The organism is Bradyrhizobium sp., from assembly GCF_004799445.1.
Classification (GTDB): Bacteria; Pseudomonadota; Alphaproteobacteria; order Rhizobiales; family Xanthobacteraceae; genus Bradyrhizobium.
The window spans coordinates 1-51,733 of the sequence record NZ_SSNA01000104.1 but is presented as its reverse complement, the minus strand read 5'-3'; the positions used below and the strand labels follow the sequence as shown (position 1 = coordinate 51,733).

The window sequence follows — 51,733 nt, the reverse complement described above, 5'->3', positions numbered from 1 at the left end:
CAGCCTCGTGTGCGCATGGTAGTGGTAGATGCACACGAGTATTCACAGCGAGTTCACCGGAATCGCCCGGCATTCCCGCACGCAATGGTTTTAACGGTTTCCTTCGCGCTCTCCCCGGTGACCGGGCTTTCTTGCCACCGTCATTGACGGAGTTGCCTCCACCAACTTGATGCCAGCGTCGGGGCATCAGGACCACACGACTTCAACGTCCGCAAGCAAAGCGCCCTCGTCAGAAGCGCCACTTGCGTCCACCGCATCCCGCCCCGCGTCCGTGACGATCGCGAGCGCCCCTCTGTGAGGCGGGACGGGGCAAATTGGTAAAGATGATTTGCCCGACGGGGAAAGCGGAATATTTTTCACGAAGGGACTGGACACGAAAATCGCCGGACAGCCCGTCGGGCAAATCACAGAGGTCCGCAAGGGCAGCGAAATGACGCGATGTGCCATGAACGGAAATGATCCCATCGATTAACTACCAAGCCGCCGTTGAGCGAGTCGAAGCAAGATCGTTTCAGCTTCGCTATCGATTTCTCGCACGATCTCCGCCGCAGGCTGTATCTTGTGAACAAGGGCAGCACTCTGCCCCGCCCAGAGCGACAAGGCATCGATATCGCCCTCAGCGTCGGCTGCGGGCGTATAGGATCGATAGCGCAGGATTGGCCCGCGAGATTTCGAGGTAGCCACGACATCGCCCTCGCCAGGCCGCTGGCCCGTCGTCGGGCGTCCGGCGGCTTCCCAGGCAGCGACCGTACTATTGCGCAGTACGCGATGAGGCGCCTTGGGCCAGCCGATATCGAACAGTTCTTCGAGATAAACTGTATCGTTTTCTGTTGCCTGCAAAATTCGCTCGCGATAGTGCGGATGAATGGTCGCCTCGTTGCTTGCAAGAAAGCGGGTCCCGATCCAGGCCCCCGAGGCGCCGAGCGCCAAGGCTGCAGCAAGCCCACGACCATCGGCGATACCCCCCGCCGCTATAACTGGAACTGGCCCGACAGCATCGACCACGGCGGGAATGAGCGGCATCGTTGCCACTCTTCCACGCACATGGCCGCCGGCTTCCCATCCTTGTGCGATAACGACGTCAACGCCACACTCCACTGCGTGGCGCGCTTCTGTGGCCGTGCTGACCGTGTGAAGCACGATTGCGCCGCCAGACTTCGCGCGGGCAACAAGGGCCGAAGGCTCGCGCCAAAAAAAGGAGATAACCGGCACGCCCTCCTGCAAACAGGCCTCGAGCCGCTCCTCTTGCGGAAATTCCAAGACCAGATTGACGGCGAACGGTTTGGCCGTGAGAGCGCGAGTTTCGCGAACCTGCCGGCGCAATGTCGGTATATCCGCCGCCCATAACGCAAGCGTACCTAAACCGCCGGCATTGCTGACTGCCGCCGCAAGAGCGGGGCCGACCGCGCCGCCCATGGGAGCTTGAACTATCGGAACTTCGATCCCTAGCCGCTCACAACCTGCCGTAATCATTGAGGCCCTCCGAAGCGCGATACATCGCTGTCGAACATCAGATCGAAGTAGCGGTCAACGGCATCCAGCAGGGAACGGAAGGTGGAGGGACTAGGCATCGCTTATCGCTCCTTGGCGGCAGCGCGCGTTATCAGCTGAAAGCACGCAGTTACTGACGACCAGCGCCAGTGCAGCGATGATGCTGGCCACCCTGAACGCGCTGCTCGATCCGGCTAACAAACTCACTGTCAAAGGGCCTGCAATCTGGCCGGCGGCGAAAGCAGCGGTCATCATGCCGATACCTTGCGACGCCTGTGGGCCAGCGACACGCAACACTTCCTTGATGCCGGCCATGGTAATGACCATGAAGGTGCCGCCCACGCAGACCGCGGCGGTCAACAAGGTTACTACGTTGAGTGAGAACACGGGTGCCAGTACGCCGACCGCGAGCACCCACTGGGCTCCCGTCCACAAACGCCACGGCGCCAGGCGATGACCGACCTGTGCGGCGGCAAGTGTGGAAAATGCGGCGGCAGCGCCGAACACCGGCCACACCCAGCCGAACACCGCCGGATTGTCGATATATCCGCGAGCCAACGCGGGAAGGAAGGTCGCCGGAATAATATAGCCGTAGCCAAACAGGCCGTAGCAGGCGGCGGCAACAAAAGCTCGGCGCGGCACCCCGTTCATTCTTGACGCCGCCGCGTCCGCGGGAACCAGGTTCGTGGCCAGCGGCCACCAAAGGAAAAATGCGAGCACAGCGGCAACGACGCCCATGATGATCCACGTCGAGCGCGAACCCCAGTCGTCGAGCCCCGCAGCGAGGCCCACGAGACCGGCAAAGACGATGCCGATGCCGACTCCGGCAAAGACAAATCCGGACCATTGCCCCTTGTTGCACCGTGCGAGGATCGGCATCGCCCAAGCCGAGACCCCAACCAGCACGAAGGCGCTGGCTACACCCGCGGAAAATCGAAACCCAAGCCAAAGCAGTGGCGAATGGCTAAGTCCCATGGCCACAGTAAGGACGGCGACGCAAATCAGGCCCCAACGGATTGCGCGTACCGGTCGAGGTGTGGAGGCCATGCAGATCAGCGCGCCGGCCAGGTACCCCAGATAATTGGCAGTGGCGAGCCAGCCTCCCTGCGCCAACGTCAGCCCCATGTCCTGCTGCATCAGTGGCAGGATCGGCGTCAGTGAAAAACGGCCGATTCCCATGGCGCTGGCTAGCGCCAGCAAACCTACCGTTGCGGCAACAATTGCGGAAGGTTCAGAAATTCTCCTATTCATGGCGCTAGATTAGGGCGCACCTGGTATTCTATGATATCGAATAGTTGAGAACATATCATTCTCAAAAATGGAATAGATTCGATGGACTTTGTCGATCTTCAAGTTTTCAAATGCGTCGTCGATGAAGGCGGCATCATCAAAGCCGCGCGCAAGTTGCATCGGGTGCCGTCGAGCGTCACAACGCGGGTCAAGCAACTCGAAGCTTCGCTGGGCGTGACGCTGTTCCACCGCGACCGGCAGCGTCTTCATCTCTCGCCTACTGGCGAGTTGTTGTTGGCTTATGCCGAGAGACTCATCCAACTCTCGGATGAAGCACGCGCTGTCGTCTCTGGCGGGATGCCACAAGGCGTGCTGAAGCTGGGCGCGCTGGAAAGCACGGCCGCGAGTCGGCTACCGCGCATCCTCGCGGACTTTCATCGCCGTTACCCGGAGGTACGTCTGGAACTGACAACGGGTACCAACGATGACCTCATGAACAAAGTAGCCGACCGCCGTCTGGATGCCGCCTTCATCGCGGAAGCGCCGGCGGCGCGCGCCTTGGAACACATTCCGGTCTTTACCGAGCGACTGATCGTCATTTCCAGCTCCGACCATGCACCGATCAGGCGCGCGCGTGACGTGGAAGGCGCTTCGCTCATCGCGTTTCCGGAAGGTTGCGCGTACCGCCGCGTGTTGCAACGTTGGCTCGGGCGAGACAGTCTCGCGACGCTGCGGGTGCTGGAGCTCGGTTCTTACCATGCCATCGTCGCATGCGTGGCTTCCGGCACCGGCATCGCGCTGGTGCCTGAGTCGGTGCTGGACACGATGCCGGACGCACATGTGCTTAGACATGCGATTCCAAAGGCGCAGGCCGACATCACGACGCCACTTGTCTGGCGACATGGCGAGATTTCGCCACCGGTGCTGGCGATGCGAACGCTTATCGCCTCGTGGTCGAAGGGAAAAAAGCCGAAACTTGCGCTCACGCCGCGCAGGCCGCCTACGCAATGACGAAAGCGGCCTGTGCCAGAATATTCACCAACGATGGCGGCGATGTTCACCTACCGTGATGATGACCTCGGCCCCACCCATAATGATGACCTCGGCCACCGTGATGGCCCCAGGCTGGATGGCCGTGGCCGTGGCCACCCCTTACTTGAATGATTGAGCTGTCGGTATCGGCCGGTGCATTAAGGTTTGCGGCCGGCATTGCCGACGCAGACAGGATTGGAGCGAGCGCAAGAGTGCAGGCGGCGAATCCGATCAACAAAAGTCGTTTCATGTTTCCTCCTCAAAATCGCGTTATGCGCGAGGAGAGAATGTTCCAAGTTCCGTTGAGTTCCATTGAGTTCCATTTTTATGGCGCCGTAACGCCCGGCCAGCCTGACGACGATTCTCGCTTCGTCTTGTCGTCCGCGAGCTTGCCAATCAGGGCACAATCGGCGCCGGCCCGAAGCGCCGTTCGACGGGATGGAAGCAAAAAGCCCCGGATTTGCACCCGGGGCTTTCGTCGCAGTTAGCGGCAGACCAATATCTTACTTCTTTCCGGTCTTGCGAGCGTCGTTCATTTTGTCGCCGGGAGTGGATTCCGACGCCCCTTTAGACATGCCTGTCGTTCCTGTCGTCGACGAGTCCTTCATTTTGTCGCCCGGCGAGAGCTCGGAAGCGCCCCGCGAGTTCGGTGAAGTCGAATTGTTCATCTGGGTGCCTGGTGCAGTGTCCGACGCGCCCTTGGTGCCAGATGAACCGGCGAAGCTGAAGCCCGATGATCCGATCAGCATGGCAGTTGCCGCAATAACCAAAGTCTTCTTCATGTCGTTCTCCAATGTCGTTCAGCGTGGGTTGTGGAATTCAACGTTGGCCGAATGAGATGGTTCGTTCCAGTCAGCCATATTCAAGATGGGCTGATGGCCGGTTCCACAATCGGGAACTAATCGGGGCTGTTTGGCGGCAATTGGCAGTTTTCGCGCTTGTTTCCCCGGAATGAGAAACAAGGGGAGTTCAGCCCTTGCGCTCGGGGCCCGCGCAATGTTCGCGACTGCTGCATCGCTAGCGCGTAGGATGGGTGGAGCCAACGGGTCGCGCGAATGCGCGCCCGATGATAAACTCCGCGATACCGATCTATTTTCGTCGATGAAAGCGATGGGTTTCGCAAAGGGCTCGACCATCCTACGAGCTACGTGCTTTCCCCATTCGCTCGACAAGATGCGCACGCGAGGGTGCGGGGTCAAACCGATCGGTGAAATATTGCGTTTCGCTGGCGACCAGTCCTTCGCGGAATTCCATGATGCTCACCGCGTAAGACGGTATGCCGTCATAGGATAGGACGAATTCAGTGACCCAGAGATCGCCGCTGCCGATCATTCGCCGGACCGTAAAGCGCTTCTTGTTTGGCTGGACCAATCGGCTCTCTTGAATGTTGTGCCGGCCGCGGATCCGCTCGCCCGATTGCGGATAATCAAGCACAGCATCCTCGTGGTAGATTTCATGTTCGACCTTGAAATCGCTCGCGTCCGAAGCATCCCAATGGCGCTCCAGCGCCACCCGCACGGTTCGATCATCCATCTCAATCTCCCACCTGCGCTTGCCGTTGGTGTGAGGCTATGCCTGGCGGGGGCCCCCGACAATGTACGGATTTCGCCGGCCAGCGCGTAGGATGGGTGGAGCCAACGGGTCGCGCGAATGCGCGCCCGATGACAAACTCCGCGATACCCATCTATTTTCGTCTATGGCAGCGATGGGTGTCGCAAAGGGCTCAACCCAGCTCTTCGAGCTACGGCGGACAAGTCGCCTCCGGACCTACGTCCGCTATTCCCCGATAGCGAAAAATTCCGCAGGGCAGCGAAATGACGCGATGTGCCAATTTCAGCCGCGAGCCACCCTTCCTCCTGCTCGGGCTGTCGTATATGAGGGATTTGCCAACGGAACGTGCCGATAGTCTCGGGGGGCGAATTGACGGCGTGGATGGTGGCGACGGTTAGTTAATCAAAAAGCCGCAATCTGACGCTTGATCGACACGCGCGCGGACAGGCATTTCAACCGGGGCATGGCATGGTAAATCGATTTGCGACGGCGCAATCCACCGGGGCGATGCGGCGTTGGGGGCCTCCCGCCGTTGTGACGCTCGCGGCGATGGCCGCACTGACGGCGCTGAGCGCCGGCGCCGCGGCGAGACAGGCGCGCCCCGCGCCGCCCACCGAGGCGACGGCGCCGCGCGATGCGGGCGAGCCGATCATGGCGATTGTGTCGACCAAGACCCAACAGGTCACTTTCTATGATGCCGACGGCTGGATCTTCCGCGCGCCGGTGTCGACCGGCACCACGGGACGGGAGACGCCGGCCGGCGTATTCGCCGTCCTCGAGAAGGACCCGGACCACCACTCGAGCCTCTATGACGATGCCTGGATGCCGAACATGCAGCGCATCACCTGGAACGGCATCGCGCTGCACGGCGGGCCGTTGCCCGGCTATGCCGCCTCGCACGGCTGCGTGCGGATGCCCTACGGCTTTGCGGAGAAGCTGTTCGACAAGACGCGGATCGGGATGCGGGTGATCATCGCGCCGAACGACGCGGCCCCGGTCGAGTTTTCCCACCCAGCGCTGTTCGTGCCGAACGCGCCAGCCCTTGCGGCTGCTCCGGCGCGGGCCGAGACGCTCGCCCTTGAGGCCGCGGAGGCCGCCAGGACGGTCGACGAGGCGAAGAAAGCCGCCGCGACGGCGGCGCGCGAGACCGCATCGCTGACGGCCTCGCTGCGCAAGCTGGAATGGCTCAAGACCCGCGCCGTCGCCGAGCTCGCCTACGCCGACAAGGCGCTCGCCGCCGCCAGGACGGACGAGGCCAAGGCGCGGGCCGAGGACCTCGAGCAAAAGGCCGCCGCCAGGGCCGCGGACCTGGCAACGCAGTTCGACGCCGCCAAGGCCGACGCGAAATCGAAGCGCGACGCAGCCGCCGCCGCAAAGGATGCCGCCAAGGCGGCCGTGACGAGGAAGGCCGACACCGCCAAAGCGGCGAGCGAGGCAAAGCTCGCGCTCGAGCCGGTCTCGGTCTACATCAGCCGCGCGACGCAGAAGCTTTACGTACGGCGCAACACGCATAAGGCGTGGGCAGACGGGGGCGAGGTGTTCGATGCGACCATCGAGGTTCCGGTCATGATCCGCAATCCCGACAAGCCGATCGGCACGCATGTGTTCACGGCGATGGCGCGCAACGACGCCGGCCTGCGCTGGACCGCGGTCACGATCGACAACTCCGACGACGCCAAGGACGCGCTCGACCGCATCACCATCCCGCAGGATGTGCTCGATCGCATCGCGCCGACCGCAGTGCCGCGATCCTCGATCATCGTCTCGGACGAGCCGCTGAGCCGCGAGACCAACTATCGCACCGAGTTCGTCGCGGTGCTGAACAACCAGCCCCAGGGCGGCTTTGTGACGCGCCAGCCTACGGCCAATGTCGCCGTTGCGAACCAGAACGACTGGGGCGACAACGGCTTCGGCTTCTTTTTCCAGCGCAATCCGGATTCCCAACCCAGGAATGTTTCCCAGCGTAATTTGGATGCCCAACCTGGCCAACCTGGCCAACCTGGCCAACCTGGCACTACGCGTCGGCCCGGCGGCGGCCAGTACTATCCTCAGGTGCAACAGGGCTGGTGATAAGACGTGGCACGCCGCGAACTGAAAAAACCGCCTAGCTTTTAATGGTTGCTACGCGCTAAGGCGGACAAGTCGCCTCCAAACCCGGCCCATGGAACCATCGTCATTGCGAGGAGCGTAAGCGACGAAGCAATCCACCTTTCGTGTGGCTGTGGATTGCTTCGCTGCGCTCGCAATGACGGGATTGGCGGTCTCGTCGACCTACATCGTCGCGCCAAGCACCCAGGGCGCGAATTCGGCGCCGCCGAAGTCAAAGCTTTCGCTCTTGGTCGGCTGACCCGAAGCGGTCTTGAGGATCAGGTCGAAAATCCGCTGGCCGCATTGCTGCACGGTTTCCTCGCCGTCGAGGATGGTGCCGCAATTGACGTCCATGTCGTCTTCCATGCGCTTGTACATGGGCGTGTTGGTCGCCAGCTTGATCGAGGGCGCGGGCTTGCAGCCAAACACGCTGCCGCGCCCCGTCGTGAAGCAGACGAGGTTGGCGCCGCCGGCCACCTGGCCGGTGGCCGCGACCGGGTCGTAACCGGGCGTGTCCATGAAGACAAAACCCTTCTTGGTGACGGCCTCGGCATAGTTCAGGACGTCGACGAGATTGGTGCTGCCGGCCTTTGCCATCGCGCCGAGCGATTTTTCCAGGATCGTGGTGAGGCCGCCGGCCTTGTTGCCGGGGCTCGGATTGGCGTTCATCTCGGCGCCCTCGCGCGCGGTGTACTCTTCCCACCAGCGCATCAGCGCCACCAGTTTTTCGCCGACCTCGCGGCTGACGGCGCGGCGGGTCAGCAAATGTTCGGCTCCATAGGTCTCCGGCGTCTCCGACAGAATCACGGTGCCGCCATGCCGCACCAGAAGATCGCTCGCCGCTCCCAGCGCCGGGTTGGCGGAGACACCGGAATAGCCATCGGAGCCGCCGCATTGCAGCGCCACCGTCAACTCGCTCGCGGCGACCTTCTCGCGCGTCACCTTGTTGGCGTCGGCGAGCGCCTCGCGCACAAAGGCGACGCCGGCCTCGACGGTCTTGCGGGTGCCGCCGAGTTCCTGAATCTCCAGCTCGCGCAGGCGGCCGGCGAGCTTCTGCTCCTGCATCAAACCGCCGATCTGGTTGACCTCGCAGCCGAGGCCCAGCACGACCACGGCGGAGAAATTCACATGCCGCGCGTAGCCGCCGAGCGTCCGGCGCAGGATCGTCAGCGGCTCGCTCGAGGTCATGCCGCAGCCGGTCTTGTGGGTAAGCGCGACCACGCCATCGACGTTGGGGAAATCGGCCAGCGGATTGTCATGCGTGAACGGGTTCTTCTTGAAGATATCCGCGATCAGCCCCGCGACATGCGCGCTGCAATTCACTGAAGTGAGGATGCCGATATAGTTGCGGGTCGCCACCCGGCCGTCGGGACGGCGGATTCCGTCGAAGGTCGCCGGCAGGTCGAAGTTCGGCACCGGCTTGACGTCGACGCCATACGCGTAGTCCTTGGCGAAATCGCCCATGCCGCAATTCTGGGTATGGACATGCTGGCCCGGCGCAATCGGCGCGGTCGCAAAGCCGATGATCTGGCCGTAACGGCGGATCGGCTCGCCGACCGCAACGGGGCGGATCGCCACCTTGTGGCCGGCGGGAATGCGTTCGACCGTGGTCACGCCATCGGCGACGACCATGCCGGGCGGCAGGCTCGCGCGCGCGATCAGCACGCCATCATCGGGATGCAGTCGAATGACGGGTGCTGGGGTCATGGGGATGTCTCCTGTTGTTCCGAGGTATCGTGCCCCGGACGCTGCGTAGCGCGGAAGCGGTGCGCTGCTGATCCGGGGGCCACGTCTACCGCTCACCAGTCGGGGGTCCCGGCTCTGCGGAGCAGCGCGACCGGACGATGCTTCGCATCGCCGGGAGCACGCTGCACCGCGTCCGGGACACGCTGGCTCTACGCCTTGCCGTTGGAATCCTTGCGGGTCTGCGCGATCTGCATCCTGGCGTAGGTCGCGAGCAACCCGCTGTCGTTGAACAGGGTCACGAGCTTGAATCCCATGTTGATCGCCTTGGTCGCGCCGACCGCACCTGAGCAGTGGATGCCGGGATAGAGGCCGCGCTTGCCGCACTCCTTCACGATCTTCTCGTAGATCTTCATGATCTCCGGCTCTTCGCGGTCGAGCTTCGGCACCAGGCCATAGGAGAAGCCGAGATCGGAGGGCCCGATATAGACGCCGTTGATGCCTTCGACATCGAGGATCGATTCCATGTTCTCGATCGCGGTCTTGGTTTCCATCATCGGCAGCAACACGATCTCCTCGTTGGCGGTCTGCTGATAGGTGCCGGCCGAGCCATACATTCCGGAACGGATCGGGCCGTTCGAACGCGTGCCGCGCGGCGGGTATTTGCTGTAGGCCACGAGATTTTCGGCTTCCTGCTTGGTGTTGACCATCGGACAGATGACGCCATAGGCGCCGCCATCGAGCACCTTGCCGATGATGCCAGGCTCATTCCAGGGAACCCGCACCATCGGCGTCACCGGATGGCCGTTCATCGCCTGAAAGCATTGCACCATCGATTGATAATCCTGCACGCCGTGCTGGATATCGACGGTGACGCTGTCGAAGCCGCATTGCGCCATCACCTCGGCCGAAAACCCGGAAGGAATCGCAAGCCAGCCGTTCACCACCACCTTGCCCGATGCCCATATTTCCTTGACTTTGTTCGCCATTGTTTTTCCCTTTGCAATTGGTCCCGTCATTGCGAGCAGCGCAGCCACGAAGCAATCCGGTTTTTTCGCAGTGCTGGATTGCTTTGCTGACGATCAGATCACTCCACGGCGCTTTGGATGCTTATCTCGCTCACGCCGACGTCGCGCGCGGTGTTCACGATTGCAGCCCAGGTATCGTCCGGCAACGGCACGCCATTGCTGGTGCGATCGAGCCGCATCCTGGCCTCAGGCTCGCCCGGGATCAGCACGGCGTCGACGCCGGCGGCCGGCTTGGTGTCCTTGAAGTAGCTGACGTAGCGCGAAATCTCGCCGTCGAAGAAATTGGCGGGATCGACCACCCTGGGATCGACATAGATCGCAAACATGCCGTTGGCGAAGCGCCGGTTCGGCCCGGTCGCGCCGGTGCCGGTCAAGGCGCCGCCGAGCAGCTCGCAGATCAGCGCCAGGCCTGAGCCCTTGTGTTCGCCGAACGCGCGGATCGCGCCCTTGCCCTGGCTGTGGTCGCGCGGCCCATTCGCTTGGTACGGTCCATACAACACCGCCGGATCCTCGCTCAAATGGCCGTCGAGATCGATCAGCGAACCTTTCGGCAATTTCTTGCCGCCGCGGCTTGCGACCAGCACCTTGCCTTCGGCAACGATCGAGGTGGCAAAATCCAGCACCACCGGCCCCTGTCCCTGGCGGGGAATGCCGACACAGTAGGGCGCGGTCGAGAGCCGACGTTCGACGCCGCCATAAGGCGCGACCAGCACTGAGCCGGCCGCATTGACGAAATGGATCGATACCAGGCCCTCGGCCGCCGCCATTTCGGCCCAGTCGCCGACGCGGCCGATATGGCCGGCATTGCGCAGCGCCACGGCGGCAAGGCCCGATGCCTTGCATTTTTCGATGCCGATCCTGACGGCCTGCGGCGCAACCGTCTGCCCGTAACCGAACTTGCCATCGACCACCGCCAGCGAGGGCGTATCGACCACCAGCTCGGCGGTCTGGTTGGGCACCACGGAACCCATCTTCTTCCACCGGATATAGACCGGCACCCGGATCACGCCATGGCTGTCATGGCCGGTCAGATTCGCGGTCGTGAGATACGTCGCGATGCGGCGGGCTTCCTCCGGCGAGGAATCGGCGTGGCTGAAAACGTCCGTCACGAAGTTGATCAGATGTTGAACCTGGATGGTGACCATGGACCAGTCGCTTTTCTTATTGGTTGGCTAGGCGCTTACTTTGGCATGACCGCCGAGATAGGCGGCGCGGATGGCTTCATTGCCCCACAACTCGTCGGGCTTGCCGCCCAGCACGATGCGTCCGGTCTCCAGGACGTAGCCGTGGTCGGCGACGGAAAGTCCCATGCGCGCGTTTTGCTCGACAAGCAAGACCGTGGTATTGCGCCGGATTTCCGAGATGATCCGGAATACCGCCTGCACGATGACCGGCGCCAGGCCGAGCGACGGTTCGTCCAGCAGCAACAGACGCGGCTTGGCCATCAGGCCACGCGCCACCGCGACCATCTGCAATTGGCCGCCCGACAGGGTCCAGCCGAGCGCATTGGAAAAGGCGCGGATATCCGGAAACAGATCGAACATCGCGTCGGCTTCCCGCGACAGCTCCGATTTCCCGATGCGCCGGTTCGACGCGCCGAGCATGATGTTTTCCTTCACCGAAAGGCCCGGGAATACCCGCCGTCCCTCCGGCACGTGAGAGATTCCGAGCCGGACGATCGCCTCCGGCCCGAGGCCGGCAATCGATTGGCCGTCGAACAGGATTTCACCCGCGGCCGGCTTGGTCAGTCCGGAGATCGCCCGCAGCGTGGTCGATTTGCCGGCGCCGTTGGCGCCGAGCAAAGTCACCACCTGCCCTTCCTCGACGCTGATCGAGACGCCGCGCAAGGCTTCGATCTCGCCATAGAGCACGATCAGATCGTTGATTTGCAGCAGCGCCATTATTCGGTTCCGAGATAGGCGGAGACGACGTCGGGATGGCGCAACACCGCCAGGGATTCGCCGTCCGCGATGCGGCGCCCGAAATTGAGCACGGTGATGTGCTGGGCGGCCTCGGAGACCAGCGTCATGTCGTGATCGATGATCAGGATGGTGAGGCCTTGCGCCGCGATGCGTTTGAGCAGCGCGTGGAGTTCGACCTTCTCGCTGGAATTGAGACCCGCCGCCGGTTCGTCGAGCAAGAGCAAGGTCGGATTGGCCGCGAGCGCGCGGGCGATTTCGATCAGCCGCTGATGCCCGTAGGAAAAACTGGAGATCAGTTCGTTGGCGCGCCCTCCGAGGCCGACAAAGGCCAATGCCGACATCGCCCGCTTGACGAGCGCGTCGTCGCCGCCGGCGCCGATCAGCGTGTTGCCGGGCCGCTCGGCGCCGATCACGACGTTTTCGAGCGCCGTCATCGAGCGGAACAAGCGGATATTCTGGAACGTCCGCCCCAACCCCGCCGCGGCGCGCTGATGCGGCGGCATCTCGGTGATGTCGGTGCCATCGAGGGTGACCCGGCCGGCGGTGGCCTTGTAAAGGCCGGAGAGCACGTTCAGCGTCGTGGTCTTGCCGGAGCCGTTCGGCCCGATCAGGGCATGAACGCCGCCTCGCCTGACTTCGATGTCGACGTTATCAACCGCCTTGAGGCCGCCGAAATGCTTGGCGAGGCCTTTGACGGCAAGGACGATGTCGCCGCCAATGGTCGCGGGAGTGAGCTGCAGCGCGAGACCGGCGGCGTGCACCTTGGCCTTGGCCTGCCAGCGCTCGGTCGCGATCCTGAAAAATCCCCAGATGCCGTCCGGCATGTAGCGAACAATCAGAATGACCGACAGGCCGTAAATGGCGAGATAGAGCCCGGGGACGCTCTTCAGGAACCGCAGCCATTCCGGGATCAGGATCAACAGGCCGGTGCCGATCGCCGAGCCGATCGGCGAGGCGACGCCGCCGAGCAGCGACATGGTGAGGAACACGACCGACTCGGCAAAGGAGAACTGGTCCGGGCTGACATAGGCGAAACCGCCGGCGAACAGGCCGCCGGCCAATCCGCCCAGCACCGCGCTCAGCGCAAAGGCGAATACCTTGGTGCGGAACACGTCGATGCCGACCACGCCGGCGGCCAGCTCGTTATCGCGCACCGCGCGCATGGCGCGCCCGAGCCGGGTGTCGGCGAGATGCCAGACCACATAACCGACCAGCGCCAGCATCGCGACGCAGAAGGCCAGATAGGATTGCGAGGACTGGAACAGATCGGGCCGGCCAATCCGGGCAACGCCGTCCGGCCCATGGGTCAGCCAGATGGTGTTGATCATCACCAGCGTGACGATCTGCTGAAACGAGATCGTCACCATCGCCAGGTAATGTCCGCCGAGCCGCAGCGTCGACATGCCGAGCAACGCGCCGGCCAACAGTGCGATGACGCATCCGCCGCCAAGGCACAGCCAGTAGCTGAGATGATAGTCCGAGGTGCCGAGGCCGACGGCATAGGCACCGACGCCGAAAAAGGCCGCCTGCGCCAGATTGATCTGTCCGCACAGCCCGAGCACGACCGAAAGCCCGAACACCGCGATCGCAAAGGTGGTCGCCTGCATCAGGATGTTGTGGACGTAGCCGTCGAATTGCATTGTGGCGGCGAGCGCCACGATGACGGCTGAGCCAGCAAAATACGGCAAATGGCGCAACAGCAGCGGTTTTGGGCGCGTGGCGGACACGGCCATCGGCATATTTTGGCTGGGGGCGCTCATGCTTTCTCCGCGACACGCTCGCCGAAGATGCCCTGAGGCCGGAACACCAGAAACGCCACCAGCACCAGGAAGGCGAAGCCGTCCTTGTACGGGACAGAAATATAGGCCGCGCCAAAAGTTTCGATGATGCCGAGTGCCAACCCGCCGATGATCGCGCCGGTGACGTCGCCGAATCCGCCGATGATGGTGGCGGCGAACGCCTTAAGCGCGATCGTCGATCCCATCTGGATCGAGACGAACAGCACCGGCGCCACCAGGATGCCTGCGAGGCCACCGAGCACCGCCGAATAGATGAAGGTGATCATGATCATGGTGGAGACGGAAATGCCGAGCAGCGACGCCATCTCCTTGTCCTGCGAGGTCGCCTGCAATTTCTTGCCGAGCATAGTGTGCTCGAAGAACCAGTAATTGAAAATCACCAGCACAATCGTCACCGCGATGATCAGCAAATACTGGCTGTCGAGATAGACCGGCCCGAGCTGGATGCCCGGCGTCTCGAACCACCCCTCCAGCACCTGCGGTTGCGGCCCGTAGATTGCCAGCACGGAATTGGAGAGCAGGATCGAGGCGCCGATGGTCGCGATGATGACCGGCAAGAAGCTGCGGTGACGCAGCGGATAATAAACCCCGAGATTGAAGATCGCGCCGAGTAGCGCCATGCCGGCCAACGCGAGCAGGAACGACAGCCAGTACGGCCATCCCAAATCGACCGCGAACACCACCATCAGATAGGCGGCGACCATCGAAAATTCGCCTTGCGCGAAGTTCACCACATTGGTGGCGCGGAAGATCAACACGAAGCCGAGCGCGACAAGCGCATAGACGGCGCCGATGCCGATCCCGGTAAACAGCAATTGCAGTGCGAGATCCATGGAAATGCCCGGCAGGAGAATCTTGGGCCTGCGGTTGTTGATGGCTTTGCCGCAGGCCAAGGGGTCTGACGCAAGCCGGTCCTTCCGTCGCCGGAAGAACCGGCCATGCGATCAATCGTTGAACTCGATATGCTTATCGAAGACAATCATCCCCTTCTCGTTCCGTACGACGTTATACCCGTGCAGGCCGTCGCCATTCTGGTCGAAATTATACTCGCCCTCGGCGCCGGGGAATTTCTTCAGCGCAAGAATGGCCTCGCGGATTTTTGTCGGATCGGTCGAGCCGGCCTTGTTGATCGCCGCCGACAGGATGGTGACGGCATCGTAGGTCCAGGCGCTCTGGATGTCAGGCGCGGTCTTGTAGGTCTCACGATAGGATTTACCGAAGGCCCTCGGCGCGTCGCCGGATTCCTCGGCGTAATCGGCCACGCCAAAGGTGCCGTACAAGGCCGGACCCGCCAGTTTGGTCGAAGACACCGCGACCACCGAGGGTGATCCGACCCAGGGAATGGTGACCCCGAGCTGGCGCAGCTGGCGGGCAAAAATCCCAAGATCGTTTTCGAACGTGAAATAAGTGCCGAGCACATCGGCGCCCGATTGCTTCACCGCCAGCACGACCGGCGTAAAATCCTGGCTCTGATTGGCATAGCCTTGATCGAGCACCGGCGGCGCGCCAAGCTTGCTCAACGCGTCTGATAGCGCCTTGCCGCCGGCCGTCCCGAATGCGTCGGTCGAATGCACGATCGCCCACTTCTTCTTGCCGAGCGTATTGACGCCGAAATCGGCGATGACGCGGCCGGAATAGCTGTCATTGGGGCGAAAGCGGAACAGCCACGGATTGCCCATATGGGTCAGGTCCGGGTTGGTGCCCCCGATCATCACGGGCTTGCCGAGCTTGAGCACATCGGGCGCCATTGCCATCACCTGGGTGGAGCGGATCGACCCCAGGAACGCAACGATGTCCGGCTGCGCAGCCAGCTTGGAAAACGCCAGCACGATGCCGGGATTGGTGGTCTGGTCGTCCTCGATGACCAATTCGACCTGCTTGCCGAGGACGCCGCCGGCCTTGTTGACCGCCGCCAGCGCGAGCTTGGCGCCGTTCTGCGCCCAAAGCCCCTGCTCGGCCGCCGGACCCGTTACCGGGACGCACATGCCGATCTTGAGGGTCGCGGCCTGGGCCCGGGCGCTGCGGATGGCGTAAGGTGCGGTAATACCTACAGCCAGTCCGGCCGTAAAGTCGCGTCGCGTCAACTTCATCGATTCCTCCCGTGAGGCCGACTTTGGCGTCGGCCTTCGTTACGTTCGCAAGTTTGAGCGAAAATCCGCCGGTGTGTCTACGGTGTGTCGCGCCAAGAGTCGATTGCGATGGGAGCCTTCCGCCTGACGTATAGCTGGCTGCTTCGGGTTCGCCGTCCAGCCGGCGCGGAGATGCCTAAACTATAAGCATAGGCTATGGTTCTCCAGCGCGATCAGCCAGTTCCTTCGCTTGATACGCCCCGCAGAATCGTTGGAGTGATCCCGACATGCCGCATTTCACGATCGAATACTCCGCCAATCTCGATTCCCGCCTCGATATGGGCAAGACCGTCGACGTGGTCCGCAAGGCGGCGGTGGAGACCGGCATTTTCCCGCTCGGCGGCATTCGGGTTCGTGCCATCCGTTGCGAGCATTACGCCATCGCCGACGGCAGTCCCCAATTCGGCTTTCTCGACATGGTGCTGCGGCTCGGCGAGGGGCGCGACCTCGCGACCCGCAAGAAGGCCGGCGAGCATATCTTCCGCGCCCTGTCCGATCACCTCGATCCGGTCTTTGCCGCGGGCCATTTTGGATTGTCGTTCGACATGCAGATCAACGACAAGGAGACCAGCTGGAAGCGCAATAACATCCACGGGGCCCTGAAGGAGAAGCTCGACTTGCCCTCATCCTGAGGAGCGGGCGCAAGCCCGCGTCTCGAAGGATGAACCACCCGACCTCATGGGTTCGAGGCGGCGCTGAAGAAGCGCCTCCTCACCATGAGAGTCAAAGGTCTAGAACTGGAATGACAAATGCCCGTGCCGACGCACATCTTCGATCCGCCGTTCAACATCGTCAGGTGCAGCCACGCCGTGCTTGACGTGGTGGACCTGGATGCCAGCCGCGCTTTCTACGAAAACGCCATCGGCCTGCATGTCGAGGATCGCGACGACAGCGCGGTGTATTTGCGCGGCGTCGAGGAACAGCAGCACCACTCGCTGGTGCTGCGCAAGGCGGCCAATGCCGCCTGCAATCGTCTGGGATTCAAGGTCGGCAACGAAGCGGATCTCGACAAGGCGGCGGCGTTCTGTTCGGAAAACGGGATCGCTTACGCCTTTGCCGAGCAGCCGTTTCAAGGCCGCACCCTGCAACTCACCGACCCTTTCGGCTTTCGAATCGAGCTCTATGCATCGATGGAGAAGCGGCCGCATCTGTTGCGCCGCTACGACCTCTACAAGGGCTGCCATCCGCAGCGGCTCGACCACTTCAATGTCTTCGCCGCCGAGGTCCAGGACACCCTCGACTTCTATGCGCGGCTGGGTTTCCGGCTGACCGAATACGCCGAGGAAGACGGACCGCAGGGGCGCATCGCGGCGGCGTGGCTGCATCGCAAGGGCAACGTGCATGACTTCGCCATCACCAACGGCAAGGGCCCTCGCCTGCACCACTTCGCCTATTGGGTGCCGACCGCGATGAACATCCTGCATCTGTGCGACGTGATGGCCTCGAGCGGTTATCTCACGAACATCGAGCGCGGCCCTGGCCGCCACGGCATTTCCAACGCGTTTTTTCTCTATGTCAGGGATCCCGATGGCCACCGCCTGGAGCTCTACACCAGCGATTACTTCACCGGGGATCATGACCATGCGCCGGTCCGCTGGTCGCTGCAGGATCCGCGGCGCCAGACGCTGTGGGGCTCGCCCGCCCCGCGTTCCTGGTTCGAGCAGGGATCGCCGTTTCCGGGACAGGCTGTCCGCGAACCGCTATTTGTCGCCGATGTCACGGTTGCGGATTAGGACCACGGGGGTTTCATGAAAATGCCTATACTCGCAGCTATCGCCTCGGTGCTGGGTCTTGCGCCGGTGCTGTCGCCGATCGGCGGCCTTCATGCCGCTGAACTGAAGGTGCTGGCCGGTGGCTCGCTGACCTCGGTGTTGAATGAGCTCGGCCCGCAATTCGAGCGCGCCTCCGGCCACAAGCTTGTCATTTACTTCGATTCAACTCCCAACCTGATCAAGCTGGCGACATCGGGCGATCCGTTCGACCTCGGGGTGGTTCCCGCCGATGTATTCAGGGACGCCGCCGCGCGGGCCCGCTTTGCGCCCGGTCCAACCATCGATATCGCGCATGTGGGCTATGGCGTCGCGGTGCGCGCGGGCGCCCCCAAGCCCGATGTCGGCACACCGGATGCGTTCAAGAAGACTCTGCTCGACGCCAAATCCATCACCTTTCTGCCGGCCAGCGCCGCCGGTGCCTATATCTTAAAGGTGTTCGAGCGCCTCGGCATCGGCGAGGCCATGAAAGCCAAGACCATAGTCCAGACCGCCCCGGCCCAAATCCCTCAAGCCGTCGCCAGAGGCGACGCCGAACTCGGGATATTTGTCGTCAACGTATTGACGGCTCCCGGTGTTGAACTCGCCGGTCCGTTTCCTGCTGAATTGCAGCAGGAGCTGGTTTTCGCGGCAGGCATCGCAGCCGATACCAGGGAAGCCGCAGCCGCCGGGGCGTTCATCGACTACCTCACCACCCCCGCCGCCGCTTCTGTCATCAAGGCCAGGGGCATGAACCCCGGCTAAGCGGAGGGAGAAAATGCACCCGTGATGCTTGCGAGTGATTGGACCATGCAATGACCTTGAGTTCCGGCGGCGAAGCCATCGTCAGCAGTCTTGTCGCGCACGGCGTCGACACCGTGTTCGGCCTTCCGGGGGCGCAGATCTACGGCCTGTTCGACGCCTTCCAGCAGGCGCAGCTGAAGGTGATCGGCGCGCGGCACGAGCAGGCCTGCGGTTACATGGCCTTTGGCTACGCGCGGTCGACCGGCAGGCCCGGCGTCTTCAGCGTGGTGCCCGGCCCGGGCGTGCTCAATGCCGGGGCTGCCTTGTTGACGGCGTTCGGGTCGAACGAGCCGGTGCTCTGCCTGACCGGACAGGTTCCCACGGCTTTCCTGGGCAAGGGCCGCGGTCACCTTCACGAGATGCCGGATCAGCTCGCCACATTGCGAACCTTCGTGAAATGGGCCGAGCGGATCGAATACCCGGATATGGCCCCGACGATGGTCTCTCGCGCGTTTCAGGAAATGCTGTCGGGACGCCGCGGCCCGGTTTCGCTGGAAATGCCGTGGGACGTGTTCACGCAGCGCGCCGAAGTCGGCGCGTCAAAGGTGTTTGATCCGTTCCCGGCGCCGCAGCCCGATCCGGACCGCATCAAGTCGGCAGCCAGCTTGATCGCCGGCAGCCGGACGCCGATGATCTTCGTCGGCAGCGGCGCGATCCACGCGCGCGACGAGATTCTGGAGCTTGCCGAACTGATCGATGCGCCGGTGGTGGCGTTCCGCAGCGGCCGCGGCATCGTTTCCAATGCCCATGAACTCGGACTGACGATGGCGGCGGCCTATCGCCTGTGGCCGCAGACCGACCTCATGATCGGGATCGGAACCCGCATGGAGCTGCCGGCCTCCTCGTTCCGCTGGCCATTTCAGCCGGACGGGCTGAAATCGATTCGCATCGATATCGATCCATCAGAAATGCGTCGCCTCACGCCGGACGCCGCCGTGATATCCGACGCACAGGCCGGCACCCGCGAACTGCTCGCGGCGGTTCGAAAGCAGGGCTACACCAAAACCAGCGGCCGCCGTGCCGCGATTCGCGAGGCCTCGGCAACGGCGCTGCGGCAGATTCAGCAGGTCCAGCCGCAGATGGCCTATCTCAATATTCTGCGCGAGGTGCTGCCATCGAACGCCATCGTGACCGATGAGCTGTCGCAGGTCGGCTTTGCCTCCTGGTATGGCTTTCCGATCTACCAACCACGCACCTTCATCACCTCGGGCTATCAGGGCACGCTCGGCTCGGGCTTTCCGACGGCCCTCGGCGCCAAGGTCGCGCATCCGGACAGAGCGGTGGTCGCCATCACCGGCGACGGCGGCTTCATGTTCGGCGTGCAGGAATTGGCAACCGCCGTGCAGTACAAGATCGGCGTGGTCGTGCTGGTGTTCAACAACAATGCCTACGGCAACGTGCGGCGCGACCAGCGCGAACATTTCGACGGCCGCGTGGTGGCCTCGGATCTGGTCAATCCGGATTTCGTCAAGCTTGCGGAATCCTTCGGCGTCGGCGCTGTCCGCGTGACCTCGCCGGAAACGTTTCGCCCTGCGCTGGAAAAAGCCTTGGGCGATGGCGGCCCTTATTTGATCGACATCGAAGTCCCCAGGGATTCCGAGGTCAGCCCCTGGACTTTCATTCACCCGGCGAAGCCGTAAGCCCACTTGGCCCTGCGAACTTTTCTGAACGCCTTGCCGGGTTCGCGGCGCGAACCACTTATATTCCCTTCCCGACTTTCAACCGGCGTTTCTGCATCACGCCGACCCCGGCGTTGTCATTCGTGTGTCATTTGCCGTTGGTAGATCAGAATTATCGAACACAAGCGTCATTCGTTCGAAAAATTAGATCACGGCGCTCACGGAAACGACGGCCCGATGGGGCTCTGAGGAAGCGATCGATGCTGCGATTGCACGGCGTTGCCATGACTTACCCGAATGGCGTTGCGGCGGTGCTGCCGACCAGCATCTCCGTTCCAAAGGGTCAGTTCCTCGTGCTGCTGGGGCCCTCGGGGGCGGGCAAGTCGACACTGCTTCGATGCATGAATGGACTGGTCAAGCCGACCCAGGGCGATGTCACGGTCGAAGGCCGGGGTTCGATCTTCCGCAGTGGCCACGCGCTGCGGCAACACCGCCGACGAACCGGCATGATCTTCCAGCAGCATCATCTGATCGGCCGCCTCTCGGCGCTACAAAACGTTCTGATCGGCCGCGTCGCCGCCCATGGCGCCCTGCGCTCGATGCTTCCGCTGCCCCGCGCCGATCGCCTGATCGCATTGCAATCGCTCGAACGGGTGGGTCTGCTCGATCGCGCGCTCGATCGCGCCGACGAACTCTCCGGCGGACAGCAGCAGCGCATCGGCATCGCCAGGGCCATGGCACAGCGGCCGCAAATCGTTTTGGCCGACGAGCCGGTGGCGAGTCTCGATCCGGCGTCGGGCGAAAAAGTGCTTGCCGACCTTCACCGCATTTGCCGCGAAGACGGCATTACCGCGATCGTCAGCCTGCACCAGGTGGAATTGGCCCGCCGCTTCGCCGATCGCGTGATCGGTCTGGTGGGTGGCCGGATCGTTTTTGAAGGCACGGCGTCGCAGCTGGGCCAAACCATTCTCGAACAAATCTACACCGCCGCTCCATCCCGGATGGAAGCGGCTTAGTCGGCACATCTCAGCTCATCGAAATGGATCAGGTCATGGAACGTAGAAGCTTCTTGCTCGGCTGCGCGATCGGCGGACTGGGTCTCGCCATCGGTCCGGCCAGCGCTCAACAGACGCAAAATCCCGCCACCCTGCGCGTAGCGCTGCTCCCAGACGAGAACGCCGCGACGATCATACAAAATGCCCTGCCGCTGAAGAAATATCTCGAGCAGGCGCTCAAGAAGGACGTCGAGCTGATCGTCACGACCGACTACTCCTCGATGATCGAGGCGATGCGGTTCGGCCGGATCGAGGTCGCCTATTTCGGGCCGCTCTCCTACGTGCTGGCCAAGTCGAAGGCACCGGCCATCGAGCCCTTCGCCGTCGGCGTGTCGAAGGGATCGCCGACGTATAAGAGCGTCATCATCACGCGCGCGGATGGACCGGTGAAATCGCTCGCCGACATCAAGGGAAAGATGATGGGATTTGGCGACTTTGCCTCGACTTCCAGCCATTTGATCCCGCGCGCGTTGCTGGCCCGCGGCGGCCTTTTCGGCGACGCCGACTACAAATACGTGCTGCTTGGCGCGCATGACGCGGTCGCCCGCGCCGTTCAGTCCGGCCAGGTCCAGGCTGGCGGCCTCAGTCAGGAGATATTCAAGTCGCTGGTCGCCAAGGGCACCATCGATGGCGACAAGGTGATCGTGCTGGCGGAAAGCGATCCGATCCCGAACTATCCGATGGTCATGCAGGGATACCTCGCGCCTGAACTCAAGGCCGCGATCCGGGCCGCCTTCCTCGAACTCAACGATAAAGAAATCCTGAAGACGTTCCGAGCCGAAGCATTCGTTGCGACCGACGACCACGCCTACGACATCCTGCGGGAGACCGCGAAATTGCTCGATCTCGATCTTTCGAAGCTCAAGGGATGAGCTACGCCACTCCCACCCGCTACGACGCCATTCTGGCCCGGGACGGCTCCGCGCAGATCAGGCGAGCTGGCGTCATTCTCCTTGTCGTCATTCTGATCGGTGCCGCGATGTCGCTCACCGGCCTGCTCGACCCGCAGCGGTTCGCGGATGCCTGGCCGGCGATCAAGCAGCTCGCCAGTGAAATGTTTCCACCTGATTTCAAACGCTATCACAGCTGGCTGAGGCCGCTGGCCGATACGCTCGCGATGTCGGTCGCGGGAACCGCCCTCGCCGTCGCGCTGTCGCTGCCGCTTGCCTTGTTCGCCGCCCATAACACCACACCAAACCGGATCGTTTACGTGACAACGCGGGCAATCCTCAACCTGCTGCGATCGATCCCGGAACTCATCATGGGCATCATCTTCGTCGCCATGGTCGGCTTCGGCGCGCTGCCCGGCGTGCTCGCCGTCGGCCTGCACTCGGTCGGCATGATCGGCAAATTCTTCGCCGAAAGCATCGAGCACGTCGATCCAAAGCCGATCGAGGCGGCGCGGGCCGCAGGCGCTTCACCGTTCCAGGTCATCTGGCACGCGGTGTTGCCTCAGGCGATGCCGCAGCTTACGGACACCACCATCTACCGCTGGGAGTATAATTTCCGCGCCTCGACGGTGCTCGGCGCCGTCGGCGCGGGAGGCATCGGTTTCGAGCTGATCGCTGCCTTGCGCGTACTTGAATACGCGCAGGTTTCGGCGATCCTGATTTGCATTCTCATTTGCGTGACGATCGTGGATGGCATTGGGGCCGCCCTGCGGAACTACCTGAAATAGCCGAAGAGACCGACGCCATGGCCGAAAGACCCAAAATTGTCGTGACCAACCCGGTCTTCCCCGAGACCAGGGCGCTGCTCGAGGGACACGCCACCGTCGTGGTCAATCCGGCCATCGAGCCCTGGTCATATCAGGAAGTGCGACAACGCTGCCGGGATGCCGCGGGTCTGCTGGCGTTCATGAACGACAGGATCGACGCCGCCTTCCTGGCCGCCTGCCCAAGGCTTCGCGTCATTGGAGCAGCGTTGAAGGGTTTTGACAATATCGACGTCGAGGCCGCGACAAATGCCGGCGTGTGGTTGACGATTGTCCCGGATCTGTTGACGGTGCCGACGGCCGAACTGGCGATCGGGCTTATGCTCGCATTGGGACGCAACATCGTCGCCGGCGATCAGGGCATCAAGAAGCGCGGATTTAACGGCTGGCGTGCCCAGCTCTATGGCGCGGGCCTCGCCGGCACAACGGTAGGCATCGTCGGGTTTGGTCTTGTCGGACGCGCGATCGCCGAACGCCTTGTCGGATTTCAATGCCGGCTGCTGGCCCATGATCAGTCGGTTTCCGGGACGCTGGCGAAATCCTGGCCCTATGTCACCCTGACAAGTTTTGCGGACGTGATCGCCAACTCCGACTACGTCGTGCTTGCGCTGCCGTTGACCGCCGACACCACGCACCTCATCAATTCCGAAACCATCGCGGGCATGAAGGCCGGCGCGAGGCTGGTTAATCCCGCTCGCGGCTCGCTGGTCGACGAGAGCGCGGTGGCGGACGCCATCGCCCGCGGGCAGCTTTCGGGCTATGCCGCGGATGCCTTCGAATGCGAGGATTGGGCCATCGAGGATCGGCCGACCCGCGTCGATCCACGGCTTACCGCGCCATCGGCGCCAACGGTTTTCACCCCGCATATCGGATCGGGCGTGACGGACGTTCGGCGCGAGATCGAGCTTTCCGCCGCACGCAGCATCCTCGACGTTCTCGCCGGCCGCGTTCCGTTTGGCGCGGTCAATGACCCCAGCAAGCAGTTGGTTCATGCTCAATCTCGTTCACGCTAAGACCTTTCTTGCGGTGCTCAGCGAACGCGGATTTCGGGCCGCCGCGCGCGACCTCAATCTATCGCCCTCGACCGTCGTCGAACACATCAAGCAGCTCGAGGAAGACCTGGCCGCGCCGCTGCTGGTGCGCCGGCGCGGAATTGTCGAGCCGACATATCAGGGGGCGACGTTCGCGCCGCTTGCCCGCGCCATGCTGGATACCGCCGAACGCAGCCGAACCGCGATCGCCCAAGCCCCCCTGCGCATCGCGGCGTCGAGCAACATCGGCACCTATCTGCTGCAAACCATGCTTGCTTCCTTTCAGGCGGCCGATCCGTGTTCCCTCGATCTGTGGATCGGCCCGAACCCCGATGTCGCCGACCGCCTGGCGAACGGTACCGCCGACGTGGCGCTGATGGAGTGGTGGAGCGGCCGGCCCGGTTTTTGCGAGCATACCTGGCGAAAGGAACCGCTCGTGGTCATTGTCGCTCCCGATCATCCCTGGGCCGCACGGGACGCGATCGAGGCCAGCGAACTCGCCAGCCAGACGCTTTTGGGGGGCGAAGCCGGAACCGGAACGATTACGCTTCTGAGAAAGCAATTGGGACCATTCGCGGAGGGTTTGACGGCGATCGGGGGCTTTGGAAACACGGAGGCGGTCAAACGGGCGGTCCGCGCCGGCCGAGGCATTTCGCTGGTGATCGCGGCGGCGGTCGCCGACGAAGTCAGCGCAGCACGGCTGGTCGCGCTGCGCCTGAAGGGCATCGAGCTCGCAAAAGAATTGAAGATCATCGCGCCGATCGGCCTGCCCGATACGGCGCCTGCCGCGCGCCTGGTCGCCCACGTTCTGATGGGTTCCGGCGCTGACCAGGATGCAGCAGGGACCAGCGCTCGATAAGTTGCGAGCGCGGCTGCGGCGACAAAGTCCCCGTCACCGCACCTTCCTGAACGTCAAATTGATGCGCTGCCGGCCCATCAGGGGATGCTCGCCGTCGGCAAGCGGCGCGACGCCGTGAAAGTTGAGCCGCGCCGGCCCGCCCCAGACCGCGACGTCGCCATGCTCGAGCCGAAACCGGCGCGGCTTGTCGCTGCGTTTCAGCCCACCCCACAGGAAGATCGCGGGCAGACCGAGCGATACCGAGACAATCGGCGCGCCGAAATCCAGTTCGTCCCGGTCCTGATGCAGGGACATGCGCGCGCCGGGGACGTAGCGGTTGACCAGACATACATCCGGTGAAAACCCGGCAAATCCCGCGTGGTCGGCCGCCCGCCCGGCGAGGTCGCGGAGCAAGGCCGGCATCGCCGGCCAGGGCTTTCCCGTTTCCGGATCGTCGGCACCATAGCGATAGCCGGTACGATCGGTGATCCAGCCGGCGCTGCCGCAATTGGTCATCGCCACCGACATCTGATGGCCGCCCGGCGTCACCATGCGGCGAAACGGCGCCTGCGCCACCACATCGCGCAATGCTGTCATCAGTTCGGATTCCAGCGGACCGGCGAAACCGCGCAGCAGCGCGGCGCCCACCGCGATCACCTCGAACGACGGACGGACATCGGCAACCGTTTCGAACAAATCCGCCGTCAAGGGGCCCTTACTTACTTGGCATCATGGAAGATCACGCCGACGGTATGACGGTGGCCCGATCGGATCCGGCTCACGCCATGGCGCAGATTAACGCGATAGAATCCGCGCGTCCCCTGCACCGGCCTGTGATGCACAGCAAATGCCACCGCATCGCCCTGCAGGAGCGGCACCACTTCAGCCCGCGACTGCATCCGCGGCCGCTGCTCGGTCAGCACGAATTCACCGCCCCGGAAGTCGCGGTCCGGTTCCGACAGCAGGATCGCAACCTGTAGCGGGAAGACGTGCTCGCCATAGAGATCCTGATGCAGGCAGTTGTAGTCGCCAGTTCCATATTGCAGCAGCAGCGGCGTCGGCCTTGCCTGTCCGGCGGCATGGCAGCGTTTCAGGAATGCTGCGCGGTCCCCGGGGTAGCGGATATCGATGCCCATCGCTTCGTTCCAGCGATTGGCAACGCCGCAGAGCCGCGCATAGAGCGCCGGCCGCAATTCCGCGATCAATTGCGGAAGTGGATAGCAGAAGTATTTGTATTCACCGCTACCAAAGCCGTGGCGCCCCATCACCACCCGGCTGCGGAAATGCTGGTCGTCGGGATAAAGTAACGCAAGCGCGCGGCATTCTTCCGCCGAGAGCAACCCCTTGAGGACGGCACAACCCTGCGCGTCGAGGTCTCCCTCCGCCCGTTCCCAATCGATCGCGGCAACGCGCGCGGGAATCGAGGATGGCGACGGTGCGGGACGGATGTTTTGTGCGGCTGATTTCATGACGACGATTTTCGCAAATCAGGACGCGCTGCGCCACCCGATTTCCGGCAACTGCCTCTATCACGCGATTTCGAGTACAGCCTCCATGGCCGCCGCCAGTTCGAAAATGCGGCGATCCGATCCGCCGGATGCGGCGAGCATCAGTCCAACCGGCGCTTCCCCTTCGCGATGGCAGGGCAGCGAGATGGCGCAACCGTCGATCATGTTGATCAGCGTGCAATTGCGCAGCGACAACAGGTTCGCTTTGGTGAACGCCTTGTCGTCAGCGAGGTCGGCGATCCGCGGCGGCGTGATCGCCGAGGTCGGCATCACCAGCGCGTCATAGGGCGCGAGACGAACCGTGGCGCGCGCGATCAGCGACTTTCGCGCCTCCAACAGATCGATATAGTCCGCAGCGCTGATCGTCTCGCCGCGCAGGATCCGGCTGGAGACGCGGGGATCGTAGACGTCGCCATGGCTGGCGATCAGATAGCGGTGCCAGGCATAGCTTTCCGCCGCGGCAAAGCCACCCTTGGTGTTCATCACCCCGACATCGAGGAATTCCGGCACCGCGATCCGCTCGATCAGCGCGCCGTGATGCGACAGCGTTTCCAGCGCCCTTTCGAAGGTCCGCGCCACCGTGTCCTCGAGATCATCGAGCGCGACCGTGGTCGGCACCGCCAGCCGCATGCCCCTGATCGGACGCGGCTGCAGCGGCTGCACCGGATCATCGGCGAGCACCGCGTCAAGCACCGCGCAACACTGAGCCGTGCGCGCCAGCGGCCCGAAACTGTCGAGCGTGAACGACAGCGGCACGCCGCCCGCGAGCGGCACCCGCCGCTGCGTCGGCTTGAACCCGACGATGCCGTTATAGGCCGCCGGTATCCGGCACGAGCCGCCGGTATCGGTACCGAGCGCGCCATGCGCCATGCCATCGGCGACCGATACCGCAGCCCCCGAGGACGATCCGCCGGGCACGTGGCCGGCGCGGCGCTGCCAGGTGCTTTTCGGTGTGCCGTAATGCGGATTGATGCCGATGCCCGAATAGGCAAATTCGGTCATGTTGGTGCGGCCGATCACGATGAAGCCGGCACGGCGCAGCCGCGCCACCACGGGCGCATCCGCTTCCGCCGGGGCCGAATCCTCCAGCGCCCGGGAGCCCGCGCGGGTCACCTGTCCCTTGATATCGAACAGGTCCTTGATCGAGATCGGAATACCGGCGAACGGCGACGGCGCCGCCCTGACCTGGCGCAACCGGTCCATCGCTTTCGCCGCCTCAATCGCCGCCTCGACATCGACATGAACGAAGGCCCGCGGGCCCTCGCCGGATTTGTCGGAGATCCTCTCAAGGCATTCGTCGACGAGTTTTCTGGCGTTGGTGCGGCCATGTTCGAGATCGTCGGCCAGTGCGGCCAGTGTCGGGGTGTTCGGCATGGTGCTGTCGCCTCGTCGATCGGCTATTTATTGTCCGGAACGGCTTCGATTTCCAGATCGAGCAATGCCGAGCTCAGCGATTTGCCATGCGCGTCGAGCGCGAGTGACCGCGTCACCCCACCGCCCAGCGCGCAGGCCATGACAAAATTCAACGCCGATATGTTGGGCAGCTCATAGCGGACAACCTCGCCTTCGACAACACCGGCGAAATGCGCCTTGACCCGTGCGCTCGTGACCTGCTCGAGCAGCAGCTGATAGTGTTTCGCGTCATAGGCGATCACGGAAATGTTGGAGGTATTGCCCTTGTCACCGGTGCGGGAATGGGCGATCTCGCGCAGCTTCATCGCAACTCGCCCCCGACAAATTGGACTCGCGGCGCCGCCAATTCGCGCGGCAGCAGGACCGAGGCGACGGCGACGACATCGCGCGCCGATTTGAACGCCCCGCCGCCGGCGGCCGGTCCATTGGTGTAGAGCGTTTCGACCTCATTGCCGATTCTGACCGCCTCGCGCAGGTTCTCGGTGCGGCCGGCAACCCGCACGCGGACCTCATAGGGTTCGTTGGCGTGGGCGGAGACCTGGGCGCCATGCAGGGAATCGACGCCAATCAGCTCGAACCGCAACTCGCTGGCCGCGACGCCGGTCAGTTTCAACCGCTCACGAACGATGTCGAGCGCCAGCCTTCCGCGCGCCAATGCGCCGGGACCGGCATAGGAAATCTGGCCCTCGCCGATGAAACTGTCGAGATAGCCGACCGAAACCTTGAGCGTTCCGGTGCGTCGGCTGCCGCGCCCGCCGCTGATGCGCACGCGGTCCTTGCCGATCTGCTCGATCCTCACCTGCGAGAAATCCGCCGTCACGTCGGGCTGAAGATACCGGGTGGGGTCGTGCACCTCGTAGAGCAGCTGCTCCTTGCAGGTCTGCTCGGTCACCGCGCCGCCGGAGCCCGCGACCTTGGTGATGACGAGGCTGCCGTCCTCGCCGACTTCGCCGATCGGAAAGCCGAGCCGCGCCAGATCGGGAATATTCTTGTAGGGCGGATCGGCGAAGTAGCCGCCGGTGATCTGGCCGGCGCATTCGAGCAGATGGCCGGCCACGGTGCCCTGCCCCAGCAGATTCCAGTCATCCATCGCCCAGCCAAACGCGTGGATCATCGGCGCCAGAAACAGCGCGGGATCGGAGGCACGCCCGGTGATCACGACATCGGCGCCGCCACCGAGCGCCTCCGCCATCGGCTCGGCGCCGAGATAGGCATTGGCCGACAACAGCCGGTTGCCGAGCTGCTTGATCGTGCCGTCGAACTCCATGATCGGCAGGTCGCGCGCCTTGCAGGCATCGAGCACGTCATCGCCGACGATTGCGGCGATCTTCAGCGCAGAGAGTCCCAGCGATTTCGCAATCTCGGCGGTCTTGCGCGCTGCGGCAACCGGATTCGCCGCACCCATATTGGTGACGATCCTGATGCCCCTGGCGGCACAGACCGGCAATACCGCGCGCATCCGCTCCTCGAGCAACGGATCGTAGCCGGCTTCCGGATTTTTCATGCGCGCCTGCTGGGCGAGCGCGACCGTACGCTCGCCGAGGCACTCGAACACCAGATACTGGATCTCGCCTCTTTCGGCGAGCTCGACGGCGGGCTCGATGCGATCGCCCGAATAGCCCGCGCCTGATCCGATCCTGATCGTTCGCATCACTTCAGTCCGAAATATGCGCGCCGCAACGCTTCGTTGTCGGTCATTTCCGCAACCGTACCGGAAAAGCGGATGCGCCCGCCTTCCAGCACGAATACCCGCGTCGCCACTTCGAGGAAACCGATATTCTGCTCGGCGATCAGGAGCGCAAGCCCCCGTCCGCGCAGATCGCTCAGGATTCGAATGACTTCCTTGACAAACAGCGGCGACAGCCCGGCCGAGGGTTCGTCCATCACCAAAAGACGCGGCTCCGCGGCAAGCGCCTTGGCGATGCCAAGCATCTTGCGCTGGCCACCGGAGAGACTGGACGCCGGCGCCCGGCGTTTTTCGCGCAGTGCCGGGAATAGGCCATAGAGTTCCTCGACCCGGGCGCCGGGATCGGCATGCCCCAGCGCCTGCGCGCCGACGCGGATGTTTTCCTCGATCGACAGGTCGGGAAACACCGCGAGTTCCGACATGTAAGTCATGCCGAGCCGCATCCGGTCGCTGGAGCGCATCCGCGTCACGTCTTCGTCGCCAAGCGTGATGCTGCCGTGCCGTGCCTCGACCAGACCGACCAGCGATTTGAGAAAGGTCGTCTTGCCGGCGCCGTTGGCCCCGAGCAGCAGCACGGTCTCGCCGGCGCGGACGTCGAGATCGACCCCCCACAGCACCTGCATGGTGCCGTAGCCGGCGTCGACCCCCTCCGCCTTCAGGAGCGGCGCGGCCTCAGGCGGCATGCTCGCCTCCCAGGAACACCTCGATGACCTGCGGAACCTGCACCGCGACCGCGAGCTTGCCTTCGAAAATCTCCTTGCCGGCGTTCATGACAATGACGCGATCGGTGATGTGCTCGATGAAGCCCATCAGATGCTCGACCACGATGATCGCCACCCCGCTCCGCGCCAGCGCCTTGATCCGCTCGGCGATCCAGTCGAGCTCCGCCGGATTGAGCCCGGCGGCCAGTTCATCGAGCAGCAAAAGCCGAGGTCGGGTGGCGAGCGCCCGCACCAGATCGAGCATCTTTTGCTGCGCGTTATTCAGATCGGCCGCCGGCCGGTCGGCGACATCGGTAAGCCGATATTCGTCGAGCAGGGCTGCCATGTCAGGCGGCGCCACCGCTGCCCGCCCGTAGGCCAGCGCGACCTCGATATTCTGCCGCACCGTCAGCGACAAGAACGGCTTAGGGATTTGGAAGGTGCGGTTGATGCCGCGATGAACCAGCCGGTGCGACGCAACCCCGCCGATCGAGCCGCCATCCAGCACCACCTCGCCTCCGTCGGGGGCGTAGAGGCCGGAGATCACATTGATCGCGGTGGTCTTGCCGGAGCCGTTGGGGCCCACCAATCCCAGAATTTCGCCGGCGGCGACATGGAAACTCAATCCGTCGAGCGCGTAAAAGCCGCCGAAGCGTTTTGTCAATTTGGCGACGTTGAGGATGGGTGCGGTATCAGGGGACATGCCAGCCCCTCCGCGTCGCGAGGGACACCAGGCCTGCGGGGAGAAACAGCACGAGCCCCATGATCAATAGTCCGTAGATCAGCTGGAAGTATTGCGGCGTGGTGAATCCGATCAGATTGTAGATGCCATAGAGGAGGATGACGCCGACGATCGGACCACAGATCGAGGCAACGCCGCCAAACAGCGCAAACACGATGGCGAAGATGCTGAACTCGCCGCTGAAGACATTGTCCGGGTAGAAGACCGAAACGTACCAGGCATAGACGCCGCCGGCGAGGCCCGCGACCAGCGCGGAAACCAGCCACGCGATCACGCGCATGCGCACCACATTGACCCCCGCCATCGACGCGCTGACGGCATCTTCCCGTACCGCCTGTAACGCGAGACCAAAGCGGGAGTTTTTCAGGAACACGACCGCACCGAGCGTCAGCGCCAGCACCACAAGCGCGGCCGTATAGGCGAGTGTCGGGTTGAAAGTACCCGTGAGCGAGACGCCGTACGGTCCGCGCGTGATGTTCTCGAGCGCCGGATTGGCGACGAAGTGCAACACCGCGAGCGAGGCCGCGAGATTGGCGATGGCGAAATAGGCGCCGGATAGCCGCAATAGCGGTGTCAGCAACAGCCCGAGCGCGACGCCGACCAACCCGGCAACCAGCACCGCCACAACCGCCGGCGCCTGGTAATGCATCACCAGGATCGCAAAGCCGTAGGCCCCGGCGCCGAAGAAGCCGACATAGCCGAACGGCAGATAGCCGGTGAAGCCATAGATGATGTTCACGCCCTGGGCGAGAATCAGAAAGATGACGAAATTGAACAGCAGCAGATGGTTCTGGTAGACCCCCGGCAGCACCGCGAAGACGGCGAGCAGCGGCGCGACGATGAACAACATGTGCTTGAGGGCGCTAGGCAACGCGCACCCGCCTTCCAAGCAGACCGCTCGGCCGAAGCAGCAGGATGAAGATCAGCAGCACATAGGGCAACAGATCCGCCCATGAGCTGAGATAGGTCTGCACCAGCATGTAGCAGACGCCGTAAACGACGCCGCCGAGCGCGGTGCCGAGAGGGTTGCCGAGCGATCCCAGCACCACAATGGCAAATGACGTCACCGTCGCATCGGCGCCGAATGCCGGTGTCACCGATCCGAACATGAAGGGCGCAAAGATGCCGGCGACCGCCGCAAGCCCCAATCCGATGCCGAATGCCGCGGCCGAGACGCGGTCGACATCGATGCCGGTCGCGAAAGCCTCATCGCGCCGCGACATCACGGCGCGGGTCAGCGTACCGAGCCGGGTGCGGTACAAATAGACGTAGACAAGCGCAATCGCGATCAGGCTGGTGGCGGCGGCGATCACCCAGGAAGCCGGAAATCCCTGGCCGAAGATCTGCACCGGGCCGCCAGCATCCGGCTTGCCGCCGAACAATTTGACCTTGATGGTCGAAAACACCGTGCCGAGCGCGCGGCTTTGAATCGAGCGTTCGCTGGTGCCGAAGAAAATTGTCGTCACCGCCTCGATCACCTGCGACAACCCAAAGAACAGGATGATCGACAGCATTTCCGGATTGGCCGATCCCTGCAGCCGCGGCACCAGCACCCAATACAGGAGCACGCCGACCATCAGGAAAATCACGAACGCCAGCGGCACCGCAAACAGGGGATCGATACCCGCGAGCGTGACGACGCCAAACGCCACAAACGCGCCCAGCATCAGGAAGTCGCCATGCGCGAGATTGACGATGCGCATGACGCCGAACACGAGATTGAGGCCGATCCCGACCAGGCTGAAATAAAGGCCGAACAGCACGCCGGCGACGAGCGCATAGATCAGCATCGGCGCGTTGCTCCCGGCATCCGGTCCGCGATGTGCGCTTCGCTCATGGACGCGGATAGACCGGCTTGCCGGTGGCGGTCTCGTGCGGATAGATCGAGATAAATTTGATATGGCCGTGATCGTCGAGCGCCAGTTGCCCGAGCGGGGTCAACTCGCCGATCTGACCGCCCATTTCATCGAGCGCGAAGGTGCCATCAAGCGTCTTGAGCTCTCCGGACAGGCTGAACACGGCGCGCCGCAGCTCGAGCTGATCGAGACTGGCCGCAACTGAAAGCGTCTTCTCGATGATCAGCCCGGTGGTGTATCCGGCAACGGCGTTGAAGCCGAACTCGATCTTGCCGTCGGGATATTTCTTTTCCCAGGCGGCCTTATAATCCTTCATGTTCATGCCGAAGTTGACCGGATAGTCCACCTCCGAGGGCGGCACATAGGTGAAGACGTGCTCGAGGCCCTTCTCGCCGACGTTTTTTTCTAGCAGCTCGGTCTCAAGGCCGGCATAAATGCAGAACAGCATTTTGAACTTGACGCCGACATCGGCGACATTGCGCAGGAACGCGATGTCGTTGGGCGCGTAGCCGAAATGGATCACCGCGTCCGGCTGGGTATTGTTGATGTTGTTGATGATAACGGTGTAGTTGGTGGTCTCGGTGGGAATGCCCTGGTCGTAGACGATTTCGATCGGCGCTCCGGAATCCTTGACGAATTTGCGGAAGGCGTTGGCCTGGGTGCCGGTGAACTCGTTGGTCGAGTAGAGAATCGCGATTTTCTTGATCCCGAGGCCCGGCCCGTCATGCGAAATGAAATCCGCGACCGGTTTTGGCCAGATGGTCGAGACCGGGTCGGCCATCAGCGCGATATAGGGATTGTCCTTGGAGAAAAAGCTGGCGCCGGTTCCGGTCTGGTCGAACAGGAACATCTTGCGGTCGCGCGCAATCGCCACCGCGGGCGCGGTCAGCACCGAGCCGGAATCCGCGACCAGGAGGTCGACCTTGTCCTGGGTGACCAGCTGATTGTAGAGCGTCGAGGCGGTAGCGGTGTTGCTCTGATCGTCGTAAGCGACAAGCTTGACCGGGACCTTCTTATCGAAAGCCTTTACATAGACCCCGCCGTCGGCATTTTTCTGGTCGGCCCAGAGCTTGAGCGCGCTATAAACCGGCATCGAAATCGACGCGTAGCGCCCGGATGAGGCATAGAGCGTGCCGATCTTGATTTCGGCCGGCACATCGGCGGCAAATGCCTGCGCGGCATAGGTCAAACCTGCAAGCACCACCGCGCCCATCACCCTCAGCATCAAATCCTCCCGGCATTTCTTCATTCCGGCGGACAATAGCGCGGGCGGTCGCCGGGATACAAGCGCTCCGGACCAGGCAATAGTGCGTGTACCGGAATAGGCGACATGCGGGCGGTCCGCTGGACCGTTGACGCCGGGCCGTCCAATGTCGCATCAAGATCAAAACGGGCGGATCGAAGCGAGCCCGCTCAGGGAGGGATCACCGACATGGCCGAGCCGGCGCGCGCACGCCCGAAACCGACACCGGAAACCCAGCATTTCTGGGACGGCACGCGCGCGAATGAACTGCGGCTGCAGCGTTGCGACGGCTGCGCCCATGTCTATTTCCCACCGCGCCCGTTCTGCCCCGCCTGCGCCTCACGCAAGGTCAGCGTGTTCAAGGCAACCGGCAAGGCCACGCTCTACAGCTACGTCATCCATCACCGGCCGGTCCCGGGCTTCACGCCACCTTATGCCATCGCGGTCGTGGAACTGGACGAAGGTCCGCGCATGATGAGCAATATCGTCGATTGTCCGCAGACGCCGGAGGCACTCGAACTCGACATGAAGCTCGAAGTCGCGTTCGAAAAGCTCGACGACAACATCACCCTGCCCCTGTTCCGTCCGGCGAAGGGGTAAGCATCATGCGCAGGAACCCGGTTGCGGTCGTCGGCGCCGCCGAAACCACCGAACTCGGCGTCATCCCGAACGTGTCGCAGATCCAGCTGCACGCGGATGCGGCGCTGAACGCCATCGCCGATGCCGGCCTGAAACTATCCGATATCGACGGCTTTGCCACCGCGGTCGAGACGCCGCAGCAGATCGCCCATTACCTCGGCATCACCCCGACCTGGGTCGACGGCACCTCGGTCGGTGGTTGTTCCTTCATGCTGCATGTCCGCCACGCCGCCGCTGCGATCGAAGCCGGGCTGTGCAAGACGGTGCTGATTACCCATGCCGAGAGCGGCAAATCGAATATCGGCCGCACCCCGCGCATGATCGGTCCCGACAGCCTGAACGGGCAGTTCGAGCTACCCTACGGCGTCTCAACGCCGGCCAGCACGTTTCCGATACCGGTGCTGCGCTACATGAAGACCCACGGCATCACCCATGAACAAATCGCCATGGTTGCGGTGGTACAGCGCGAATGGGCCGCGAAGAATCCGCGCGCCACCATGAAGACGCCGATCACGGTCGAGGATGTGCTGAATTCGCGGATGATCGCCTATCCGTTCCGCATCCTGCAATGCTGCCTCGTCACCGACGGTGGCGGCGCGCTGATCCTGACCTCGGCCGATCGTGCGCGGGACTTTCCAAAGCGGCCGGTCTATATCCTCGGCACCGGCGAGAGCGTGGAAACGCCGATGGTCAGCCAAATGCAGACGTTCGACAGCTCGCGCGCGTTCAGGGTCGCCGGGCCCCTAGCCTTCCGCGAGGCCGGCATCAGCCACAAGGACGTCGATCATCTGATGATCTACGATGCGTTCGCGCATTTGCCGCTCTACGGTCTCGGCGATCTCGGTTTCATGCCGCATGAAGAAACCGGCCAGTTCATCGCCGACGGCAACACAAGACCCGGCGGCAAGCTGCCGCTCAACACCAACGGCGGCGGTCTCAGCTACATGCATTCGGGCATGTATGGCATGTACGCGCTGCAGGAGAGTGTGCGGCAAATGCGCGGCATCGCGCCGGCGCAGGTTCCGGGCGCGAAGATTTCGGTCTGCCACGGCGTCGGCGGCATGTTCGCCGCAAGTGGCACGATTATTTTTACGAACGAGAGATGAGTATTTCGTGAGCGACGCGTGGCTCCCTCCTCCCCCTCACCCCGCTCTTCGCGGGGAGAGGGTTGGGGTGAGGGGCTTTATCGACGCATTCGGTCTCGCGGAGAGTCCCCCTCACCCGAAATTCGCTATCGCGAATTTCGACCTCTCCCCGCAAGCGGGGCGAGGTGATTGAGCAAAACATCAGAAGCCGGAGCACCCCATGACCAAATCACTGCAGGACAAATCCATCGTCGTCACCGGCGCCGGGCGTGGCATCGGGCGCGAGATCGCGCTGCTTTGTGCAGCCGAGGGCGCCAAGGTCGTGGTCAACGATCCCGGCGTCGCCGCCGACGGCTCCGGCTCGAACGCCTCGCCGGCCGAGGAGGTGGTCGAGGAAATCAGAAAGCGCGGCGGCACGGCGGTGGCGAATTTCGAGACCGTCGCGGAAGCGGTTCCGGCCAGCCGGATCGTCAAGATGGCGGTCGACAGTTTTGGCAAGCTCGACGGCATCGTCAATAATGCCGGCATCCTGCGCGACGCGATCTTTCACCGCATGAGCATCGACGCCTTCGAGTCCGTCATCAAGGTGCATCTGATGGGCTCGTTCTACGTCTCGCACGCCGCGGCGCGGTTGTTCCGCGAGCAGGAAAGCGGTTCGTTCGTCCACTTTACCTCGACCTCGGGCCTGGTCGGCAATTTCGGCCAGGCCAATTACGCCGCCGCCAAACTCGGCATCGTCGGCCTGTCGAAATCGATCGCGCTCGACATGAACCGCTTCAATGTACGCTCGAATTGCGTGTCGCCCTTCGCCTGGAGCCGCCTGATCGGCACCATTCCGACCGAAACCGAAGCGGAGAAAGCAAGGGTGGAAAAAATTCAGCAGATGGGCCCGGAAAAGATCGCGCCGATCGTGGCCTTCCTGCTCAGCGACGCCGCGAAAGACGTGACCGGGCAGATCTTCGCCGTGCGGATGAACGAGATCTTCCTGATGAGCCAGTCGCGTCCGCTGCGCTCGATCCATCGCGGCGAGGGCTGGACCGCGCAGACCATCGCCGAGCATGCCATGCCGGCGCTGAAATCGTCGTTCTACAAGCTCGACCGCTCGGCGGATATTTTCAATTGGGATGCGGTCTAGCGGTCGCGTTATCTCTTCAGAGGTCGTCCCTGCGTTCGCAGGAACGACCCGCATATCTTTGTCTTACCCCCAACTCCGGTTGTTCCTTCGCCCCTCGCCCGCTTTATGCCGAAATGTCGGCGCAGGATTTCCTCCCCAACAACAAAATACGGGAGGAAATCATGACAAATCCAATACAATCCGATCACCAGGCCGAGGCGGCATCGGCCGCAGTCAACCGCCGCAACCTGTTGCGCGGCGCCGCAGCGATCGCCGCCACGGCTGTGACCGTGAAGGCGGCCTCTGCAGCGACCGTCACGCCGTTTGGCGAAACCGGCGTTCCGACCAGGTCAACCGAGCGGTTGCCCTTGGGGCCACTCTCCGGGAGCCGCTATCCGGATTCTCACCTGGAGTCTCTCAAGAAGCCAAAGGTCTCTTTTGGGCCATCCGGTTTTCCGGCCTTCGCCGGCACCATGGCGGTTGAGCGCGTCGCAACCGGATTCCGCTGGGCGGAGGGACCGGTCTACTTTCCGGCTGGCCGCTACGTGTTGTTCAGCGACATTCCCAACAATCGCATCATGCGCTATTCGGAGGATGATGGTCATTTGAGCGTATTCCGCCAGCCGTCGATGAACTCGAACGGCAACACCATTGACCGGGAAGGACGCCTGATCACGTGCGAACACAGCGGCCGACGGGTCACCCGTACTGAGCTCGACGGCTCGATCACCATCATCGCCGACAAGTACAACGGCAAGAAGCTGAACTCGCCGAACGACGCGGTCGTCGCCTCCGATGGTTCGATCTGGTTCACCGATCCCGTTTACGGTATCGGCGGCAATTACGAGGGCATCAAAGCCGCGCCCGAGCAGGAAAAGCATAATGTCTACCGGGTGGATCCGAAATCTGGTGACGTCAAAGTTGTCGTCGATGACTTTGTGGAGCCCAACGGCATCACCTTCTCGCCCGACGAGAAGAAGCTCTATGTGATCGACACGGGCTTCACCGACGGGCCGGACAACCCCTCCCATATCCGCGTGTTCGACGTGGATGTCGGCGCTGGAAAGGTTTCGAACGGTAAAGTCTTTGCGGAAATGCCGAAGCCCAGTATCACCGACGGGATGCGTTGTGACACCGACGGGCGGATTTGGTGCTCCGTGGGTTGGGGCGACCCGAACGAGGACGGTGTGCGCTGCTACGCGCCTGACGGCGACCTGCTCGGCAAAATCCACATACCGGAGACTGTTGCCAATCTGTGCTTCGGCGGTACGTACCGGAATAGACTTTACATCTGCGGCTCGACATCACTCTATGCGGTCTACACGAGTGTTCAGGGCGCCATGAAGCCGTGACCATCTCTCGCATCATTGCCGATTGAGCGACGAAAAGGGGCGGATGGGGATATTCCATTCGCCACTTCGTCATGCACATCCACCTCACCCGCTATTCCTCAACCCCGCCGAAATACCATTGATTGTGATCTGGATGCCGCGCAGCACCGCATCGTCGGGGTTCTGCGCGCGGTGCTCCTTCAGGAGCTCCACCTGCACATGGTTCAACGGATCGAGATAGGGAAAGCGGTTGCGGATCGAGCGCTCCAGCAGCGGGTTGCTCTGCAGCAGGCGCTCCTGCCCCATGATGTCCAGCAGCAGATCAATCGAGGTCTGCCATTCGCTCCGGATGCGCCCGAAAATACTTTCGCGCAAGGCGACGTCCGGCACCAGTTCGGCATAGCGCGAGGCGATCGCGATCGAGCTCTTGGCCAGCACCATGTCCATGTTCGACAACAGCGTGCGGAAGAACGGCCACTCGCGGTAAAGCTCCTTCAGGAACGGCATGCCCTTGTCGGGATGCTCCTTGATCCAGGCTTCAATCGCGCTGCCAAAGCCGTACCATCCCGGCAGCATCAGCCGGCATTGCGCCCAGCTGAACACCCAGGGAATGGCGCGCAGGTCCTCGATCTCGCGGGTTTTCTTGCGCGACGCCGGCCGGCTGCCGATGTTGAGCGTGGCGATCTCGGTGATGACGGTCGAGGCCCAGAAGTATTCGGCAAAGCCCTCGGTCTCATAGACCAGCCCGCGATAGGCCTTGAAGGCCAGCGCCGATAGCTGCTCCATCGCCCTCAAATAATCCGCGTTGGGCGCGCTGTGCTTTGGCTGCAGCAGGCTTGCCTCGAGCGTCGCCGCGGCAAGCACTTCCAGATTGTTGCGGCCGACCTCGCTGTTGGAATATTTGCTGGAGATGATTTCGCCCTGCTCGGTGATCCGGATCTGGCCGTTCACGGCGCCGCCGGGCTGCGCGATGATGGCGTCATAGCTCGGCCCGCCGCCGCGCCCGACCGAACCGCCGCGGCCGTGGAACAACCGCAAGCGAACATGGTGGCGCTCGAACACTTCGATCAGGCCGATCTCGGCCTTGTAGAGTTCCCAGCCCGAGGTGACGAAGCCGCCATCCTTGTTGCTGTCCGAATAGCCGAGCATCACTTCCTGCACCGCGCCGCGGCTGTCCACCAGCTTGCGATAATCGTGCAGCGACAGCATCCGGTCCATGATGCCGGCGGACGCCTGCAGATCCTCGATGGTCTCGAACAGCGGCACGATGTTGATGGCGCTGCGGCCGGAGGGGTCGACGAGACCCGCCTCCTTCAAGAGCAGCGCGACCTCCAGCATGTCCGACATCCCCTTGCACATCGAGATGATGCATTGGGGGATGGCATCGGCGCCGAATTTGGCGTGGGCTTCGGCGGCCGCGTGGAACACCGCCAGTTCGCCCACCGTCTCCTCGCTGTATTTCACGAAGCTTGACGTCAGCGGACGGGCATTGCGCAGTTCGCTGATCAGAAGCGCGACCCGTCCCTCTTCGTTCAACGCCAGATAGGACATGCCCGGCATCGCCGCATCGATCAGTTCTGCGACCGTGCGTTCATGCACCGCCGAATTCTGCCTGATATCGAGGCTGGCCAGGTGAAAGCCGAAACAATCCACCGCCCGGCGCAAGTGGCGCAGCCGTCCGCGCGCGATCACGCGCGAATTGTTCGAGATCAGCGAACGATAGAGAATATCGAGGTCGGCCTTGAACTCTCCGACATCGGCATAGGGCGCGGCCGCGCCGACCGGCGCCCTGGTGGTTTCAACATCGAGCCTCGCGGCGGTGGCGGTAAGCCGGGCGTAGATGCCGGACACCGCCAGCCGGTAGGGCTCGCCGCTTCGATGCGGCGAGGTGTCGGGCGAACGCTCGGCGAGTGCCCGCAGATCCTTCGAGACATCCGCAAGATGCGCCGCGAGCGACAATTCGGATCCGAGCACGTGCAGTTCTTCGAGATAAAAGCGCAATACGCGACTCGACTGCATCTTCAGCGTGCCGCGCATCACTTCCGCGGTCACGAACGGATTGCCGTCGCGATCGCCGCCGATCCAGCTTCCCATCCTCAGGAACGAGGCCAGTTCGCCCGGCGCGGCGCCGTCGCCCTCGTTCAACCGGTCCTCCAGCGCGCAATGCATCCGCGGCACTTCGTGCAGGAACGTGTAGTCGTAAAAAGACAGCCCGTTGGCAACCTCGTCGAGCACGGTGAGCTTGGTGCGGCGCAGAATGTTGGTTTGCCATAATGTCAGCACCGCGCGGCGCAACTGCTCGTCGCTCAGCTCGAGTTCTTCCGGCGTCAGCTGGACCCGTTCGCGCCGGTCGAGCAGGGCTGCGATCTCCATTTCGCGATCGATCGTGCTCTTGCGGCGAACTTCGGTGGGATGCGCCGTCAGCACCGGGCTGACCAGGGCCGTTGCGAAGAATTTGCGCAGGTCGGCCGCGCTGAAACCGGCCCCGCGCGCATGTGACAGCGTCAGCGCCAGCGTTCCCGGGCGTGGCGTTCCCCCGGCGTTGGAGCGCGCCCGCATCTGGCGGATGTTGTTCTGGTCTTCGGCGATGTTGGCTAGGTGCGAGAAATAGCTGAAGGCGCGGACGATGCGCACGGTCTGGCTGGTCGACATGCTGTCGAGGATGATTTCAAGCTCGCGCCGCGCCGGCTTGTCGTCATCGCGGTGAAACCGGATCGAGGTCTGCCGGATGCGCTCGACCAGATCGAACACGTCGGCGCCTTCCTGGTCGCGCACGGTGTCGCCGAGGATGCGTCCAAGCAGCCGGATGTCATTCCGCAGCCGGATGTCTTCTTCGAGCGCCGAGGCTTCCTCGGCGCGGTTGGACCTGAGGTCGGTGTCGGAAGGCATGATCTGGGGTGACATCGCCAAAATGCTCCAGAAACTGCCCGGCACCCTTGAGTCGCAATTTTTTGGGTGCAGCGCAAGACCAAGAAACGGGCGATCCTACCCCTGCTCCCCTCCGCAGACCATTGAGGTTCCGCCGCTGTTCAGCTGTCGGCGAAGCGCGGGGCGCGCTTGTCGATATTGGCGCGCACGGCCTCAAGCTGATTGGCGCTCCCGATCAGCTTCATCTGCTCGACGGATTCGGCCAACAATGCCGGACCGGGATCGACGGAGAGTTTGTTCAAAAGCCGCTTGGCGGCGCGGATGGCGTCGGGACTTTTGCCCGCGATTTCCTGCGCGACGTCGAAGGCGGCCGCGCGCGGGTCATCGCAGATCCGGGTCGCGAGGCCGTAACCGAGGGCCTCCTGGGCCGAGAAAACCCGGCCCGTATAGGTCAGTTCGCGCAGGATGTCGTCGCGCACCAGGCTCGCCAGGATCGGCGTTCCCGCCATGTCAGGCACCAGCCCCCATTTGATCTCCATGATCGACATCCGCGCGTCAGGGCTAAGAAACCGCATGTCGGCGCCAAGCGCGAGCTGAAAGCCGCCGCCGAATGCGACGCCCTGGATGGCGGCGATCACCGGAACCGGAAGCTGCCGCCATCCCCAGACGGCGGCTTGCGGAAAGTTGGCGATGCCATGGGTGCGCGCGACGAGGTCGCGCTTTTCACCGCCCGCTATCCCGTTACCTCCGCCTGCCTTCATCGCGGCGAAGCTGTCCATGTCGAGCCCGGCGCAAAATGCACGGCCTTCGCCGGACAACACTACCGCCCGTAGTCCTTTCTCGTGGGCGAGCCGTCCGGAGGCCGCAACCAGCGCGTCGAACATCGCGGCATCCAGCGCATTCATCTTGTCCGCCCGAACCAGCCGCACATCGGCGATACCGTCCGAGATCGTGACCTTGACGCGATCATCCATCCGAATTCTCCCCTGCAGCTTTCGCGGAAGCCGCTTTACATCAAAGCCTTGTCCGGTTTTAGTCAATCAACCAATTAACAGACATCCATTCAGGGCGGAAATTGCCATGTTCAGCGAAAACCTCCTCGCAGGCCGGCGTATCCTTGTCACGGGTGGCGGCACCGGGCTCGGCAAATCGATGGCGGCGCGCTTTCTTGAACTCGGCGCCGAGCTCCATATCTGCGGCCGCCGCAAGATCGTCTGCGACGAAACCGCGACCGAACTGATGGACCTCTATGGCGGCCGCGTCACCAGCCACGGCGTCGATATCCGCGATGCGCTCGCCGTCGACCAGATGATCGATGCGATTTTCACCGATGGGCCGCTCACCGATCTCGTCAACAACGCCGCCGGCAACTTCATCTCGCGCACCGAGGATCTTTCGCCACGCGGTTTCGACGCGGTCGCCAACATCGTCATGCACGGCACGTTCTATGTGACGCACGCGGTGGGCCGGCGCTGGATCGCCGGCAAGCATCCGGGCAATGTGGTGTCGATCACCGTCACCTGGGTCCGCAACGGCAGCCCGTACGTGGTGCCGTCGGCGATGAGCAAGTCCGCAGTCCATGCCATGACGATGTCGCTGGCGACGGAATGGGGACGCTACGGGATCCGGCTCAACAGCATCGCGCCCGGCGAAATTCCGACCGAAGGCATGAGCAAGCGCATCAAGCCCGGCGACGAAGCCGGCGCCCGCACCAAGGCGGCGAACCCGATGGGCCGCGTCGGCAAAATGGAGGAACTGCAGAATCTTGCGGTGTTCCTGATCTCCGGCGGCTGCGACTGGATCAACGGCGAGACCATCGCGATGGACGGCGGCCAGGCGCTGGCGATGGGCGGCAACTTCTATCAGTTGCGCGACTGGTCCGACGCCGACTGGACCCAGGCCCGCGACGCCATCAAGGCGCAGAACGAAAAGGACAAAACCGCGAGGGGATGAGATCGTCGTCCCTGCGAACGCAGGGACCCATAACCACCGGCGCGAATTGCCGCGAAGGCAACGAACTCCATCGCTTTGGCCGATAGGCCGCAGCGTATGGGTCCCTGCGTTCGCAGGGACGACGCTGTCAGCCTCCCCTTCCCTTGTCTTTGTCGCGCAACGACGTCAGAATTGCGCCAAACACGAACAATCACCATGGGGGAAACATGTCCGCTGCAGAGGGGCCGGCAAACGTTGTCGACATGGTTCGCGCGCGGGCGAAGACCCGCGGCGACGTCATCGTCTTTGAATTCGAGGGACGAAAGACCAGCTTCGCCGAATTCGATATCCTGACCAACCGGGTCGCCAACGGGCTGAAAGCGCTCGGCGTCAAACCGCATGACCGCATCGCCTATCTCGGAAAGAACAGCGACATCTTCTTCGAACTCCTGATCGGCGCGATGAAGGCCAATGTGGTGATGGCGCCGGTGAACTGGCGGCTTGCGGCGCCCGAGATCGCCTTCATCGTTGCGGATTGCAAGGCCCCTGTGCTGTTCGTCGGACCGGAATTGGTGGCGCAGGCGCGCGCGATAAAGTCGCAATTGCCTGACCTGCGCACCGTCATCACGACCGAAGGCGGCGCACCGGAATGGCAGGACTACACCGCCTGGCGCGACGCGCAGAGCGCCGATGACCCCAAGGTCGCGATCACCCGGCAGGACGTCGCGATCCAGCTTTATACTTCCGGCACGACCGGAAAACCCAAAGGCGCGATGCTGTCCCACGCCAATCTTCTCAATCTGCTGGAAACCGGCGAGGGCGAAAAGCCCGACTGGAACAGCTGGACGGAGGACGACGTCTCGCTGGTGGCGATGCCGGTCTTCCACATCGGCGGCTCCGGCTGGGGGCTGCTCGGCCTCTATCACGGCGCCAGCGGCGTGATCGCCAGGGAGTTCGATCCCACAAAAGTGCTGGATTTCATCGAACAATCCGGAATCACCAAACTGTTCATGGTCCCGGCCGCGATGCAGTTCGTGGTGCGGCAACCGCGGGCGCGGAGCGTGGATTTTTCGCGGCTGAAATACATGCTCTATGGCGCTTCCCCGATTCCTGCGGCCCTCCTGAAGGAATGCATCGAGGTGTTCGGCTGCGGCTTCGTGCAGGTTTATGGCATGACCGAGACCACCGGCAGCATCGTGGCGCTCGCGCCCGAAGACCATGTCGAGGGACTGGAGCGGATGCGCTCGGCCGGCAAGGCGCTGCCCGGCGTTGAACTGGCGATCCTCGATGCCAACGGCAGGAAATTGCCGCCGGGCGAAGTCGGCGAAATCGCCACCCGTTCCGGCTCCAACATGGTGGGTTACTGGAATTTGCCGGAGGCCACGGCGAGGACGCTCGGCCGCGATGGCTGGCTGCGCACCGGCGATGCCGGCTACATGGACAAGGACGGCTTTCTCTACATCCACGACCGCATCAAGGACATGATCATCTCCGGCGGCGAAAACATCTACCCCGCGGAGGTCGAAAGCGCGATCTGCGACCACCCCGATGTGGCCGAAGCCGCCGTGGTCGGCGTGCCCGACGACACCTGGGGCGAAGCGGTCAAGGCGATCGTGGTGACGAAGCCGGGCAAGGAGCTGACGGCCACCGACATCATCAATTTCACCCGCGAGCGCATCGCCGGCTTCAAGACGCCGAAGACGGTCGATTTCATCCCGGCGCTGCCGCGCAATGCCTCCGGCAAGATTCTGCGCCGTCATCTGCGCGATCCCTATTGGGAAGGCAAGGACCGGCAGGTAAATTGAGGGGGTAGCCACACGAGCGCAGGTTCTACCACCGTCATTGCGAGCGGAGCGAAGCAATCCATTGATGACAAGAGCTGGATTGCTTCGTCGCTGACGCTCCTCGCAATGACGACGAACCCTCATTTACCCCCGAACTTGGCCGGACGCTTCTCAAGGAAGGCGGTGACGCCTTCCTTGAAGTCTTCCGTCGCACCCGCCTGGCGCTGTGACTCAAATTCAAGGTTGAGCTGGTCTTCGAACGAATTGTCCGGGCTCTCCCAATAGAGCTGGCGGATCAGCGACAGCGCCACGGTCGGACCGTTGGCAAGGTCACGGGCGAGCTTCATGGTCTCCTCCCACAGAGCCGCATCGTCATGGACCCGGTTGACGAGACCCCATTCCAGTGCCTTCTCGGCCGAAAGCCGTTCGCCCATCAGCGACAGCTCGACCGAGCGCGCCTTTCCGATCAGCCGCGGCAACAGCCAGGTCGATCCGCAGTCCGGCACGAGGCCAATGCGGCGAAAGGCTTGCAGAAAATACGCCGTGCGTGCGCACAGGATCATATCGCCCATCAGGGCAAAGCTCATGCCGGCGCCGGCGGCGGGCCCGTTCACGGAGGTGACGATCGGGCAATGCAGGTTACGCAGGCGCCGCAGGAACGGATGGAACGCGGTTTCCAGCGCCGCACCGGCGTTGCTCTTGCCCGGCTTCTGGGTGTTACGCCCCTGCAGGTTGGCGCCGGTACAGAATGCGCGTCCCGCGCCGGTGATGACCAGACAACGCACTTCGGTCTTCTTGTCGTCGATCGCATCAAGCGCGTCGCAAAGGCTGCCCAGCATGTCGAGCGAGACCGCGTTCATCACCTCCTGATGGTCGAGCTTGAGGATGGCGACCGGTCCATCGAAATCCAGCGTGACGTGCTTGAATTGCATGTGTTTCCTCGTCTGTTGTGGGCGGGCGCGCCGCTTATCCTGAGATCGTCATGCTATCATATTGGGGAAAGGTGTCTCGGCGATGGTGGAGAGCCCACCGATCGAAGTTATCGAATAGGCTCTTTCAGACACGCCGTCGCATTCCCGCGGCGTTATACGCCCGAGTTGTGGCCTCAAACATCCGCCCCAAGACAAAGGGCGTGGGGAATGCCGGGTGTCCAGTGCACCCGCAGCCGCGCGTGCCGAGTAGAAAGCACGCGCGTTAGTCACCACGAGTCCACCGGAATCACCCGGCATTCCCGCACGCTATGGTTTTAGCGGTTTCCTTCGCGCTCTCCCCGGTGACCGGGCTTTCTTGCCACCGTCGTCAGCGGATATTTCCGCCAACTTGACCCCAGCGTCGGGGCGTCAGGACCACACGACTTCGCGTCCGCAAGTTCGCGCCATCGTCGAAAGCGCAACTCGCGTCCACCGCATCCCGCCCCACCTTCGTGACGATCGCGAAACGCCCCTTTGTTGGTACGGGACGGCGATGAATATATTTTTGATTTGCGTGGACGACGGAAGGAAATATTTTTGGAAAAGGGGGCTAGACAGGCAAACGACCGACCAGCCTGTCGGGCAAATCAGCCCCCGCCTCTTTATCGACGGTGAACGGCTGAATAGGCTTCCGGCAATAGCGTCACCAGCGCCGACATATTCTGCGTCTTGCTTCATGGGGATGCGAGTATGTACCCTTTCGTTCCGTTGATATACCTAGGTCAACCATCGGATTGATCCTATCATGGTACACATTGACTTGAATATAAAGCGCGGGCTGGAACAGCAGCGTTTTCTAGATTATTTGAACTCTCGTCTAAGTCCAAGAATGTCGACATCTCGTGGGGCCGCCGGCTTCAGTGAAGATGGCACCTTCGAAAGTGTCGTGACGGGTCCATTCAGCATCGATGAAGATCAAATAGAACTTTCATGGGCATATAGGAAATCTGCGGATGGCGAACTGCTTTACATCGAAATTCAGGAAGTATTGATCGAGAGTGGCGATGTAAAGTGGGAAGATGCCGTCCATAAGTTAGTGATAGGGGCGCTAACATCGGCGCTCGAACTTAAACGCAATCAGTTTTTTTATCGCAATGTCTTCAACTACGTCGGGCCTCAGCTGGACGGCGAATATTGGTTTGGTCAGACGCGCTTCGCGCCGGTTTGGCCAGAGGACGATCAGCCGATGTTATTGAATGCGGAGCGCGTTGTCTGCATAGATCAGATGGTTTCCGCTATTGACCAGACTGACGCTTGGGCTCTCGCCAATCAGTCAAGTGCGCGGCTAGCAGCGAGACTCTCGTTGCTTTTAGACAAAGGGCTATACAGACCGCCCATGGAACAGCGGTGGGTGCATCGCCCAGGCGACGCAAAGTCCATCAGGGGTGGTTTGGTTTTCAATGGGTACGGCGTATGGCCAACGGTGCTGCCAAGAAAGGGTGAAAGCTGCAAGCCTGGGCAGTGGGCTGGCACACTTACAGAGCGATACTCTACGTTAGGTTTTTTGAGTCTTCCGAAAGAAGCCCGACGAGTTCTTCGAGTAATCGATGCAGCGTCGCCAGCAATTTCGGAATCCTTCGATCGGGCATCACGGCTCTATCAAATTGCGAGCGTTTTAGCCGGCCAATTTCCGTCAGTGAGCCTTGCGTACCGCGTGGCAGCAGTTGAAGCTCTAAGTAAGAGCGATCCGTCGACAGATCATTTCAGCGAGTTCATGCGAAAAAATGTGAGCTCCGTAGGAAACCTCGATCCTATTTTGAAATTTCTTTACGGGACCGCCCGTTCCGGGCACTTTCATGCCGGAGAATTTCCTCTAGGCGAGTATGATCTGTCGGAATTTCCACGGGCTCTTATGAGCAGCGATTACATTGCCAACTCGCATCTTAGGAGGATTAGCTTTGCTGTCACCAGAGAGGCAATAATAAACTGGCTAGTGGCTCGATTGCCGATCTCCGATGACGAGGATCATGATTAAGTTATTGAAGCGGCCGCACAACTGTTAGGATGACGCCACCATCTTGTGCGTCTACTCCGCCGCGCTCATCATAAACCCCTCATATTCCTTTGCCGCGACGTCGCTGCTGATCCGGCGATAGACACTGAAGCCACCGCTAGGGCATGAACATGAATATGCGCGGGCTTGCCCGGCCCGAGGGGCCGGCTAACCTAACGGGTCCGCGCATGGCGCGACCCGAGGGCAAGGCTCCGTCATCACCCGTCTCTTTATCGTCGGCGACCACCGGGTTAGGTTTCGAAACCCCGGTCAACACAGGGAATGCACCATGGAATATGCCGCCAACGACCTCACGCAGCGCGAGCGTTACAAGGTGCTGACGTCATTTGTCTTGCCGCGGCCAATCGCCTGGGTGACGACGGTTGGACCAACCGGGGTTGTCAACGCCGCGCCCTTCAGCTTCTTCAATGTATTCTGCGAAGATCCGCCGCTCTGCATGTTCGCCGTCAACCTGCGGCCCGATGGCCGTGTCAAGGATACGCTCGTCAATATCCGGCGTAGCGCAGAGTTCGTGGTCAACCTCGCCGATGAGCCGTTGGCGCGCGCCATGCACGACTCCAGTGGCGACTTTCCGCCCGATATTGGCGAGCCCGGCTACCTCGGGCTCAAGCTGGCACCCTCGTCGAAGCTGGCAGTGCCGCGGCTTGCCGACGCGCCGTGGGCGATGGAATGCAAGACCTGGAAAACGATCGACGTGAATAGTGACCGGCAACTCATCATCGGTGAAGGCATCCATTTCCACATCCGCGACGATTTGTGGGACGATGCCGCCATGCGCGTGCATATGGACCGCTACCATCCGGTTGGCCGCATGTTCGCGGACCGTTACTGCCGTACCGACGACAGGATCGAATTCCCGGCGGCGCAGGGGCGCGAGGCAGCTAAAGCGTAGGGCGGTTTAGCCAAACGCGTCATTGCGAGACGCGCAGCGACGGAGCGCGGCGCGCGTCCGCTCGGCCGCGCCCATCACAAACCCCTCATATCCCTTTGCCGTGGCTCGTTGCAGTAGCAAGTAGCCCGCTCGCTGCGACTTGCGTTGGGACGCTCAGGCGGCCTTCTTTCCCAGCACGTGCCAGACTTCCAGTTGATCGCCCCCTTTTACCTTGATGGTCCCTTTGGACTCGCAAACGAATTCATCCTTGATCAATTGATAGGTATTGCTGGTGATCTGGATGGATCGGCTTTGTCCCTGAGATTCCATGCGGCTTGCGATGTTCACGGCATCACCCCAGAGGTCATAGATGAACTTCTTGCGGCCGATGACGCCCGCCACGACCGGACCGGAATTGATGCCAATGCGAAACGCGAGCTGCCGATCGCCGAACTTGCGTTCGGTTACCGCGGCCCGCATGTCGAGGGCCAAATCCACGATCGCCCTGGCGTGATCGGGGCACCGCCGCGGTACCCCGGCAGCAACCATGTAGCAATCGCCGATTGTCTTGATCTTCTCAAGATCGTATTTCTCGACCAGATCGTCGAAGCACTGAAAAACCTCATTGAGAAGATCGACCACGCGCAGCGGCGTCATCGTCGCCGCCATCGGCGTGAATTCGACGACATCGGCGAACAGGATGCTTGCAGCTTCATAATGAGCCGCAATCGGTTGCTGCTTGGCCTTGAGCGCCTCCGAGATTTCCCTTGGCAGAATATTGAGCAACAGCATCTCGGAACGTTCCTGAAAGAAGTTCCGTTGACCGACGAAGTAGTAGAGCAGTGCGAACGCAACGACGATCACCGATCCGACATTGAGCACGAAAAACCAGGTCACGAAGGTTTCGGGCAGGCCGACGGGGACCAGATAAGGCTGCAGGATCGCGCTCACGATCAAAAGCGAGACGAAGCCAAGGATCCAGAACACCGTTCGGCGCAGGTCTTCGAGAAGAAGCGCCGCGAGCGGGCACAAGGCCGCCCATATGATCACCACGCTCGAGTTCCCGAATCCGCCCAGGCTCATCATCAGTAGCCATGGAAGGATCAGAAAAATCAGAAGCTGGACGAAGCGGTAAACAACGAGATTGCGGGTCCACGCAAAGACCGCCGTATTGATCCGGGCGATGATCGTATACAGCCCCGGAATGGCGGCGGAGAGTGGCGCGCCAGCGGCGAAGTAGATGACGCTCCACAGGACAGTCAAAGGCAGGAGTCCGAGCGAAAGCGAAACGATAAGGCGTTTTTGCAGCGCCAGTTCGGAACTGTCTGCCCGTGCGGCGCCGATGCGGCCCGCTTGCGCCACAAGGTACCGGCAAACCGAGGCAATCCACCGCACTCGCTCGATACGCTGAGCTGATCCCTGCTGCATGGCCGAAACCCTCGATTGAGATCCTTTCGCCGCTGTTACCCCGATTCAACCGGTTATACGGGCTCTCGATACTTCATTACGTTCTTCGCCGTGAAAAAATACTCAGGATGACGCTGCCATCTTCTGCGCCCGTTCCGCCGCTCTCATCACAAACCCCTCATAGCCCTTCGCCGCGACCTCGTTGCAGATCCGGCGATAGACGCCGACGCCGCCGATATAGGGCATTAAGATGCGCGGCTTGCCCGGGATGTTGGCGCCCATGTACCAGGAATTGGCCTGCGGATAGAGCGTCAGCTGCGCCACTTCATTGACGTGCGCGACCCATTTGTCCTCGGCCTCCCCGGTGGCTTCCACGACCTCGAGGCCGCGGGCGCGCATGAAGGCGATGGCCTCAGTGATCCAGTCGACATGCTGCTCGATCGAGACGATCATGTTGGAGAGCACCGACGGGCTGCCGGGTCCGGTGATGATGAAGAGATTGGGGAAACCCGCGCTCATCAGACCGAGATAGGTCTTGGGGCCTTCGGCCCATTTCTGGTTCAGCGTCTGGCCGTAGCGGCCACGCAGTTCGATCTTGGCCACCGAGCCGGTCATCGCATCAAAACCGGTCGCCAGCACCAGGGCATCGACCTCGTAATCCCTGCCCCCGGCGCGCACGGCATTCGGCAGAATTGTCTCGATTGGATCGGATCTGATGTCGACCAGCGTCACGTTCGGACGGTTGAAGGTGGCGTAGTAGTCGGTATCGACGCAAATCCGTTTGGAGCCGATCGGGTGATTATCCGGCTTGAGCTTCTTCGCCGTCTCGGGATCGCGCACAATCTCGGCGATCTTCTCCCTGACAAAACCGGCGGCGGTATCGTTGGCGGCTTTGTCGAGCAGGAGGTTGTTGTAGGCCAGCATGAAGGTCAGGCCGCCTTTCATCCAGCGCTGCTCGAATTGGGCGCGGCGCGCGTTGTCGCCATCGTCGAGCGCACCGCGGTCGGGCGGTTCGGCATAGATGCCGTTGCGCGCCTCCTCGCGCGCAAAGCGCCGGATTTCCGGATAATTTTCTCGAAACGCGTCGCGCTCTTCCGCCGTCAATTCCGCGTTGCGGGCTGGAATCGAAAAATTCGCGGTGCGCTGGAACACCGTGAGATGGCGCGCCTGTTCGGCGATCACCGGCACCGACTGGATCGCCGAAGAGCCCGTGCCGATCACGCCGACGCGCTGCCCGGTAAAATCGATCGGTTCATGCGGCCAGTGGCCGGTGTGATAGACCTTGCCCTTGAAATCCGACAAGCCCCTGATATCCGGCATGCGCGCATTCGACAGACACCCGGTGGCGAGCACGACGAATTTCGCGGTCACGGTCGCACCGTCGGATGTCGTCACCTGCCATGTGCTGGCGTTCTCATCGAATTCAGCGCGATCGACGCGGGTGTTGAGCGCGATATCGCTCCGCAGCTTGAAGCGGTCGGCGACGTGGTTGGCGTATCGCAGAATCTCGGGCTGCGGCGCGTAGCGCTCGCTCCAGTTCCATTCCTGCTGCAGTTCGTCGGAGAACGAATAAGAATATTGCATGCTTTCGACGTCGCAGCGTGCACCGGGATACCGGTTCCAGTACCAGGTGCCCCCGACATCGCCACCCTGTTCATAGACCCGGACCGACAATCCCAGCCCGCGCAGCCGGTGCAGCATATACATGCCGGCAAAGCCGGCGCCGACCACGACGACATCGTAGACGTCGCGGCCCGCGGCGTGGTCTTTGTCGGACATGAATGGCAAGGCGGACATCACTTGGC

At 62.5% G+C, this 51,733-nt stretch carries 45 protein-coding genes; 19 read left to right on the top strand and 26 right to left on the bottom strand.

From position 1 onward, the window contains the following. Positions 1 to 468: 468 nt before the first annotated feature. Together E8A46_RS14390 and E8A46_RS14385 are read right to left on the bottom strand one after the other, a co-directional pair. A complete protein-coding gene (locus E8A46_RS14390; protein WP_291561708.1) occupies positions 469 to 1,473 on the bottom strand; it encodes a nitronate monooxygenase in 1,005 nt (334 codons plus the stop codon). A 90-nt stretch (positions 1,474 to 1,563) separates the two neighbouring features. Then, positions 1,564 to 2,742: a YbfB/YjiJ family MFS transporter gene (locus tag E8A46_RS14385; protein WP_291561705.1), complete on the bottom strand. Its 1,179-nt coding sequence runs from the start codon at positions 2,740 to 2,742 to the stop codon at positions 1,564 to 1,566. 81 nt (positions 2,743 to 2,823) lie between these two features. Here E8A46_RS14385 and E8A46_RS14380 point away from each other — a divergent pair, with 81 nt between their 5' ends. After that, positions 2,824 to 3,732, top strand: coding sequence for a LysR family transcriptional regulator (locus tag E8A46_RS14380; RefSeq protein ID WP_291561703.1), 909 nt, complete (start codon positions 2,824 to 2,826; stop codon positions 3,730 to 3,732). Positions 3,733 to 4,256: 524 nt separating this feature from the next. Here E8A46_RS14380 and E8A46_RS14375 read toward each other — a convergent pair. Both E8A46_RS14375 and E8A46_RS14370 read right to left on the bottom strand, forming a co-directional pair. Next, positions 4,257 to 4,535, bottom strand: a complete 279-nt coding sequence (locus E8A46_RS14375) for a hypothetical protein (protein WP_291561701.1) — start codon at positions 4,533 to 4,535, stop codon at positions 4,257 to 4,259. Positions 4,536 to 4,890: 355 nt separating this feature from the next. Then, complete coding sequence (locus E8A46_RS14370; RefSeq protein ID WP_291561698.1) at positions 4,891 to 5,286, bottom strand: nuclear transport factor 2 family protein; 396 nt, start codon at positions 5,284 to 5,286, stop codon at positions 4,891 to 4,893. Between the two features lie 486 nt (positions 5,287 to 5,772). Between E8A46_RS14370 and E8A46_RS14365 the strand changes: the two genes are divergently transcribed. Continuing rightward, entirely contained in the window at positions 5,773 to 7,374 is a 1,602-nt protein-coding gene (locus E8A46_RS14365) for a L,D-transpeptidase (protein WP_291561696.1), read from the top strand. A gap of 201 nt (positions 7,375 to 7,575) precedes the next feature. Here E8A46_RS14365 and E8A46_RS14360 read toward each other — a convergent pair whose 3' ends face one another. The 7 genes from E8A46_RS14360 to E8A46_RS14330 all read right to left on the bottom strand — a co-directional run bounded on the left by E8A46_RS14360 (position 7,576) and on the right by E8A46_RS14330 (position 15,914). Beyond that, positions 7,576 to 9,099 (bottom strand): altronate dehydratase family protein, encoded by a 1,524-nt coding sequence (locus E8A46_RS14360; protein ID WP_291561694.1) that lies wholly within the window; start codon positions 9,097 to 9,099, stop codon positions 7,576 to 7,578. A 188-nt stretch (positions 9,100 to 9,287) separates the two neighbouring features. After that, entirely contained in the window at positions 9,288 to 10,064 is a 777-nt protein-coding gene (locus tag E8A46_RS14355; protein ID WP_291561692.1) for an aldolase/citrate lyase family protein, read from the bottom strand. Between the two features lie 98 nt (positions 10,065 to 10,162). Next, complete coding sequence (locus E8A46_RS14350; RefSeq protein ID WP_291561690.1) at positions 10,163 to 11,248, bottom strand: malate/lactate/ureidoglycolate dehydrogenase; 1,086 nt, start codon at positions 11,246 to 11,248, stop codon at positions 10,163 to 10,165. A 27-nt stretch (positions 11,249 to 11,275) separates the two neighbouring features. Continuing rightward, positions 11,276 to 12,004, bottom strand: coding sequence for an ABC transporter ATP-binding protein (locus E8A46_RS14345; protein ID WP_291561686.1), 729 nt, complete (start codon positions 12,002 to 12,004; stop codon positions 11,276 to 11,278). Next, on the bottom strand, positions 12,004 to 13,785 hold the full coding sequence (locus tag E8A46_RS14340) for a branched-chain amino acid ABC transporter ATP-binding protein/permease (protein WP_291561685.1): 1,782 nt from the start codon (positions 13,783 to 13,785) through the stop codon (positions 12,004 to 12,006). Before E8A46_RS14340 ends, E8A46_RS14345 begins: the two co-directional genes overlap by 1 nt. Continuing rightward, the gene (locus E8A46_RS14335; RefSeq protein WP_291561713.1) at positions 13,782 to 14,657 is read right to left on the bottom strand and encodes a branched-chain amino acid ABC transporter permease; all 876 of its coding nucleotides are present in this window, start codon (positions 14,655 to 14,657) and stop codon (positions 13,782 to 13,784) included. Before E8A46_RS14335 ends, E8A46_RS14340 begins: the two co-directional genes overlap by 4 nt. Positions 14,658 to 14,768: 111 nt before the next feature. Next, positions 14,769 to 15,914 (bottom strand): ABC transporter substrate-binding protein, encoded by a 1,146-nt coding sequence (locus E8A46_RS14330; protein ID WP_291561683.1) that lies wholly within the window; start codon positions 15,912 to 15,914, stop codon positions 14,769 to 14,771. Positions 15,915 to 16,180: 266 nt separating this feature from the next. Here E8A46_RS14330 and E8A46_RS14325 point away from each other — a divergent pair, with 266 nt between their 5' ends. The 9 genes from E8A46_RS14325 (at position 16,181) to E8A46_RS14285 (ending at position 24,783) form a co-directional block, all read left to right on the top strand. Beyond that, a complete protein-coding gene (locus E8A46_RS14325) occupies positions 16,181 to 16,585 on the top strand; it encodes a 5-carboxymethyl-2-hydroxymuconate Delta-isomerase (protein ID WP_291561681.1) in 405 nt (134 codons plus the stop codon). Positions 16,586 to 16,702: 117 nt separating this feature from the next. Then, positions 16,703 to 17,686, top strand: coding sequence for a 3,4-dihydroxyphenylacetate 2,3-dioxygenase (gene hpaD / locus E8A46_RS14320; protein WP_291561679.1), 984 nt, complete (start codon positions 16,703 to 16,705; stop codon positions 17,684 to 17,686). A gap of 21 nt (positions 17,687 to 17,707) precedes the next feature. Next, positions 17,708 to 18,466 (top strand): substrate-binding domain-containing protein, encoded by a 759-nt coding sequence (locus E8A46_RS14315; protein WP_291561676.1) that lies wholly within the window; start codon positions 17,708 to 17,710, stop codon positions 18,464 to 18,466. Between the two features lie 50 nt (positions 18,467 to 18,516). Further along, positions 18,517 to 20,145 carry a thiamine pyrophosphate-dependent enzyme gene (locus tag E8A46_RS14310; protein WP_291561674.1) on the top strand — a complete coding sequence of 543 codons (1,629 nt, stop codon included), beginning with the start codon at positions 18,517 to 18,519 and terminating at the stop codon, positions 20,143 to 20,145. 239 nt (positions 20,146 to 20,384) lie between these two features. Continuing rightward, on the top strand, positions 20,385 to 21,140 hold the full coding sequence (gene phnC, locus E8A46_RS14305; protein WP_363251761.1) for a phosphonate ABC transporter ATP-binding protein: 756 nt from the start codon (positions 20,385 to 20,387) through the stop codon (positions 21,138 to 21,140). Between the two features lie 35 nt (positions 21,141 to 21,175). After that, the gene (gene phnD / locus E8A46_RS14300; protein ID WP_291561672.1) at positions 21,176 to 22,051 is read left to right on the top strand and encodes a phosphate/phosphite/phosphonate ABC transporter substrate-binding protein; all 876 of its coding nucleotides are present in this window, start codon (positions 21,176 to 21,178) and stop codon (positions 22,049 to 22,051) included. Further along, the gene (gene phnE / locus E8A46_RS14295; RefSeq protein WP_291561670.1) at positions 22,048 to 22,857 is read left to right on the top strand and encodes a phosphonate ABC transporter, permease protein PhnE; all 810 of its coding nucleotides are present in this window, start codon (positions 22,048 to 22,050) and stop codon (positions 22,855 to 22,857) included. Before phnD ends, phnE begins: the two co-directional genes overlap by 4 nt. Before the next feature lie 17 nt (positions 22,858 to 22,874). Continuing rightward, positions 22,875 to 23,906 (top strand): phosphonate dehydrogenase, encoded by a 1,032-nt coding sequence (locus E8A46_RS14290; protein ID WP_291561668.1) that lies wholly within the window; start codon positions 22,875 to 22,877, stop codon positions 23,904 to 23,906. Continuing rightward, positions 23,884 to 24,783, top strand: coding sequence for a LysR family transcriptional regulator (locus E8A46_RS14285; RefSeq protein WP_291561667.1), 900 nt, complete (start codon positions 23,884 to 23,886; stop codon positions 24,781 to 24,783). Before E8A46_RS14290 ends, E8A46_RS14285 begins: the two co-directional genes overlap by 23 nt. Positions 24,784 to 24,816: 33 nt before the next feature. Here the strand turns inward: E8A46_RS14285 and alkB are convergent, their stop codons facing one another. The 10 genes from alkB to E8A46_RS14235 are packed head-to-tail and all read right to left on the bottom strand — an operon-like array spanning position 24,817 to position 33,894. Then, complete coding sequence (alkB, locus tag E8A46_RS14280) at positions 24,817 to 25,470, bottom strand: DNA oxidative demethylase AlkB (RefSeq protein ID WP_291561665.1); 654 nt, start codon at positions 25,468 to 25,470, stop codon at positions 24,817 to 24,819. Positions 25,471 to 25,481: 11 nt separating this feature from the next. Beyond that, positions 25,482 to 26,231 carry a 2OG-Fe(II) oxygenase gene (locus E8A46_RS14275; RefSeq protein ID WP_291561662.1) on the bottom strand — a complete coding sequence of 250 codons (750 nt, stop codon included), beginning with the start codon at positions 26,229 to 26,231 and terminating at the stop codon, positions 25,482 to 25,484. Between the two features lie 60 nt (positions 26,232 to 26,291). Beyond that, positions 26,292 to 27,644, bottom strand: coding sequence for an amidase (locus E8A46_RS14270; RefSeq protein WP_291561660.1), 1,353 nt, complete (start codon positions 27,642 to 27,644; stop codon positions 26,292 to 26,294). A gap of 23 nt (positions 27,645 to 27,667) precedes the next feature. After that, positions 27,668 to 27,988, bottom strand: coding sequence for a hypothetical protein (locus E8A46_RS14265; protein WP_291561657.1), 321 nt, complete (start codon positions 27,986 to 27,988; stop codon positions 27,668 to 27,670). Next, positions 27,985 to 29,334, bottom strand: a complete 1,350-nt coding sequence (locus E8A46_RS14260; RefSeq protein ID WP_291561656.1) for an acyclic terpene utilization AtuA family protein — start codon at positions 29,332 to 29,334, stop codon at positions 27,985 to 27,987. The genes E8A46_RS14265 and E8A46_RS14260 overlap by 4 nt, the downstream gene beginning before the upstream one ends. Continuing rightward, positions 29,334 to 30,053 (bottom strand): ABC transporter ATP-binding protein, encoded by a 720-nt coding sequence (locus E8A46_RS14255; protein ID WP_291561654.1) that lies wholly within the window; start codon positions 30,051 to 30,053, stop codon positions 29,334 to 29,336. The genes E8A46_RS14260 and E8A46_RS14255 overlap by 1 nt, the downstream gene beginning before the upstream one ends. Further along, on the bottom strand, positions 30,043 to 30,774 hold the full coding sequence (locus tag E8A46_RS14250; protein ID WP_291561651.1) for an ABC transporter ATP-binding protein: 732 nt from the start codon (positions 30,772 to 30,774) through the stop codon (positions 30,043 to 30,045). The genes E8A46_RS14255 and E8A46_RS14250 overlap by 11 nt, the downstream gene beginning before the upstream one ends. Then, positions 30,764 to 31,684: a branched-chain amino acid ABC transporter permease gene (locus E8A46_RS14245; RefSeq protein WP_291561648.1), complete on the bottom strand. Its 921-nt coding sequence runs from the start codon at positions 31,682 to 31,684 to the stop codon at positions 30,764 to 30,766. Before E8A46_RS14245 ends, E8A46_RS14250 begins: the two co-directional genes overlap by 11 nt. After that, complete coding sequence (locus E8A46_RS14240; protein WP_291561646.1) at positions 31,677 to 32,603, bottom strand: branched-chain amino acid ABC transporter permease; 927 nt, start codon at positions 32,601 to 32,603, stop codon at positions 31,677 to 31,679. The genes E8A46_RS14245 and E8A46_RS14240 overlap by 8 nt, the downstream gene beginning before the upstream one ends. 43 nt (positions 32,604 to 32,646) lie before the next feature. Beyond that, on the bottom strand, positions 32,647 to 33,894 hold the full coding sequence (locus E8A46_RS14235; protein ID WP_291561645.1) for an amino acid ABC transporter substrate-binding protein: 1,248 nt from the start codon (positions 33,892 to 33,894) through the stop codon (positions 32,647 to 32,649). A 207-nt stretch (positions 33,895 to 34,101) separates the two neighbouring features. On the opposite strand from E8A46_RS14235, the gene E8A46_RS14230 reads away from it, so the two are divergent. The 4 genes from E8A46_RS14230 to E8A46_RS14215 all read left to right on the top strand — a co-directional run bounded on the left by E8A46_RS14230 (position 34,102) and on the right by E8A46_RS14215 (position 38,102). After that, entirely contained in the window at positions 34,102 to 34,512 is a 411-nt protein-coding gene (locus E8A46_RS14230) for a Zn-ribbon domain-containing OB-fold protein (protein ID WP_291561644.1), read from the top strand. A 5-nt stretch (positions 34,513 to 34,517) separates the two neighbouring features. Continuing rightward, the gene (locus E8A46_RS14225; RefSeq protein WP_291561643.1) at positions 34,518 to 35,657 is read left to right on the top strand and encodes a thiolase; all 1,140 of its coding nucleotides are present in this window, start codon (positions 34,518 to 34,520) and stop codon (positions 35,655 to 35,657) included. A gap of 199 nt (positions 35,658 to 35,856) precedes the next feature. Then, positions 35,857 to 36,771, top strand: a complete 915-nt coding sequence (locus E8A46_RS14220; RefSeq protein ID WP_291561642.1) for an SDR family NAD(P)-dependent oxidoreductase — start codon at positions 35,857 to 35,859, stop codon at positions 36,769 to 36,771. A gap of 452 nt (positions 36,772 to 37,223) precedes the next feature. Beyond that, a complete protein-coding gene (locus tag E8A46_RS14215; protein WP_291561711.1) occupies positions 37,224 to 38,102 on the top strand; it encodes an SMP-30/gluconolactonase/LRE family protein in 879 nt (292 codons plus the stop codon). 84 nt (positions 38,103 to 38,186) lie between these two features. Here the strand turns inward: E8A46_RS14215 and ppc are convergent, their stop codons facing one another. After that, the gene (gene ppc / locus E8A46_RS14210) at positions 38,187 to 40,985 is read right to left on the bottom strand and encodes a phosphoenolpyruvate carboxylase (RefSeq protein ID WP_291561641.1); all 2,799 of its coding nucleotides are present in this window, start codon (positions 40,983 to 40,985) and stop codon (positions 38,187 to 38,189) included. Positions 40,986 to 41,110: 125 nt separating this feature from the next. Then, complete coding sequence (locus E8A46_RS14205) at positions 41,111 to 41,923, bottom strand: crotonase/enoyl-CoA hydratase family protein (protein ID WP_291561640.1); 813 nt, start codon at positions 41,921 to 41,923, stop codon at positions 41,111 to 41,113. A gap of 106 nt (positions 41,924 to 42,029) precedes the next feature. Between E8A46_RS14205 and E8A46_RS14200 the strand changes: the two genes are divergently transcribed. After that, the gene (locus tag E8A46_RS14200) at positions 42,030 to 42,902 is read left to right on the top strand and encodes an SDR family oxidoreductase (protein WP_291561639.1); all 873 of its coding nucleotides are present in this window, start codon (positions 42,030 to 42,032) and stop codon (positions 42,900 to 42,902) included. A 206-nt stretch (positions 42,903 to 43,108) separates the two neighbouring features. Continuing rightward, positions 43,109 to 44,686: a fatty acid--CoA ligase gene (locus tag E8A46_RS14195; RefSeq protein WP_291561637.1), complete on the top strand. Its 1,578-nt coding sequence runs from the start codon at positions 43,109 to 43,111 to the stop codon at positions 44,684 to 44,686. Positions 44,687 to 44,805: 119 nt separating this feature from the next. Here E8A46_RS14195 and E8A46_RS14190 read toward each other — a convergent pair whose 3' ends face one another. Further along, complete coding sequence (locus E8A46_RS14190) at positions 44,806 to 45,597, bottom strand: enoyl-CoA hydratase/isomerase (protein ID WP_291561636.1); 792 nt, start codon at positions 45,595 to 45,597, stop codon at positions 44,806 to 44,808. A 784-nt stretch (positions 45,598 to 46,381) separates the two neighbouring features. On the opposite strand from E8A46_RS14190, the gene E8A46_RS14185 reads away from it, so the two are divergent. Together E8A46_RS14185 and E8A46_RS14180 are read left to right on the top strand one after the other, a co-directional pair. After that, positions 46,382 to 47,611, top strand: coding sequence for a hypothetical protein (locus E8A46_RS14185; RefSeq protein WP_291561635.1), 1,230 nt, complete (start codon positions 46,382 to 46,384; stop codon positions 47,609 to 47,611). A gap of 307 nt (positions 47,612 to 47,918) precedes the next feature. After that, entirely contained in the window at positions 47,919 to 48,542 is a 624-nt protein-coding gene (locus E8A46_RS14180) for a flavin reductase family protein (RefSeq protein ID WP_291561634.1), read from the top strand. Positions 48,543 to 48,695: 153 nt separating this feature from the next. On the opposite strand, the gene E8A46_RS14175 is transcribed toward E8A46_RS14180, so the two are convergent. Together E8A46_RS14175 and E8A46_RS14170 are read right to left on the bottom strand one after the other, a co-directional pair. Then, the gene (locus E8A46_RS14175) at positions 48,696 to 49,949 is read right to left on the bottom strand and encodes an adenylate/guanylate cyclase domain-containing protein (protein ID WP_291561633.1); all 1,254 of its coding nucleotides are present in this window, start codon (positions 49,947 to 49,949) and stop codon (positions 48,696 to 48,698) included. Between the two features lie 102 nt (positions 49,950 to 50,051). Continuing rightward, entirely contained in the window at positions 50,052 to 51,725 is a 1,674-nt protein-coding gene (locus tag E8A46_RS14170) for an NAD(P)/FAD-dependent oxidoreductase (RefSeq protein ID WP_291561709.1), read from the bottom strand. Positions 51,726 to 51,733: the final 8 nt, after the last annotated feature.

Coding starts and splice junctions, on each gene's coding strand:
- E8A46_RS14325 (WP_291561681.1), top strand. CDS start 16,181: ATGCCGCATTTCACGATCGAATACTCCGCCAATCTCGATTCCCGCCTC.
- E8A46_RS14385 (WP_291561705.1), bottom strand. CDS start 2,742: ATGAATAGGAGAATTTCTGAACCTTCCGCAATTGTTGCCGCAACGGTA.
- E8A46_RS14290 (WP_291561668.1), top strand. CDS start 22,875: ATGGCCGAAAGACCCAAAATTGTCGTGACCAACCCGGTCTTCCCCGAG.
- E8A46_RS14335 (WP_291561713.1), bottom strand. CDS start 14,657: ATGGATCTCGCACTGCAATTGCTGTTTACCGGGATCGGCATCGGCGCC.
- E8A46_RS14170 (WP_291561709.1), bottom strand. CDS start 51,725: ATGTCCGCCTTGCCATTCATGTCCGACAAAGACCACGCCGCGGGCCGC.
- E8A46_RS14285 (WP_291561667.1), top strand. CDS start 23,884: ATGCTCAATCTCGTTCACGCTAAGACCTTTCTTGCGGTGCTCAGCGAA.
- E8A46_RS14345 (WP_291561686.1), bottom strand. CDS start 12,004: ATGGCGCTGCTGCAAATCAACGATCTGATCGTGCTCTATGGCGAGATC.
- E8A46_RS14380 (WP_291561703.1), top strand. CDS start 2,824: ATGGACTTTGTCGATCTTCAAGTTTTCAAATGCGTCGTCGATGAAGGC.
- E8A46_RS14175 (WP_291561633.1), bottom strand. CDS start 49,949: ATGCAGCAGGGATCAGCTCAGCGTATCGAGCGAGTGCGGTGGATTGCC.
- E8A46_RS14195 (WP_291561637.1), top strand. CDS start 43,109: ATGTCCGCTGCAGAGGGGCCGGCAAACGTTGTCGACATGGTTCGCGCG.
- E8A46_RS14390 (WP_291561708.1), bottom strand. CDS start 1,473: ATGATTACGGCAGGTTGTGAGCGGCTAGGGATCGAAGTTCCGATAGTT.
- phnD (WP_291561672.1), top strand. CDS start 21,176: ATGGAACGTAGAAGCTTCTTGCTCGGCTGCGCGATCGGCGGACTGGGT.
- E8A46_RS14235 (WP_291561645.1), bottom strand. CDS start 33,894: ATGCTGAGGGTGATGGGCGCGGTGGTGCTTGCAGGTTTGACCTATGCC.
- E8A46_RS14340 (WP_291561685.1), bottom strand. CDS start 13,785: ATGAGCGCCCCCAGCCAAAATATGCCGATGGCCGTGTCCGCCACGCGC.
- E8A46_RS14360 (WP_291561694.1), bottom strand. CDS start 9,099: ATGACCCCAGCACCCGTCATTCGACTGCATCCCGATGATGGCGTGCTG.
- E8A46_RS14190 (WP_291561636.1), bottom strand. CDS start 45,597: ATGCAATTCAAGCACGTCACGCTGGATTTCGATGGACCGGTCGCCATC.
- E8A46_RS14330 (WP_291561683.1), bottom strand. CDS start 15,914: ATGAAGTTGACGCGACGCGACTTTACGGCCGGACTGGCTGTAGGTATT.
- E8A46_RS14275 (WP_291561662.1), bottom strand. CDS start 26,231: ATGAAATCAGCCGCACAAAACATCCGTCCCGCACCGTCGCCATCCTCG.
- ppc (WP_291561641.1), bottom strand. CDS start 40,985: ATGTCACCCCAGATCATGCCTTCCGACACCGACCTCAGGTCCAACCGC.
- E8A46_RS14255 (WP_291561654.1), bottom strand. CDS start 30,053: ATGCCGCCTGAGGCCGCGCCGCTCCTGAAGGCGGAGGGGGTCGACGCC.
- E8A46_RS14355 (WP_291561692.1), bottom strand. CDS start 10,064: ATGGCGAACAAAGTCAAGGAAATATGGGCATCGGGCAAGGTGGTGGTG.
- E8A46_RS14225 (WP_291561643.1), top strand. CDS start 34,518: ATGCGCAGGAACCCGGTTGCGGTCGTCGGCGCCGCCGAAACCACCGAA.
- E8A46_RS14375 (WP_291561701.1), bottom strand. CDS start 4,535: ATGAAGAAGACTTTGGTTATTGCGGCAACTGCCATGCTGATCGGATCA.
- E8A46_RS14250 (WP_291561651.1), bottom strand. CDS start 30,774: ATGTCCCCTGATACCGCACCCATCCTCAACGTCGCCAAATTGACAAAA.
- phnE (WP_291561670.1), top strand. CDS start 22,048: ATGAGCTACGCCACTCCCACCCGCTACGACGCCATTCTGGCCCGGGAC.
- E8A46_RS14270 (WP_291561660.1), bottom strand. CDS start 27,644: ATGCCGAACACCCCGACACTGGCCGCACTGGCCGACGATCTCGAACAT.
- phnC (WP_363251761.1), top strand. CDS start 20,385: ATGCTGCGATTGCACGGCGTTGCCATGACTTACCCGAATGGCGTTGCG.
- E8A46_RS14315 (WP_291561676.1), top strand. CDS start 17,708: ATGCCTATACTCGCAGCTATCGCCTCGGTGCTGGGTCTTGCGCCGGTG.
- E8A46_RS14180 (WP_291561634.1), top strand. CDS start 47,919: ATGGAATATGCCGCCAACGACCTCACGCAGCGCGAGCGTTACAAGGTG.
- E8A46_RS14185 (WP_291561635.1), top strand. CDS start 46,382: ATGGTACACATTGACTTGAATATAAAGCGCGGGCTGGAACAGCAGCGT.
- E8A46_RS14215 (WP_291561711.1), top strand. CDS start 37,224: ATGGCGGTTGAGCGCGTCGCAACCGGATTCCGCTGGGCGGAGGGACCG.
- E8A46_RS14365 (WP_291561696.1), top strand. CDS start 5,773: ATGGTAAATCGATTTGCGACGGCGCAATCCACCGGGGCGATGCGGCGT.
- E8A46_RS14265 (WP_291561657.1), bottom strand. CDS start 27,988: ATGAAGCTGCGCGAGATCGCCCATTCCCGCACCGGTGACAAGGGCAAT.
- E8A46_RS14350 (WP_291561690.1), bottom strand. CDS start 11,248: ATGGTCACCATCCAGGTTCAACATCTGATCAACTTCGTGACGGACGTT.
- E8A46_RS14230 (WP_291561644.1), top strand. CDS start 34,102: ATGGCCGAGCCGGCGCGCGCACGCCCGAAACCGACACCGGAAACCCAG.
- E8A46_RS14370 (WP_291561698.1), bottom strand. CDS start 5,286: ATGGATGATCGAACCGTGCGGGTGGCGCTGGAGCGCCATTGGGATGCT.
- E8A46_RS14310 (WP_291561674.1), top strand. CDS start 18,517: ATGACCTTGAGTTCCGGCGGCGAAGCCATCGTCAGCAGTCTTGTCGCG.
- E8A46_RS14220 (WP_291561642.1), top strand. CDS start 35,857: ATGACCAAATCACTGCAGGACAAATCCATCGTCGTCACCGGCGCCGGG.
- E8A46_RS14240 (WP_291561646.1), bottom strand. CDS start 32,603: ATGCTGATCTATGCGCTCGTCGCCGGCGTGCTGTTCGGCCTTTATTTC.
- E8A46_RS14260 (WP_291561656.1), bottom strand. CDS start 29,334: ATGCGAACGATCAGGATCGGATCAGGCGCGGGCTATTCGGGCGATCGC.
- hpaD (WP_291561679.1), top strand. CDS start 16,703: ATGCCCGTGCCGACGCACATCTTCGATCCGCCGTTCAACATCGTCAGG.
- E8A46_RS14200 (WP_291561639.1), top strand. CDS start 42,030: ATGTTCAGCGAAAACCTCCTCGCAGGCCGGCGTATCCTTGTCACGGGT.
- E8A46_RS14205 (WP_291561640.1), bottom strand. CDS start 41,923: ATGGATGATCGCGTCAAGGTCACGATCTCGGACGGTATCGCCGATGTG.